Origin of the sequence: Aquipseudomonas alcaligenes NBRC 14159, assembly GCF_000467105.1 — a bacterium.
Lineage (GTDB): Bacteria > Pseudomonadota > Gammaproteobacteria > Pseudomonadales > Pseudomonadaceae > Aquipseudomonas > Aquipseudomonas alcaligenes.
The window spans coordinates 1-53,369 of sequence record NZ_BATI01000005.1 but is presented as its reverse complement, the minus strand read 5'-3'; the positions used below and the strand labels follow the sequence as shown (position 1 = coordinate 53,369).

Annotated in this window: 63 protein-coding genes (1 of these 63 running past the window's edge); 35 read left to right on the top strand and 28 right to left on the bottom strand. The window is 64.6% G+C overall.

Annotated elements, in window-relative coordinates; all coding sequences use genetic code 11:
• The 6 genes from lepB to pdxJ form a co-directional block, all read left to right on the top strand.
• Window positions 1-610, top strand: partial view of a signal peptidase I gene (gene lepB / locus PA6_RS02385; RefSeq protein ID WP_021699272.1) — the 3' portion only. The gene continues 242 nt to the left of window position 1, outside the view; 610 of the gene's 852 nt are visible here — the last part of the coding sequence; its start codon lies off the left edge, out of view; it ends in the stop codon at window positions 608-610.
• A 91-nt stretch (window positions 611-701) separates the two neighbouring features.
• Window positions 702-1,079 carry a DUF4845 domain-containing protein gene (locus PA6_RS02380; RefSeq protein ID WP_021699271.1) on the top strand — a complete coding sequence of 126 codons (378 nt, stop codon included), beginning with the start codon at window positions 702-704 and terminating at the stop codon, window positions 1,077-1,079.
• The gene (gene rnc, locus PA6_RS02375; protein WP_021699270.1) at window positions 1,076-1,765 is read left to right on the top strand and encodes a ribonuclease III; all 690 of its coding nucleotides are present in this window, start codon (window positions 1,076-1,078) and stop codon (window positions 1,763-1,765) included. The genes PA6_RS02380 and rnc overlap by 4 nt, the downstream gene beginning before the upstream one ends.
• On the top strand, window positions 1,758-2,660 hold the full coding sequence (gene era / locus PA6_RS02370) for a GTPase Era (RefSeq protein WP_021699269.1): 903 nt from the start codon (window positions 1,758-1,760) through the stop codon (window positions 2,658-2,660). The genes rnc and era overlap by 8 nt, the downstream gene beginning before the upstream one ends.
• Window positions 2,661-2,665: 5 nt before the next feature.
• Window positions 2,666-3,364, top strand: coding sequence for a DNA repair protein RecO (gene recO, locus PA6_RS02365; RefSeq protein WP_021699268.1), 699 nt, complete (start codon window positions 2,666-2,668; stop codon window positions 3,362-3,364).
• Entirely contained in the window at window positions 3,357-4,103 is a 747-nt protein-coding gene (gene pdxJ / locus PA6_RS02360) for a pyridoxine 5'-phosphate synthase (RefSeq protein ID WP_021699267.1), read from the top strand. The genes recO and pdxJ overlap by 8 nt, the downstream gene beginning before the upstream one ends.
• A 3-nt stretch (window positions 4,104-4,106) precedes the next feature.
• On the opposite strand, the gene PA6_RS02355 is transcribed toward pdxJ, so the two are convergent.
• From PA6_RS02355 to PA6_RS02335, 5 genes are all read right to left on the bottom strand, one after another.
• Complete coding sequence (locus PA6_RS02355; protein WP_021699266.1) at window positions 4,107-4,868, bottom strand: substrate-binding periplasmic protein; 762 nt, start codon at window positions 4,866-4,868, stop codon at window positions 4,107-4,109.
• A 99-nt stretch (window positions 4,869-4,967) separates the two neighbouring features.
• Window positions 4,968-5,987, bottom strand: coding sequence for a GGDEF domain-containing protein (locus PA6_RS02350; RefSeq protein WP_021699265.1), 1,020 nt, complete (start codon window positions 5,985-5,987; stop codon window positions 4,968-4,970).
• 114 nt (window positions 5,988-6,101) lie between these two features.
• The gene (locus PA6_RS02345; RefSeq protein WP_021699264.1) at window positions 6,102-6,284 is read right to left on the bottom strand and encodes a hypothetical protein; all 183 of its coding nucleotides are present in this window, start codon (window positions 6,282-6,284) and stop codon (window positions 6,102-6,104) included.
• Between the two features lie 70 nt (window positions 6,285-6,354).
• Window positions 6,355-6,564, bottom strand: a complete 210-nt coding sequence (locus PA6_RS02340) for a cold-shock protein (protein ID WP_021699263.1) — start codon at window positions 6,562-6,564, stop codon at window positions 6,355-6,357.
• 168 nt (window positions 6,565-6,732) lie between these two features.
• Window positions 6,733-7,452 (bottom strand): endonuclease, encoded by a 720-nt coding sequence (locus PA6_RS02335; RefSeq protein ID WP_021699262.1) that lies wholly within the window; start codon window positions 7,450-7,452, stop codon window positions 6,733-6,735.
• A gap of 97 nt (window positions 7,453-7,549) precedes the next feature.
• Here PA6_RS02335 and PA6_RS02330 point away from each other — a divergent pair, with 97 nt between their 5' ends.
• The 5 genes from PA6_RS02330 (at window position 7,550) to PA6_RS02310 (ending at window position 12,762) form a co-directional block, all read left to right on the top strand.
• A complete protein-coding gene (locus tag PA6_RS02330) occupies window positions 7,550-7,897 on the top strand; it encodes a hypothetical protein (RefSeq protein ID WP_043216179.1) in 348 nt (115 codons plus the stop codon).
• Window positions 7,898-7,991: 94 nt separating this feature from the next.
• Window positions 7,992-8,771: a PP2C family protein-serine/threonine phosphatase gene (locus PA6_RS02325; protein WP_043216178.1), complete on the top strand. Its 780-nt coding sequence runs from the start codon at window positions 7,992-7,994 to the stop codon at window positions 8,769-8,771.
• 17 nt (window positions 8,772-8,788) lie between these two features.
• Window positions 8,789-10,486 carry a serine/threonine-protein kinase gene (locus PA6_RS02320; RefSeq protein ID WP_021699259.1) on the top strand — a complete coding sequence of 566 codons (1,698 nt, stop codon included), beginning with the start codon at window positions 8,789-8,791 and terminating at the stop codon, window positions 10,484-10,486.
• Between the two features lie 11 nt (window positions 10,487-10,497).
• Window positions 10,498-11,355, top strand: a complete 858-nt coding sequence (locus PA6_RS02315) for an FHA domain-containing protein (protein WP_021699258.1) — start codon at window positions 10,498-10,500, stop codon at window positions 11,353-11,355.
• Between the two features lie 96 nt (window positions 11,356-11,451).
• The gene (locus PA6_RS02310) at window positions 11,452-12,762 is read left to right on the top strand and encodes a phospholipase C/P1 nuclease family protein (protein ID WP_021699257.1); all 1,311 of its coding nucleotides are present in this window, start codon (window positions 11,452-11,454) and stop codon (window positions 12,760-12,762) included.
• On the opposite strand, the gene PA6_RS02305 is transcribed toward PA6_RS02310, so the two are convergent.
• The 6 genes from PA6_RS02305 to PA6_RS02280 form a co-directional block, all read right to left on the bottom strand.
• The gene (locus PA6_RS02305) at window positions 12,759-13,604 is read right to left on the bottom strand and encodes a substrate-binding periplasmic protein (RefSeq protein WP_021699256.1); all 846 of its coding nucleotides are present in this window, start codon (window positions 13,602-13,604) and stop codon (window positions 12,759-12,761) included. The genes PA6_RS02310 and PA6_RS02305 overlap by 4 nt on opposite strands.
• 80 nt (window positions 13,605-13,684) lie before the next feature.
• Window positions 13,685-14,005 carry a DUF2025 family protein gene (locus tag PA6_RS02300; protein WP_021699255.1) on the bottom strand — a complete coding sequence of 107 codons (321 nt, stop codon included), beginning with the start codon at window positions 14,003-14,005 and terminating at the stop codon, window positions 13,685-13,687.
• A gap of 496 nt (window positions 14,006-14,501) precedes the next feature.
• Entirely contained in the window at window positions 14,502-14,690 is a 189-nt protein-coding gene (locus PA6_RS02295) for a hypothetical protein (protein ID WP_021699254.1), read from the bottom strand.
• 8 nt (window positions 14,691-14,698) lie between these two features.
• Window positions 14,699-15,400, bottom strand: coding sequence for a YebC/PmpR family DNA-binding transcriptional regulator (locus tag PA6_RS02290; protein WP_021699253.1), 702 nt, complete (start codon window positions 15,398-15,400; stop codon window positions 14,699-14,701).
• Window positions 15,401-15,521: 121 nt separating this feature from the next.
• A complete protein-coding gene (locus PA6_RS02285; protein WP_021699252.1) occupies window positions 15,522-15,884 on the bottom strand; it encodes a hypothetical protein in 363 nt (120 codons plus the stop codon).
• A gap of 143 nt (window positions 15,885-16,027) precedes the next feature.
• The gene (locus PA6_RS02280; protein ID WP_021699251.1) at window positions 16,028-16,621 is read right to left on the bottom strand and encodes a hypothetical protein; all 594 of its coding nucleotides are present in this window, start codon (window positions 16,619-16,621) and stop codon (window positions 16,028-16,030) included.
• A 228-nt stretch (window positions 16,622-16,849) separates the two neighbouring features.
• Here PA6_RS02280 and PA6_RS02275 point away from each other — a divergent pair, with 228 nt between their 5' ends.
• Window positions 16,850-17,266, top strand: a complete 417-nt coding sequence (locus tag PA6_RS02275; protein ID WP_021699250.1) for an HPF/RaiA family ribosome-associated protein — start codon at window positions 16,850-16,852, stop codon at window positions 17,264-17,266.
• A 55-nt stretch (window positions 17,267-17,321) separates the two neighbouring features.
• Here the strand turns inward: PA6_RS02275 and PA6_RS02270 are convergent, their stop codons facing one another.
• Window positions 17,322-17,603, bottom strand: a complete 282-nt coding sequence (locus PA6_RS02270; protein WP_021699249.1) for a peptidylprolyl isomerase — start codon at window positions 17,601-17,603, stop codon at window positions 17,322-17,324.
• 172 nt (window positions 17,604-17,775) lie between these two features.
• Here PA6_RS02270 and PA6_RS02265 point away from each other — a divergent pair, with 172 nt between their 5' ends.
• The 4 genes from PA6_RS02265 to PA6_RS02250 all read left to right on the top strand — a co-directional run bounded on the left by PA6_RS02265 (window position 17,776) and on the right by PA6_RS02250 (window position 20,821).
• Window positions 17,776-18,621, top strand: a complete 846-nt coding sequence (locus PA6_RS02265) for a hypothetical protein (RefSeq protein ID WP_021699248.1) — start codon at window positions 17,776-17,778, stop codon at window positions 18,619-18,621.
• A gap of 168 nt (window positions 18,622-18,789) precedes the next feature.
• Window positions 18,790-19,047 (top strand): hypothetical protein, encoded by a 258-nt coding sequence (locus PA6_RS02260; RefSeq protein ID WP_021699247.1) that lies wholly within the window; start codon window positions 18,790-18,792, stop codon window positions 19,045-19,047.
• Entirely contained in the window at window positions 19,034-20,218 is a 1,185-nt protein-coding gene (locus PA6_RS02255; RefSeq protein WP_043216174.1) for an NnrS family protein, read from the top strand. Before PA6_RS02260 ends, PA6_RS02255 begins: the two co-directional genes overlap by 14 nt.
• 147 nt (window positions 20,219-20,365) lie before the next feature.
• Entirely contained in the window at window positions 20,366-20,821 is a 456-nt protein-coding gene (locus tag PA6_RS02250) for a hypothetical protein (protein WP_021699245.1), read from the top strand.
• Here PA6_RS02250 and PA6_RS02245 read toward each other — a convergent pair.
• A complete protein-coding gene (locus PA6_RS02245; RefSeq protein ID WP_021699244.1) occupies window positions 20,805-21,632 on the bottom strand; it encodes a class I SAM-dependent methyltransferase in 828 nt (275 codons plus the stop codon). The genes PA6_RS02250 and PA6_RS02245 overlap by 17 nt on opposite strands.
• A 103-nt stretch (window positions 21,633-21,735) precedes the next feature.
• Here PA6_RS02245 and PA6_RS02240 point away from each other — a divergent pair, with 103 nt between their 5' ends.
• Window positions 21,736-22,572 carry a CAP domain-containing protein gene (locus tag PA6_RS02240; protein WP_021699243.1) on the top strand — a complete coding sequence of 279 codons (837 nt, stop codon included), beginning with the start codon at window positions 21,736-21,738 and terminating at the stop codon, window positions 22,570-22,572.
• On the opposite strand, the gene PA6_RS02235 is transcribed toward PA6_RS02240, so the two are convergent.
• The gene (locus PA6_RS02235; RefSeq protein ID WP_021699242.1) at window positions 22,573-23,160 is read right to left on the bottom strand and encodes an NAD(P)H-dependent oxidoreductase; all 588 of its coding nucleotides are present in this window, start codon (window positions 23,158-23,160) and stop codon (window positions 22,573-22,575) included. It lies immediately after the preceding gene.
• 154 nt (window positions 23,161-23,314) lie between these two features.
• Between PA6_RS02235 and PA6_RS02230 the strand changes: the two genes are divergently transcribed.
• The gene (locus tag PA6_RS02230) at window positions 23,315-23,605 is read left to right on the top strand and encodes a putative quinol monooxygenase (RefSeq protein ID WP_021699241.1); all 291 of its coding nucleotides are present in this window, start codon (window positions 23,315-23,317) and stop codon (window positions 23,603-23,605) included.
• Here the strand turns inward: PA6_RS02230 and PA6_RS02225 are convergent.
• From PA6_RS02225 to PA6_RS02205, 5 genes are all read right to left on the bottom strand, one after another.
• Window positions 23,602-24,021: a helix-turn-helix domain-containing protein gene (locus PA6_RS02225; RefSeq protein ID WP_021699240.1), complete on the bottom strand. Its 420-nt coding sequence runs from the start codon at window positions 24,019-24,021 to the stop codon at window positions 23,602-23,604. The genes PA6_RS02230 and PA6_RS02225 overlap by 4 nt on opposite strands.
• A 73-nt stretch (window positions 24,022-24,094) precedes the next feature.
• The gene (locus PA6_RS02220; RefSeq protein ID WP_021699239.1) at window positions 24,095-26,110 is read right to left on the bottom strand and encodes a peptidase U32 family protein; all 2,016 of its coding nucleotides are present in this window, start codon (window positions 26,108-26,110) and stop codon (window positions 24,095-24,097) included.
• Between the two features lie 127 nt (window positions 26,111-26,237).
• Window positions 26,238-26,537 (bottom strand): hypothetical protein, encoded by a 300-nt coding sequence (locus PA6_RS02215; RefSeq protein WP_021699238.1) that lies wholly within the window; start codon window positions 26,535-26,537, stop codon window positions 26,238-26,240.
• Window positions 26,538-26,670: 133 nt separating this feature from the next.
• Window positions 26,671-27,030, bottom strand: a complete 360-nt coding sequence (locus PA6_RS02210) for a hypothetical protein (protein ID WP_021699237.1) — start codon at window positions 27,028-27,030, stop codon at window positions 26,671-26,673.
• 109 nt (window positions 27,031-27,139) lie between these two features.
• Entirely contained in the window at window positions 27,140-27,823 is a 684-nt protein-coding gene (locus tag PA6_RS02205) for a GNAT family N-acetyltransferase (RefSeq protein WP_021699236.1), read from the bottom strand.
• A gap of 137 nt (window positions 27,824-27,960) precedes the next feature.
• Here PA6_RS02205 and PA6_RS02200 point away from each other — a divergent pair, with 137 nt between their 5' ends.
• Window positions 27,961-28,704, top strand: coding sequence for a class I SAM-dependent DNA methyltransferase (locus tag PA6_RS02200; protein ID WP_021699235.1), 744 nt, complete (start codon window positions 27,961-27,963; stop codon window positions 28,702-28,704).
• A gap of 1,246 nt (window positions 28,705-29,950) precedes the next feature.
• Here the strand turns inward: PA6_RS02200 and PA6_RS23285 are convergent.
• From PA6_RS23285 to PA6_RS02190, 3 genes are all read right to left on the bottom strand, one after another.
• Window positions 29,951-31,327, bottom strand: coding sequence for a HEAT repeat domain-containing protein (locus PA6_RS23285; protein ID WP_021699232.1), 1,377 nt, complete (start codon window positions 31,325-31,327; stop codon window positions 29,951-29,953).
• A gap of 159 nt (window positions 31,328-31,486) precedes the next feature.
• A complete protein-coding gene (locus tag PA6_RS02195; protein ID WP_043216196.1) occupies window positions 31,487-32,731 on the bottom strand; it encodes a ribonucleotide-diphosphate reductase subunit beta in 1,245 nt (414 codons plus the stop codon).
• 325 nt (window positions 32,732-33,056) lie between these two features.
• Entirely contained in the window at window positions 33,057-35,939 is a 2,883-nt protein-coding gene (locus tag PA6_RS02190) for a ribonucleoside-diphosphate reductase subunit alpha (protein ID WP_021699230.1), read from the bottom strand.
• A gap of 667 nt (window positions 35,940-36,606) precedes the next feature.
• Here PA6_RS02190 and PA6_RS02185 point away from each other — a divergent pair.
• From PA6_RS02185 to PA6_RS02130, 12 genes are all read left to right on the top strand, one after another.
• Complete coding sequence (locus PA6_RS02185) at window positions 36,607-37,326, top strand: response regulator (protein ID WP_021699229.1); 720 nt, start codon at window positions 36,607-36,609, stop codon at window positions 37,324-37,326.
• Window positions 37,323-38,927 (top strand): ATP-binding protein, encoded by a 1,605-nt coding sequence (locus tag PA6_RS02180; protein WP_021699228.1) that lies wholly within the window; start codon window positions 37,323-37,325, stop codon window positions 38,925-38,927. Before PA6_RS02185 ends, PA6_RS02180 begins: the two co-directional genes overlap by 4 nt.
• Window positions 38,928-39,046: 119 nt before the next feature.
• Entirely contained in the window at window positions 39,047-39,352 is a 306-nt protein-coding gene (locus PA6_RS24830; RefSeq protein WP_043216173.1) for an HvfA family oxazolone/thioamide-modified RiPP metallophore, read from the top strand.
• 12 nt (window positions 39,353-39,364) lie between these two features.
• Entirely contained in the window at window positions 39,365-40,192 is an 828-nt protein-coding gene (locus tag PA6_RS02170; protein WP_021699227.1) for an HvfB family MNIO-type RiPP peptide maturase, read from the top strand.
• The gene (locus tag PA6_RS02165) at window positions 40,189-40,893 is read left to right on the top strand and encodes an HvfC family RiPP maturation protein (RefSeq protein WP_021699226.1); all 705 of its coding nucleotides are present in this window, start codon (window positions 40,189-40,191) and stop codon (window positions 40,891-40,893) included. Before PA6_RS02170 ends, PA6_RS02165 begins: the two co-directional genes overlap by 4 nt.
• A 37-nt stretch (window positions 40,894-40,930) precedes the next feature.
• Window positions 40,931-41,527, top strand: coding sequence for an HvfX family Cu-binding RiPP maturation protein (locus tag PA6_RS02160; RefSeq protein WP_021699225.1), 597 nt, complete (start codon window positions 40,931-40,933; stop codon window positions 41,525-41,527).
• 185 nt (window positions 41,528-41,712) lie between these two features.
• On the top strand, window positions 41,713-43,020 hold the full coding sequence (locus PA6_RS02155; protein WP_021699224.1) for an OprO/OprP family phosphate-selective porin: 1,308 nt from the start codon (window positions 41,713-41,715) through the stop codon (window positions 43,018-43,020).
• A gap of 110 nt (window positions 43,021-43,130) precedes the next feature.
• Window positions 43,131-44,261: a GNAT family N-acetyltransferase gene (locus PA6_RS02150; RefSeq protein WP_021699223.1), complete on the top strand. Its 1,131-nt coding sequence runs from the start codon at window positions 43,131-43,133 to the stop codon at window positions 44,259-44,261.
• Between the two features lies 1 nt (window position 44,262).
• On the top strand, window positions 44,263-44,475 hold the full coding sequence (locus PA6_RS02145) for a hypothetical protein (RefSeq protein ID WP_021699222.1): 213 nt from the start codon (window positions 44,263-44,265) through the stop codon (window positions 44,473-44,475).
• Window positions 44,472-44,795: a low molecular weight protein tyrosine phosphatase family protein gene (locus tag PA6_RS02140; protein ID WP_021699221.1), complete on the top strand. Its 324-nt coding sequence runs from the start codon at window positions 44,472-44,474 to the stop codon at window positions 44,793-44,795. The genes PA6_RS02145 and PA6_RS02140 overlap by 4 nt, the downstream gene beginning before the upstream one ends.
• A gap of 13 nt (window positions 44,796-44,808) precedes the next feature.
• Window positions 44,809-45,156: a hypothetical protein gene (locus PA6_RS02135; RefSeq protein WP_021699220.1), complete on the top strand. Its 348-nt coding sequence runs from the start codon at window positions 44,809-44,811 to the stop codon at window positions 45,154-45,156.
• A complete protein-coding gene (locus tag PA6_RS02130) occupies window positions 45,153-45,653 on the top strand; it encodes a hypothetical protein (protein ID WP_021699219.1) in 501 nt (166 codons plus the stop codon). Before PA6_RS02135 ends, PA6_RS02130 begins: the two co-directional genes overlap by 4 nt.
• A gap of 6 nt (window positions 45,654-45,659) precedes the next feature.
• On the opposite strand, the gene PA6_RS02125 is transcribed toward PA6_RS02130, so the two are convergent.
• From PA6_RS02125 to PA6_RS02115, 3 genes are read right to left on the bottom strand one after another with little or no spacing between them, the layout of a single operon-like run.
• A complete protein-coding gene (locus PA6_RS02125) occupies window positions 45,660-46,211 on the bottom strand; it encodes a peptidylprolyl isomerase (RefSeq protein ID WP_021699218.1) in 552 nt (183 codons plus the stop codon).
• On the bottom strand, window positions 46,205-47,032 hold the full coding sequence (locus PA6_RS02120; RefSeq protein WP_021699217.1) for an alpha/beta fold hydrolase: 828 nt from the start codon (window positions 47,030-47,032) through the stop codon (window positions 46,205-46,207). The genes PA6_RS02125 and PA6_RS02120 overlap by 7 nt, the downstream gene beginning before the upstream one ends.
• A 10-nt stretch (window positions 47,033-47,042) precedes the next feature.
• Entirely contained in the window at window positions 47,043-47,969 is a 927-nt protein-coding gene (locus PA6_RS02115) for a LysR family transcriptional regulator (protein WP_021699216.1), read from the bottom strand.
• A gap of 67 nt (window positions 47,970-48,036) precedes the next feature.
• On the opposite strand from PA6_RS02115, the gene PA6_RS02110 reads away from it, so the two are divergent.
• The 3 genes from PA6_RS02110 to rarD all read left to right on the top strand — a co-directional run bounded on the left by PA6_RS02110 (window position 48,037) and on the right by rarD (window position 50,164).
• Window positions 48,037-48,351, top strand: coding sequence for a hypothetical protein (locus PA6_RS02110; RefSeq protein WP_021699215.1), 315 nt, complete (start codon window positions 48,037-48,039; stop codon window positions 48,349-48,351).
• A gap of 130 nt (window positions 48,352-48,481) precedes the next feature.
• A complete protein-coding gene (locus PA6_RS02105) occupies window positions 48,482-49,081 on the top strand; it encodes an FMN-dependent NADH-azoreductase (RefSeq protein ID WP_021699214.1) in 600 nt (199 codons plus the stop codon).
• Window positions 49,082-49,267: 186 nt separating this feature from the next.
• Window positions 49,268-50,164 (top strand): EamA family transporter RarD, encoded by an 897-nt coding sequence (gene rarD / locus PA6_RS02100; protein WP_021699213.1) that lies wholly within the window; start codon window positions 49,268-49,270, stop codon window positions 50,162-50,164.
• Here rarD and PA6_RS02095 read toward each other — a convergent pair.
• The 3 genes from PA6_RS02095 to PA6_RS02085 are packed head-to-tail and all read right to left on the bottom strand — an operon-like array spanning window position 50,161 to window position 51,847.
• The gene (locus tag PA6_RS02095; RefSeq protein WP_021699212.1) at window positions 50,161-50,703 is read right to left on the bottom strand and encodes a dihydrofolate reductase family protein; all 543 of its coding nucleotides are present in this window, start codon (window positions 50,701-50,703) and stop codon (window positions 50,161-50,163) included. The two genes, rarD and PA6_RS02095, sit on opposite strands and share 4 nt — an antisense overlap.
• A gap of 25 nt (window positions 50,704-50,728) precedes the next feature.
• Window positions 50,729-51,136, bottom strand: a complete 408-nt coding sequence (locus PA6_RS02090; RefSeq protein WP_021699211.1) for an anti-virulence regulator CigR family protein — start codon at window positions 51,134-51,136, stop codon at window positions 50,729-50,731.
• Between the two features lie 57 nt (window positions 51,137-51,193).
• On the bottom strand, window positions 51,194-51,847 hold the full coding sequence (locus tag PA6_RS02085; RefSeq protein ID WP_021699210.1) for a 7-cyano-7-deazaguanine/7-aminomethyl-7-deazaguanine transporter: 654 nt from the start codon (window positions 51,845-51,847) through the stop codon (window positions 51,194-51,196).
• Window positions 51,848-52,023: 176 nt separating this feature from the next.
• On the opposite strand from PA6_RS02085, the gene PA6_RS02080 reads away from it, so the two are divergent.
• Window positions 52,024-53,358 (top strand): DEAD/DEAH box helicase, encoded by a 1,335-nt coding sequence (locus PA6_RS02080; RefSeq protein ID WP_021699209.1) that lies wholly within the window; start codon window positions 52,024-52,026, stop codon window positions 53,356-53,358.
• The last annotated feature ends 11 nt before the right edge of the window (window positions 53,359-53,369 follow it).

Below are 53,369 nucleotides of genomic sequence, written 5' to 3'. Positions count from 1 at the left end.
GGAGCCGTTCCAGATTCCCTCCGGCTCGATGAAACCGACTCTGGAAGTGGGCGACTTCATTCTGGTCAACAAGTTTGCCTATGGCATCCGCCTGCCGGTGATCGATACCAAGATCATCGAAGTCGGTGATCCGCAGCGTGGCGATGTCATGGTCTTCCGCTACCCGAGCAACCCGAGCATCAACTACATCAAGCGTGTGGTCGGCCTGCCGGGGGATCGCATCGCCTACACGGCAGACAAGCATCTGCTGGTCAACGGCCAGCTGGTAGCCGAGACGCTGCTCGGCGAGGAGCCCGGTTCTCTGGGGCGCACCCTGCTGTACAAGGAGAAGCTGGGTGAGGCGGAGCACATGATCCGCAAGCAGCTACATCGCAATGTCCGGCCGGGCGACGAGTGGGTAGTGCCGCAAGGGCATTACTTCATGATGGGTGACAACCGCGACGACTCCAACGACAGCCGCTACTGGCAGGACGCGCATATTGCCAAGGAAGACTGGGGCATGGTCCCCGACCGCAATATCGTGGGCAAGGCGTTCGCCGTCTGGATGACCTGGTCCGAGCCAAAGCTGCGCAGCCTGCCGAACTTTTCCCGGGTCGGTCTGATTCGCTGATCGCCTGGTTTTGCGAGGCGCTGTTCAACCTGGCAGCGCCTGCTTAGATATAGTCATCACCATCACAACAACATTGAATTTGGGGTCGACCATGAAACTTGCGCGTTCGCAGAAAGGCATGTCCATGCTGGGCTGGATGACTGTATTGGCACTGGTGGCTTTTTTTGCCAGTACGGCCTTCAAGATGTTTCCGCATTACATGGATTTCATGGCGCTGGAAAGTATGATCACTAAAGTCGAGACTGAGCCCAGCCTTGATGTTCGCACCGTTCGTGATTTTTACGAGCACATCGAGAAGGGGATGACGGTTAATGGTATCCGTGACCTCAAGCTTGAGGATGCTATCGAGATCAAGCTGGAAAATAACGAGTTCCTCGTTCATCTCAAGTATGAGAAGCGCGAGCACCTGATCGAAAATCTCGATCTGGTTGCCAACTTCGACAAAGAATTCCGAATCCGAGCCCAGTGAGCCAATCTCTTTCCCGTCTCGAGCGTCGGCTCGGCCATACCTTCCAGAATCAGGAGTTGATGCTCCTAGCGCTGACGCACCGCAGTTTCGCCGGGCGCAACAATGAGCGTCTGGAATTCCTCGGTGATGCCATCCTCAACTTCGTTGCCGGTGAGGCGCTGTTCGAGCGCTTCCCGCAGGCACGCGAGGGGCAGCTGTCGCGACTGCGCGCGCGCCTAGTCAAGGGTGAAACCCTGGCTGTGCTGGCCCGAGGCTTCGAGCTGGGTGAGTACCTGCGCCTGGGGTCAGGGGAATTGAAGAGCGGTGGTTTTCGTCGCGAGTCGATTCTGGCCGATGCACTGGAAGCGCTGATCGGCGCCATCTACCTGGATGCCGGCATGGATGTGGCGCGTGCCCGTGTCCTCGACTGGTTGACCAACGAGCTGGACGGCCTGACCCTGGTGGATACCAACAAGGACCCCAAGACCCGCCTGCAGGAGTTCCTGCAGTCGCGTGCCGTCGAGCTGCCGCGCTATGAGGTGGTGGATATCCAGGGCGAGCCGCATTGCCGGACCTTCTTCGTGCAGTGCGAAATCGCCCTGCTGACCGACAAGACCCAGGGGCAGGGCGCCAGCCGGCGCATCGCCGAGCAGGTGGCTGCTGCCGCCGCGCTGGTGGCCCTGGGCGTGGAGAACAGCCATGACTGATGCACCCGTGACCCGTTGTGGCTATGTCGCCATCGTCGGCCGCCCCAACGTGGGCAAGTCGACACTGCTCAACCATATTCTCGGGCAGAAGCTGGCGATCACCTCGCGCAAGCCACAGACTACCCGCCACAACATGCTCGGCATCAAGACCGAGGGTGAGGTGCAGGCCGTCTATGTCGATACGCCCGGCCTGCACAAGCACAACGACAAGGCGCTCAACCGCTACATGAATCGCAGTGCATCGACTGCGCTCAAGGACGTCGACGTGGTGGTGTTCGTGGTCGACCGCACCCGCTGGACCGACGAGGACCAGATGGTGCTGGAGAAGGTCCAGCATGTGCAGTGCCCGATCCTGCTGGCGGTGAACAAGGCGGATCGCCTGGAAGACAAGAGCGAACTGCTGCCGCACCTGGAGTGGCTGGCCAGCCAGCTGCCGCAGGCCGAAGTGGTGCCGATCTCCGCGCTGCACGGGCAGAACCTCGATACCCTGGAGCGCCTGGTTGCCGAGCATCTGCCGGAGTCCGAGCACTTCTACCCGGAAGACCAGATCACCGATCGTTCCAGCCGTTTCCTGGCCGCCGAGCTGATTCGCGAGAAGATCATGCGCCAGCTCGGCGCCGAGCTGCCGTACCAGATCACTGTGGAAATCGAGGAGTTCAAGCAGGAGGGGCGCGTTCTGCATATCCACGGCCTGATCCTGGTGGAGCGCGACGGGCAGAAGAAGATCATCATTGGCGACAAGGGTGAGCGCATCAAACGCATCGGCCAGGATGCGCGCAAGGACATGGAAACCATGTTCGACTCCAAGGTGATGCTCAACCTCTGGGTCAAGGTGAAGGGTGGCTGGTCCGATGATGAGCGCGCCCTGCGCTCGCTGGGCTACACCGACTTCTGATCCCTATGCTCTCCGGCGCGCTTCCGGCCTTCGTCCTGCATAGCTGGCCCTATAAGGAAACCAGCGCGCTGGTCGATTTCCTTACCCCGCAAGGGCGCCTGCGCGCGGTGCTGCGTGGTGCGCGTGGCAAGGCTGGTGGTCTGGCCCGGCCCTTCGCCCCTCTGGAGCTGGAGCTGCGCGGGCGCGGCGAACTGAAGAACGTGGCGCGCCTGGAGGCTTCCGGGCTGGCGGTATGGCTTCAGGGGCAGACGCTCTACAGTGGGCTCTATCTCAATGAGCTGCTGCTGCGCCTGCTGCCCGCCGAGGATGCTCATCCTGGCCTGTTCGAACACTATGCCCTGACCCTGCAGGCGCTGGCCGCCAATCCTCCGCTGGAGCCGCTGTTGCGCGCCTTCGAATGGCGCCTGCTGGACGAGCTGGGCTATGGTTTCGCCCTGGATATCGATATTGCCGGTCGACCCATCACCGCTGAAGGGCTGTACCGCCTGCAGCCGGATGCCGGTCTGGAGCCGGTTGGACAATTACAGCCCGGTCTGTTTCAGGGCGCCGACTTGCTGGCGATGGCCGAGGCCGACTGGTCATCTCCCGGGGCTCTGGCTGCCGCCAAGCGCCTGATGCGCCAGGCCCTGGCTCCTCACCTGGGCGGACGACCGCTGGTCAGCCGCGAACTTTTCATGACTCTCAAGGAACCTGCTCGTGACTGAAGCCAACCGCATTCTCCTCGGCGTCAACATCGACCACGTCGCCACCCTGCGCCAGGCCCGCGGCACTCGTTACCCGGACCCGGTCAAGGCGGCGCTGGACGCTGAAGAGGCGGGCGCCGACGGCATCACCGTGCACTTGCGCGAGGATCGCCGGCATATCCAGGAGCGCGATGTTCGCGTGCTCAAGGACGTGCTGCAGACGCGCATGAACTTCGAGATGGGCGTGACCGACTTCATGCTCGACTTCGCCGAGCAGATCCGTCCCGAGCACGTCTGCCTGGTGCCGGAGACCCGTCAGGAGCTGACCACCGAGGGTGGCCTCGACGTGGCTGGTCAGGAAGAGCGGATCAGGGCCGCGGTACAGCGTCTGAGCAAGCTGGGTTGCGAGGTATCCTTGTTCATCGACGCCGAGGAGCGGCAAATCGAAGCATCCCGGCGCATTGGTGCACCGGCCATCGAGCTGCACACCGGACGTTACGCCGATGCCCACACGCCTGAGGAGGCTGCCCGTGAGCTGGCGCGCATCCGTGATGGCGTGGCCTGCGGCCTGGCTCATGGCCTGATCGTCAACGCCGGCCACGGCCTGCACTACCACAACGTCGAGCCGGTAGCGGCAATCGCCGGGGTGCACGAGTTGAACATCGGTCACGCCATCGTCGCCCATGCGTTGTTCGTCGGCTTCAAGGGTGCCGTGGCGGAAATGAAGCAGCTGATAGTCGCCGCCGCCAACCGCGGCTGAGGTTTATTCAGCGCGCAGCGCATGCTCGCGATGAGTGTCGAGGATGCGCTGGTACTCACCGCTATCCTGCAGTCGGCGTAGACCGCCGTCGAACTCGTTGAGCAACTGCTGGGCGTCGGCCCGCTTGCGTGGCACCAGAAAGTGCAGGGTGTGACTGCCGACTGCCTGTCGGGAGACATGGAAGCGTTGGTGGCTGACTCCCGAGAGGTGAATGGCGCGTTCGCCCAGCAGGCTGTCGGCGATGAAGAAGTCGTCGCGGCCCATGTCGATCAGGCGAGCACAGGCCGTGAGGTCCTGCGGTTGATGGACCAGCAGCTTCCCCGCCGCCAGCAGTTCGCTCACGCGGGGTGCCGGCTGCCAGCCGAGTGGCACGCAGATGCGCCTGCCGGCCAGCTGTTCCAGTTTGTCGGGTTCCAGGGCATCGTCGACGCGGCTGAACAGTCGTTGGGTGATCTCGTAGAGAGGGGCTGAGAACAGGTAGTCGGCTTCTCGTTCGGCCGTTTTCAGGTAGGGAAAGGTGGCGTCGAACTGGCCGCGGAGCGTGGCCTGGTAGCCACGTTTCCACGGCAGCCAGCTCAGCTTGGGCTGATGCCCGGCCTGCAGCAGCGCCTGCTGAACCAGTTCGGTCAGCATGCCGCCCTGGGGCAGTTCGCGGTCGGTGAATGGTGCGTAGTCGTCGCCGGTCACCAGCTGGACGGGCGCGGCACTGGCCAGGCCGCTGAGCAGCAGGCTGATGGTCAGCGGCAGAAGCAGGCGTATCGTCATGGTGTGCGCAGAGCTTTGCGGTCGGGGAGGTGGGGGCTGCACAGGCATTCTAGTCCAGGGCTATGGACCAGCCTGGGCGCTGTGCCCCGGCCGATTGGTCTAGTGGCTGGGTGCCAGGTCGCCGCCTGTTGCTCTGTCGATGATGACGCAATTGCGTCCGCTGCTTTTGGCCCGGTAAAGGCACTGGTCGGCACGCTGCAGCCATTGTCCCCAGGGTTCGTCGTTGCGCAGCATGGCGCCGCCGATCGAAACGGTAACTGCGCCGCCAGGGCCGCTCAACTGCTCGCGTACCGAGACCAGCAGGTGCTGCGCGGCGGCCTCCAGGCCCTGCAGGTCGACATCCGGCAGGAGCAGGAGGAACTCCTCGCCGCCGAAGCGGAACAGTCGGTCTTCCTGGCGTGAACAGGCCTTGATCAGCTTTACGTAGTCGATCAGTACCTGATCTCCGGCCTGGTGGCCGTGCTGGTCATTGATCTGCTTGAAGTGGTCCAGGTCCATGGCCAGCACGCCATAGCTGCGGCCATGCCGGCGTTTGCTGGACACTGCGATCTTCAGTTCCTCGTTCATGGCCCGGCGGTTGCGTGCGCCGGTCAGTGGGTCCTGAATGGCCAGGGCCTGCAGCTGCTCGCGCTGGGTGCGGGTGCGGTAGGCGAAGATGAAGGTCAGGATGCCGGCCATGGCGTTGGTCACCAGGAAGGACACCATCTGATACTGGCTTTCGAACACGCTGCCGGGCACCCACAGGGCATGCGCGACCAGGCCGAGGAGCACCAGCAGGGTGGCGACGATGGCCTTGCCGGGCGAGACCATGAAGAAGTTGAAGAGGATCAGTGGGTAGATCCAGAACAGGCCGTTGACGCCCAGGTTGATGGCGATCAGTGTCGCGCCCACGGAAAACACGGCGGCCAGGTAGATGCCCGGTTTTTCCGTATCACCGGTGCGCCAGGCGTAGGCCACGGCGGATAGTGTCGACAGCACGATCACGCTATCGGCGATGCCCACCAGCAGGTTGCCGTGGAGCAGGCGATAAAAGGCGTAGGGGCTGATGCCGAGCACGCCAATGACACCCATGAGGGTGATGATAGACAGCTGGAAATCGTTGCGCAGTCGCTTGAACATCAGCGAGATCTCTGGCCAGTGGCGCGTTTTTCGTTGTTATGAGATCAAGGATGCAGGGCTTTGTGCGTGTCGGCAAGGAACTGTTAGGCAAAGTGCCAGTAGCGCTGGGGCTGCTTATTTCTTGCCGATCACGATATGTCGGCTCGGCGCGCTCCAGGACTGGCCGCTGACACCTTTGGCGATCTGCTGGATTTCGCCGCCGGAGTTGAGGAAGGCTGCCACCTGGGCTTCAAGGGATTCACTGGTTGCCACGGCCGCTTGCGGCTTGGGCTGCTGGGTGGACTTCTTGGCGCTCATGGTATTCCTCTATCTTGCAGGGATAAAAAAACCGGCCCTGAGGCCGGTTCCTTGCGGCGCAGTGCAGGTCTTAGATGACCTGGACTTCGTCGGCTTGCATGCCTTTCTGGCCTTGTACGGCGATGAAGGAGACCTGCTGGCCTTCCTTCAGGCTTTTGAAGCCGGCGCTCTGGATGGAGCGGTAGTGCACGAACAGGTCGGCGCCGCTTTCCGGAGTGATGAAGCCGAAGCCTTTCTCATCGTTGAACCACTTGACGGTGCCAGTTTGACGTACGGACATGGGATTTCTCCTTGAACAAAGTGAACACAGCGCTGGAACAGCCCAGGCCATGACTGAGTGCAAAGAGTAAAGAAACCGAGGGAGGTTGGACCGAAATCTAAACCGGTCGATTTGCGGTGACACATGCAGCACAGTACTCGCTACCCTACAGGCAAAGTGCCAAAACACCTAATCATTTTTGCCTTTTCCGGTAAATGACCCGGCGCAGCTGCGCAGATCGACGGAGCCGACGAAAGGGTTGCCCCAGCCCATGACGCAGGCGATGCGCTGGTTGCGCTGGCGCTCCCAGGATTCCACCGGGTAATGCCTGCTCCAGGCTTCGAACAGACGGCGCTCCTGCTTGGACAGGCGCAGGCCGTAACGCTGGCTCATGTAGAAGTAGGTGCGGGCGATCATCCCGCGTACCTTGGGCCTTGGCATCGCCTTGCCGGCCTTGAAGTCGACCACCATCGGGCAGGCACCGTACTGAGTGGGCGGCTGGGGCAGCCAGGCGAAGGACAGGTTGCTGCGATCACCGTTGATCTCGCCGATGCTGGGCACCAGATTGAACAGGTCCGCCTCGGCGCGGCGGAAGGTTTCGTCGCTGCGTGCACACTGCTTGCGGCCGCCCTGCTGCCAGCAGCGGAGCTGATGGCCGATGACCCACGCCGGTACCAGATGCTCCCACTCGATGCGCGCCGCGCGTTGCGGGTTCTTGCGTGGCTGGTAGCCGCAGCTCTTCAGGTCGACCCGATTGCCGTTGTAGCGGCAGCCGCAGTAGAACTCCACCGACTGCTGGGCATAGAGCGACCAGGCGATCTTCTTGGCTTCGGCGAAGGTGCGTGGCGGTTCGGCGAGCGTCGGTAGGGCGACGCAGCAGAGCAGCAGCAAGGCGAGGAGCTTGGGCATGGATACGGCATCCCAAAAAGAGCCGCATCATACCGGCTCGGCGCCCCGTGCCAAGCATGGCAGGGCGCTGGCGCCAGGCGTAGCATCGATGGCCTGAATGTTCGAAGAGACAGTCGTTATGCGCTATCCGTTGCTGTTGCTGGCCACCCTGTGCGGCAGCCAGGTCCTGGCGAACGAGCCGCCGCGCTCGCGGCCCGTGCCCATCGAGTACGTCAGCCCCGGCGCTTCCGGCAGTGTCAGCGGCTCCAGTTACAGCCAGCGCCATGACCTGTATGGCGGCCACGCCGTTCCCATTCAGGGATATGGCAGTCGCGAGGTGCAGATCCACGGCGGTTCCAGCGTGCGCCAGAGCGACGGTATCCGCCAGAGCACCGAGTATCCGGGCGGCATCGAGGTGCAGCGTTATCCGGGGCAGAGTGGCTATGAGGTGCAGCGCCGCCGCTGACGACTGTTTAACAGTTCGCGCGCTTCGGGCTGACAGCCGGGGCTTGGCGCAGCATCATGCACGGCAGTGCAGATTCATAAGGTAAGCAGCAGCCATGTCGATGCAGTCCCTGGGGTTCGCGGCGCAGAGCGTCGCGGGCCGGGTTCGTGGGCATAACGAAGACGCCGTGCTCTGCCTCCCCGAGCTCGGCCTGTGGGCAGTGGCCGATGGTATGGGCGGGCATGAGTGTGGTGAAGTCGCCAGTGCCCTGGCCCTGGACACGTTGCGCCAGTCCGTCGTCGCCGGTAGCGGTCTTGAATCCTCCATCCACGCAGCGCACCAGGCGATCCTCGCGGCGGTGCAGGAGGAGGATGGCCGGCGCATGGGCAGTACCGTGGTGGCCGTGCGTTTCGTCGACGCCGACTACGAGGTGGCCTGGATCGGCGATAGCCGTGCCTACCGCATCAGCCTGGACGGCATTGAGCGCCTTACCCGCGACCACAGCTGGGTGCAGGCGATGATCGATGCGGGCGAGCTGAGCCTCGCCGAAGCACGCCAGCATCCGCGGCGCAACATCGTGACCCAGTGCCTGGGGCAGGGCGAGCAGGAGCTCGAGGTCGGGCGTGTGCAGGGCAGCCTGGCGCCCGGCGAACTGCTGCTGCTGTGCAGCGACGGCCTGACCGGCGAGTTGACCGACGAGCAGATCCAGGAAGTCTGTGCCGGTGCCGCCACCCTCGATGAGCTGGTCGACGAGCTGATAGGGCTGGCCAATCGGCTGGGCGGCAAGGACAATATCTCCTGCATCGTGCTGGGTCGTAGCATGGCGGAATCGACGGAGATCGACGCCAGGCCGCGCAACTTCCTCAGCCGTTGGCTCCATTCCCGCAAGCACTGAATGATCGACGCACATCCATGAGCACCACTCTGCTTGAAATCCCCGGCTACCGGGTTCACGGCCAGCTGGGCAAGGGCGGCATGGCCGAGGTATTCCTGGCCACCCAGGAGTCATTGAGCCGCAAGGTGGCGATCAAGGTGCTGCGCAGCGCCGAAGACGAGACCTTCAGCCAGCGCTTCATCAAGGAAGCGCACATCGTCGCCTCGCTCAACCACCCGTCGATCATCACCATCTATGACATCGACCGCCTGGCCGACGGCCGCTACTACCTGGCGATGGAGTTCCTCCCCGGCGGCGACCTGGCGCGGCACAAGGGCGAGCTTTTCGCCCCCGAGCGCGCCCTGCAGATCGTGCGCCAGGTCGCCAGCGGCCTGGCCGTGGTGCATGACAAGGGCCTGGTGCATCGCGACGTGAAGCCGGCCAATGTGCTGTTCCGTGGCGATGGCACTGCGGTACTCACCGACTTCGGCGTGGCCAAGGACCTGGACATCGACAGCGAGCTGACCCAGTTCGGCGTGGCCGTCGGCAGCCCGGCCTACAGCAGCCCCGAGCAAGCCCAGTGCCAGCCGCTGGATGCGCGCAGCGACATCTACAGCCTGGGTGTGATCCTGCTAGAGATGCTCACCGGCAGCAATCCGTTCCGCGGCGGCAACTACACCCAGACCGTGGTCAACCATGTGCAGATGGAGCCGCCGCTGCCGGACAGCCTCGGCGCCTTCCGCAGCGTGCTGGCGCGTATGCTGGCGAAGAAGCCGGACGAGCGCTTCGTCGACTGCCGTGCGCTGCTTGCCGCGCTGGACGAGGTGGAGCTGAGCGATCTGGAAGAGACCCAGATCCGTCCGGCGCTGGCGCTGCCCGAACCTGCCGCGCCGGTTGCAGCGCCCGTGCCGCGCCAGCGTCGCTCGGCCATGCCGCTGCTGGTGGTGCTCAGCGTGCTGGTGCTGATCGGCACCCTGACGTCCGCCGGCTTGTACATTCAGCAGCAGCGGCAGATCGAGGCGCTGCTGCTCCAGGCCGAGCAGCGCTTCGCCGCCGGCCAGTTGATCGAGCCGGAGCAGGACAGCGCCGAGCATTACTTCAACCAGATCCTCGCCATCGATGACGACAGCAGCGAGGCGCTGGCCGGCCTGCAACGCATTCGCGAGGCGCGCATCAAGGTCTTTACCGACCTGGCCGAGCAGCGCCTGGCCGACGGTCTGCTGACCGAGCCGAGCGAAGACAACGCCGACTTCTATTACCGCCAGGCCCTGGCCATCGACCCGCAGCACCCTGGCGCCCTCGAAGGGCTGAACAGGGTGCTGCAGGCGCGCATTGCCCGCTACCTGGCGCTGGCCGAGCAGAGCATCGCCGACAAGCGCCTGCTGCTGCCCGAGGAGGACAGCGCGGTGTACTACTACCGGCAGATCCTCGGCTGGTCGCCGGACAACGCCGAGGCCCTGGCCGGCCTCAATCGCGTGGCCCTGCTGTACCGTGACCTGGCCAATGCCGCCTATCGGCGCAGCGACTTCCCGGCCGCCCTGGCCATGATCGAGCGCGGCCTGCAGGCCGAGCCGCAGAACCCGGAACTGCTGCAGATGCAGGGCGAACACCAGCAGCTGCTGGCCGACGCCCGGGCCGCCAATGCCCGCGCCGCCGCCGATCGCGCCGCGCGCGAGGAGCGCGAACGCAGCAGCAATCCGATCAAACGTGCCTGGAACAACATCTTCGGTCAGTAGGACCCGCACCCATGCTCAAGCTGCATTTCAAGGACAGTCGCCAGGCCCCCATCTGGCTGGTCGAGGAACGTTTCACCCTGGGCCAGGACAAGCGCAACAACCTGATCCTGGCCGATGCGGGGATCAGCGCTTTTCACGCCGAGATTCGCCAGGACAACGGCCTCTACTACATCAGCGACTGCGACAGCGAGCTGGGCACCTTCGTCAACGACGAGCGCATCGCCAGCCGTTACCAGCTGCGTTCGGGCGACTGTCTGCGCCTGGGCGAGGTGGAGTTGCAGCTGACCGACTCGGGCAAGGCCGCACCGCGCGCCGAAGCCGGCCAGCGCTGGTTCCTCCAGGTGATCCAGGGCGAGCACGAGGGCAAGAAGTTCCATGTCAGCGGCTCGATGACCTTCGGTCGTTCGGTCAAGTGCGAGCTGTGCTTCAGCGACGCCCAGCTGTCGCGCCGCCACTGCGAGTTCTTCCTGCGCGACGAGGTGCTGGAGGTCAAGGACCTGGCATCGGCCAATGGCGTGCAGGTCAACGGCGAGAAAACCGCTGCGGCAGTGCTCAAGCCCGGTGATCAGGTGCGCATGGGCTCGGTGGTGCTGCTGGTGATCGGGCCCAAGGTCGAGGCCCAGGAGGAGGCGGCGGACGAGAACGAGGACGCCACCGTGTTCGTGCGTGCCGTCGACCTGCCCAAGCCGCAGGCCAAACCCAGGCCGGCCAGCGGCGCGGCGCCGACGGTCAATCCGTTGCGCGCGGCGGCTCAGGCCCAGGCTGCTCCGGCACCCGCGGCCAAACCCGCGGGCTCTGCCCTGGGCATCGGCCTGGCGCTCGCGGTGCTATTGGTGATTGCCGGAGCCGCGGCCGCCTTCCTGCTCTGATGCCTGATCGGTGAGTGCCGCTGGCGTAGCCCGACAGTGCCTCGGGCGGCTGCCGAGGTTAGCCTTGCCCGTCTAGCCTCACGCATCGGAGTAGCCGTGAAGTCACTCGTTCTGCTGTCCTGTGCCGGCCTGCTGGCCAGCCTGTCCACGCACGCCCTGGCCTGGTCCAACCATTCGCTGGGCAGCCTGCTGGCCCTGCGCGAGGAGTCCGCGCTGCGCCAGGAGGTACAGGTGGAGCCGCTGGAGGCCTTCCTCGCCGACCAGGCGCCTGCCATCGAGCGACTGCTGGACGAGCAGGAGCGCTATGCCCGTGAGCACTTTTCCTACTACCCGGCGCGCCCGGACGAGCTGCGCTGGCAGGCTGCTGGTGAGGGCGATCGGCGCGCCGCGTTCCTCCAGGCCCTGCGCATCAACCCGCAGATCAAGCTGGCCAGCTTCATCCAGCAACTGCCGGGGCAGGAGGGCGGCGGCCGTTCGCTGCTCAAGGGCGAAGACGTATTGGTGTTCCACAAGGTCGGCCCCTGGACGCACTGGCGCTACCTGGCGCTGCGCGACGGCGAGCGGGTGGAGGCGCTGCAGGTGCTGGCCAGCGCGGCGGACGAGCCGGACTACGGCCATGACATCAACCTGTTCAGCGACAATCCGGGGGATACCGGGCAGCGCTACAACTTCGGCCCGCAGCCGTTCGGCGATGCGCGCTTCGAGTATTCCTCGCAGGCGCCGTTCCACATTGGCTACTACCACGAGTCGGCGCTGATCTTTGCCGCCGCGCCCTACCTGGGGCAGACGCTGCCGCACTGGCGTGTCTATCAGTACAGCGGCCTGGCCCGCCTGGCCTTTGCCAGCGGCCATCCCTACTGGGGCTATCGTTTCCTCGGCTGGGCCATGCACTACCTGCAGGACCTCACCCAGCCGTATCACGCCAGCGTGCTGCCGGGCGTGGGTACCAGCGGCATGGTGCTGATCGCGGCCAAGGCCGAGGCGGGGTACCCGGAAGATCGCGAAGCCGCTATCCAGCGCGTGGCCGACCGCCACACCGCCATCGAGCAGTATCAGTTCGATCGCATGCAGGCGCTGATCCTCGCGGGCGAGCTAGACCATCCGCTGCTGGCGGCTTATGGCGAACGGCAACAGGACGCTGACTATCCGCCCTTCGACGTGGACTACGCGGCCCAGGTGGTGGCGGCCGAGTCGCATGCCCGCGCCGATCCGTTCGATGCGCTGATCGGCGAGTGGATGGCACGGGTCGCGACGCACAAGGTTGCGGCGGGCAAGGGCTTCAGCGAGAGCAACCAGCTACAGCCGGTCATGCCCGATCCGGCGCTGGAGCAGCTGCTGGTCGAGCTGTTCCGCCACTTCGGCGCGCACAGTCGCAACGCCCTGAAAGGCACCTTGCCGGCCAACTAGGGGTGATACCACAGCTCGCGCCGTTGCAACGGCGTGTGCGGTGGCAGCAGCGGGTTGTCGAGTTCGATGATGCGCCGCTGGTCCAGCCTGGCGCGCCGGAGGTCGTCGGCGTGGTGTTGCTGGAACAGGCGGTCGAAGGAGCCGTCTGCCAGCGCCAGTTCCAGCCCCTGGCGCACCGTGTCCGCCAGTTGCGGCTTCTGTGGCGAGAAGAAGAAATACAGCGCGGTGGGGTAGTGCAGGACCAGGTGGCGGTCCAGTGTCAGGTCGTCGATGTGCATGTGCTGCAACTCGGCGTTGGCTTCCAGCACGGCTCTCGGAAAGTAGTCGAAGCGCTCGGCGCGCAGCATCAGGAACAGGCTGTCATAGCTGGAGCTGGTTTCCACCGGCAGGCCCTGGTGCCGCAGGATGGCGGTGTCCGGCCAGTCGTGGCCTTGGCCGGCGCGCAGCCGGCGCAGGTCTTCGAGCGTGTGCACATCGCGCAGCAGCTGCGCCCGATCAGCGCGTAGCAGGGCGATGCGCCAGCCATACAGGCCCTTGTCCAGGGGGATGCGCACCGGCAGCAGGCGCTGCTCGCGCTCGATGCTGGTCATGGTCCACACCACGTCCACTGCCTCGCCGCGCTCCAGGCTGAGCAGGGCGCGCTGTTGCTCCATGTGGTAGTCCGATGGCTCCAGGCGCAGGTCACTGGCGGCCTTGTCCAGCGCCAGCTGCAACAGGGCCAGTGGGTAGAGTGGGCGGAATTCGTCGCCGGCCGGCGCGCGGGGGTAACGCATGACATCGTCCGCGGCCAGGACTGGCGAGGCGATCAGTAGCAGGGCCAGCAGCAGGTGCCGCGGGAACATCGATGGCAATCCTTTCCATTCGGTAGGGATGCGCGCAGACGCATCAGGTTGGTGCGCGCATTATGCCAGTCGTGTCGTCCTCAGGTCTTGCGCCGCTCGGCAATGATCTCCGGCAGGTCGTGGCGCTTCAGGTACAGGCGCAGGGGCTCGGTGATGTTCAGGCGCTCGTCGATGCGCTGCTCCAGAAGCAGGCCCAGACGCTCGCGGCTAAGGGTCATCAGGGCGCCTTTGAGGGGCTGCCAGACGAATTCGGCACAGGGCTGGATACTGTCTTCGGTGACGTCCAGGCCGAAGGAGTCCTCACTGAAACGGACGATATGGTGGCCGCTTTTGGCGTTGTAGCCGACCAGGCCCTGCAGGGCGTCGGCGGCGGCGCAGATGGTGGATGAAGTGGTGCTCATGCAAACCTCCGTTGATGGCTGGGTCTGCACGCAGGGCGCTGTCGTTATGTTTTGCCGGCGATCCTAGAGCATGGCGGCGGGGCCGTCTTGCTCTGGATCAAGGTGGCGGGTGGGCACCCGGCGATGCCGGGTGCGAGTGGCTTAGGCATTCGGCGCATGGCTGCCCAGCAGGGTATTGCCGGACTTCCTGTTGCGCTTGGCCATGCGTTTTTCTTCGGCAGTTTCAGGGGCTTCTTCTTCGCCTCCTTGTGTCGGTCCAGACCTTTGCTCATGGTGCATTCCTCCGGAAATGGCGAGTCGTTAGCAACGGCAGTTCTCGTCGGTCATCACCACCTCCCAGGCTGAGCCAGCCTGCGCTGTACATTAATTGCAGCATAGCCCCGTTCGGCGGCGCAGGCGCGGCAATACAGGCCGGCGCAGCAGTGGGCCAGATCGGCGGTATCGGGGGGGCTCGAGGGCGTGCCAGCAGCAGGCGGCCGCGCGATGGTCAGTCGGGTTATGGGGTGTTCAGGCGCTGCAGTTCGCGGCGCACCATGGCGGCGAATTCGGGCGGGGTCAGCTGGTACAGCTCGGCGGCCACCCAGTCCAACCAGCGCGCGCCGAGGCTGGCGCGCTGATCCAGCAGGCGCCGGGCTTCGGCCTCGGCGCGTGCGGCGTGCTGTTGGTGGAACTGGCTGCGGCTCACGCGCGGCGTCAGCCGCTCAGGCCGACGTAGACGTTCTGTACGTCGTCGTGGTTGTCGAGCGCTTCGAGGAAGGCTTCGACTTCTTCCAGCTGCTCGGGCGTCAGGTTGCTGACCGGGTTCTTCGGCATGTAGCCGATCTTCGCCGAGTTGACGGTGAAACCCTGTTCCGGCAGGGCCTTGCACACGGCGTCGAGGTCGGTCAGGTCGGTGACGAACAGGGTGTTGCCTTCATCGGACGGCTCGAAGTCCTGGGCGCCGGCTTCGATGGCGGCCAGCTCCGGATCGGCACCGGTGTCGGAGGAGGCTTCGATCATGCCGACATGGTTGAAGTCCCAGCTCACCGAGCCGGCGGCGCCCATCTGGCCCTTGCGGAACAGCACGCGGATCTCGGCCACGGTGCGGTTCACGTTGTCGGTCAGGCACTCGACGATCACCGGCACCTGGTGCGGGGCGAAGCCCTCGTACTGGGTGCGTTCGTAGTTGACTACCTCGCCGGAGAGGCCGGCGCCTTTCTTGATCGCCCGCTCCAGGGTGTCCTTGGGCATCGAAGCCTTCTTGGCCGCATGCACGGCCACACGCAGCTTGGCGTTGGTGTCCGGGTCAGCACCGTTGCGCGCGGCGACCATGATTTCCTTGACCAGACGGCCGAAGATCTTGCCTCTGGCGTTGGCTGCTGCTTCTTTGGGTTTGGCTTTCCACTGGGCGCCCATGGGGTGTTCTCGCAGGCTGAGGGGGACGGCGCCCCGCAGGGCGGGGCGAATTCAGGAGGCAGATTCTAACGGGTTGCTTCGGCCTCGGCATCCCGCCGATGGCCCGCCGTGGCAATGCGCCTCAGCTGACCACGACGCTCATCGTGAAGATCGGCAGATAGGCGGCACCGACCAGCATTGCCAGCGCCAGCCATACCAGCAGCGTGGCCAGGCTCAGCAGCAGGCCGACCCAGCGCTGGCGTACGCAGAGCCAGACGACCAGCCAGACCAGGTTGTGAATCAGCAGGCTGCGCAGGAGCAGCAGCACGCCGTCGGGATTCTCCATCACCCAGCGGGTGGGCCCCGGCAGATCGGCGCCGAAGGCGGCGAACAGATCGTTGAACGCCGGCAATGCCGTCCAGAACCCCAGGCCGATGACGCAGGCGGCGCTAAACGCCAGCAGGGAGAGGATGATCTTGATAAGCGAGCGGGGTTGGCGATCCATGCGAGGTAATCCTGACAGCGGGGTGCGTGGAGCCCCCGCAGGAGGGGCGCTCTGGGCTGGCGAGTACCGCCGAAATGCCGGTGCTAGTGGCTGAACTGGCGGATGCCGATCAATAGGCGTCCGCCCTTATTGTCGTTTCTGATTCAGGCCGGTACGCCAAGGATCAGCAGGGTGGCGATGCTGCCCAGATAGAGGCACCAGAACAGCACGCCGGCGACGATGAAGCCGATGTTGGCTCCCGACATCTGTGCATTGCCGCTGCCTTGCGGGTCCTGGCTGGCCAGGTTGGCCTGGCGCTGGATGCTGATCATCGGCAGCAGAATGCACAGCTGCAGCAGCATCAGGAACACGTCGAGCAGTACCGGCAGCTCCTCGATGCGTGAACTCACCTGGCCGAGCACCGCGCTGCCGACGGCCACTACCACGTAGAGCGTGGCCGGGCCGGAGCCCAGCAGAGGCTTGCCCTGCTGGCGCAGTTGCTCGTCGATCAGGCCGGACAGGCTGTGCATGTAGAAGATGGAAAAGATCGAGCGCCACACCGGCATGATCTTCTTCGGCAGCATGCGGCTGCGCTGGCTGTCCCACTGCTTGTAGCCCCAGTAGAGGATGTACAGGCCCATGGTGGCGATGAACAGGATGCTCATCTTGCGAATGGAGGTGGTGAAGAAGTGACCCTCGGCGCCGGCCAGTGGGGCGTCGACGAGTTGTGCTTGCGGGGTGCGGTAGAGGTTTTCCATCAGCCTTCCTTGGTGTTGAACGAGCCCGCGCGGGCATCCATCTGGCCCATGCTAGGTGCCAGCCGGCGAGAAAGTCCAGAGCTGGCGCGAGGCGGTCGTTACGCGCGTGACCCAGGTCAGCAAAGAGTGTTTCCTGGTGCAACAGAGTGCCCCATGGGCCGCCGAATGGCGTAGGCTGAAGTCGTCGCTCAGTGCGACGCATGGTTGAAGTTGAATAAGGAAGGCTTTATGCAAATCCAGGTTCACAGTGATAACCATATCGACGGCAGCGCCCGTCTCGCCAGCTGGGTCAGCGCTACCCTCGGCAGCCAACTGGAGCGCTACGACGAGGAACTGACTCGCGTCGTCGTGCATTTCAACGACGAGAACGGCAGCAAGGCCGGTGCCCAGGACAAGCGCTGCCAGATCGAGGTGCGGCCCAAGGGGTTGCAGCCGCTGTCCGTGACCCACAAGGCCGAGTCCTTGGAGTTTGCCCTCGATGGCGCCATCGAGAAGCTCGGGCATGCACTCGATCACCAGCTCGGCAAGCTGCGCAACAAGCGTGGACCGAGCCACCGCGATGGCGTCGAGGCAGGTGATGCCGCCGCCCAGGACCAACTGCTGGAAGAGGATTTCCTGGCCGAGCAGCAACTGCGCAACGCCTGATTTCCGCACCATGAAAAACGCCGGCATTCGCCGGCGTTTTTATTTGTCCGCAGGATCAGTCCTGGCGGCTGGTGACTTCCACCAGGTGGTAGCCGAACTGGGTCTTCACCGGACCCTGGACTACGCCGACCGGAGCGCTGAATACCACCTGATCGAATTCGCGAACCATCTGGCCGGGGCCGAAGGAGCCGAGGTTGCCGCCGTCGCGGCTGGACGGGCAGCTGGAGTTGTCCTTGGCCACCTGGGCGAAGTCGGCGCCGGCTTCGATGGCGGCTTTCAGTTCGTTGCACTTGGCTTCGCTGGAAACCAGGATGTGGCGGGCGCTGGCGCGGGGCATGGGGTGTCCTCCTGTTGAATAGGCGGCAGAGCCTAACGCAAAGTGTGGCGATATGGCAGATCGGCGGTGTTTACAGCGGGTGTTTACCTTTGAATTGGGGGATGGGCGGGTCTCTGGCCTAGTTGTATAGTCGCGACCCCCCTGTGATAGCTCCCTTTTTCAAGGACTGAAAATGCTCGCTCGTAGTCTATTAATCCTATCCGCGCTGGCCATGCTTGTTGCGGGCTGTTCCTCTTCCGCCAGTCGTGCGCTACAGACCGTATCCCCACCCGTCGGCAGTAAAGTTGCGCTGATGGTCGACTTCGATCAGCACAGTCACACCGTATGGATTGGCAATGCTTTCATGCACGAGAACATCAAAACGGCCAAGCAGCCGGGATGGAATCTAGTCGACAAGCTCGGCAAGCCGCTCCTATCGAGCCTGGCCAGTGATGCTGGGCGCTATCAGGTTCGCCCGATAGCAGGCCTTGGGCTGGCGATGAAGCGCCAATTGCAGGGCGGTAGCGTTGAGGGCTACATCACATTGCCCAGAGCCATGACCAACCCGACCATGCTGGCATTTGCGAGCCCCTCGCTGGAGGACAACCTGCGACAGGCATTCGGCCTCGAATACGACGCACTGAAAGCGGCAGGCTATCAATATCTGGTTTTGCTGCGTCAGTTGCCGATGGTTGCTGATGAGGATTCCAAGGAGGGCTCCGATCGGCGCATTCTCAACACTTATGGCTACTACTTGAAGTGCGATCGAACCTATCAAGAGTGCGAGGTGCCGAGAGCGCTGCTGCGCGGACAGGTCGAGTTGGTCGACCTCTCGAGAATGCAGTATGTCGGCGCCTATGGTTTCAGCATGAACGTCCCGGTACCGCTTGATGCAGGTGAGGATGGGGTCTCCAGCCCTGAGGCCATGCGCCTGATCGACGCGCACCTGCAGGCGTTGAGCTTGGAGATACAGACGTTCCTCAAGGAAAAAGGACTGCTCTCCGAGGGGGATAAGCAGGGGGCGGCTCTGTCTATCTAGCGTTGTTATTTACACAACTTGCTGTCTTTATGACCTTAGAGTGTTGGTTGTCGTTAAGACAATATCTTCCTATGTTGTTGATCTATAACAAATAAATTTTGGCATGCTTCCTGATGGTGCTTGAGCGAGAGGGGGCTTCCCTCTGTGTTAGTTCAAGGAGATGCCGCCATGATCGAGTACCTGAGCTGTCCGAAGAACCTTCTGCGGGTATCCACCCAATTGCTGCTGGCTGGGCTGGCCCTGCTGCTGGTCGGCGTCGTGGTCGCTTACGGCCTGGACAGCCGGCTGAGCATCGGTACCCAGGTGGCGGCGCATTCGGCGGTGATTCTCGGCCCCAGTCTGCTGAAGATCGGTTATGTGATGCGGTTGCTGGCCCAGCACCTGCAACGCAAGGCTGGCTGGGAGCGTTGCTGTGCAAGTGCTTGAGCGCAGCCAGGCCCTGGCCATCGCGCCGCTCTGGCGTCTGGGCTTTCGTCCGTTCTTTCTCGGCGGGGCGCTGTTCGCCCTGTTGGCCATGGCCGCCTGGGTGGCGGCACTGAATGGCTGGCTGGCCCCGCAGCCGCTCGGTGGCTGGCTGGCCTGGCACCGCCACGAGATGCCGTTCGGCTTCGGCCTGGCGATCATTGCCGGCTTCTTGCTCACCGCCGTGCAGACCTGGACCGGCCTGCCCAGCCTCTCCGGTCGACCGCTGATGGCGTTGTTCGGCCTGTGGCTGGCGGGGCGCCTGGCCTGGTTCCTGCCCGTGCCGCTGGCTGCGCTGGCGGCGCTCGAACTGGCCTTCGCCCTGGCCCTGCTGCTGGCCTTCGGTCGGCTGATCCTGCGGTCCCGGCAATGGCATAACGCTCCGGTCGTGCTGGTGCTGGCGCTACTCGGTGCCTGCCAGGCGTTGAACCTGTATGGCCTGCAGCTGGTCGACGATAACCTGCAGCGGCGCGGCGTGCTGGCCGCGCTGTGGCTGGTGGCGGCGCTGATGGCGATCATCGGCGGGCGGGTGATTCCCTTCTTCACCGCACGCGGGCTGGGGCTGGCCAGCCAGGCGCCGGCGCGGCCCTGGCTGATGTGGAGTCTGCTGGGCTGCTCGTTGGCGATAGCCGCGACCATTGCCGCTGGCCTTGGCCAACTGCCCAGCCCCTGGCTGGCGCCGCTGTTCCTCGCCGTGGCTGTGCTGCACGGCTTGCGCTTGTGGCATTGGCGGGCACGCGGCATCTGGCGCGTGCCGCTGCTGTGGTCGCTGCACCTGGCCTATGCCTGGCTGGCCATCGCCGCGCTTGGCATGGGCGCCTGGCACCTGGGCTGGCTGACGCAGTCGAGCCTGGCCAGCCATGCGCTGGCGGTCGGGGCGATGGGCGGGCTGATCCTGGCCATGCTGGCGCGGGTCAGCCTCGGCCATACCGGACGGCCGCTGCTGCCGCCGCCGGCGATGAGCTGGGCCTTCGCCCTGCTGCAGCTGGCGGCCCTGAGTCGGGTCGCGCTGGCAGCCTTTGCGGTCAGTGGCCTGTGGCTGGCGGCGCTGTGCTGGTGCCTGGCCTTCGGTCTGTTCCTGCGCCACTATGCGGCGATGTTCTGGACGGCGCGGGTCGACGGGCATCCGGGCTGATGGGTGGCAAGGCCTTGCCCCGAGCGGCAAGGTCGTTCCGCTGGCTGAGGTTGCCGATACGGCGACAGCCCAGCAGGCATGGGCTTTTCGGCAAGGTGGCGCGCATTCTGCTTATGACCCTGAAACGGACTTTCGCAGGGCACCGCCATGACCACCATCAACACCAGCTCGCCGCTGGCCAGCTACCTCGCCAGCGCCGGCAAGGCCACCACTGCAACCACTGCCAGCAGCCAGGAGAAACCGGCCGAGAGCAGCAAGGACCCGATTGCCGAGCTGCGCAGCCTGGCCCGGCAGATGGTGGCGCGTAGCGAGGGCGGGCTGCTGCGCGCGCTCAATGGCGGTGGCAGCCTGCAGCCGAGCATCAGCCAGAGCCTGTCGGGCAACAAGGTCGGTGAGTCGGGGGCGAAGATCGAGTTGCCCGACGTGGCCGCCATGGACCGAGACGACGCGGCCAAGCTGCTGGTACAGGTCGACAAGCTGATCGACGCGGGCCTCGGTGACAGCAGCAGCTTCGTCGGCTTCAATGCCGGCCAGCAGACCGACTCGCTGGCCACCTACCGCGACTGGCTGCAGGCCAGGGGCGGCGTCAGCATCTACGTTTGATCGCCTGCAGCGTGTAGCTCAGCGGCACGCGCTCGCGTCCGCTGCACAGCCGCCACTCGCCGTCCGCGCCAAGCGCCATCTGCCCGGGCAGGGCTTCCCAGGGAATGCTGTCGTGCTCTTCCAGCGCGCTGATCTGCATGCCGTGGCGCAGCAGGGCGGTAATGATTTCGCCCAGTCCGTGGTTCCACTCATGGGTGATAATGGCGCTCAGTAGCTGGTCCGTCTCCACGTAGGTGTGTTCGTCCTGCCATACCGTGGGCTCGGTGTGCTCGAAGTAGGGGAAGCCGATCACCAGTTGGTCCTCGCAGTCCTCGTCCAGGGCGAACAGCAGCGGATGCCCCTCGCGCAGGAACAGACGCCCGCCGGGCTTGAGCAGGGCCGCCACGTTGCGCGCCCAGCCGTCGATGCGCGGCAGCCAGTTGAGTGCGCCGATGCCGGTGTAGACCAGATCGAAGCTCTCCGTCGGCAGCACGCTGGCGGCGTCATACACCGAGGCTTCGACATAGTCGATGGCCGCGCCGCAGCGCTCGGCCAGGCGGCGTGCCTGGGCCAGCGAGGCGGGCGAGAAGTCCAGGCCGCATACTCGCGCGCCCAGGCGCGCCAGCGACAGGGTGTCGGTGCCGATATGGCATTGCAGGTGTACGGCGCGCAGCCCGGCGATATCGCCCAGGCGCGGCAGATCGAAGCGCACCACCTCGAAGAGATGCTCCGGTTGGCTGACGAATTGCTCGACCTGATAGTCCGGCGAGGCGGCATGCAGGTCGGCGCGCTCGTTCCAGTTGGCGCGGTTCACGTCGAACGATTCGTTCATGGCGGCACTCCTTTGCTCGGCTGGCCGACGGTAGAGCCAAGGGCGTGGCGAGGCAAGGGTGGAATCGCGCATGATGGCGGCCATCGGTTTCAGGGAGGTCCCCATGCGCGCCATTTCATCCGTTCTGCTCATCCTGTCGCTGGGTTTCGGCGGCAGTGCCTTGGCTGCCGACGAGGCGCAACTGGTCGAGGCGATCAACGCCTACCGCGGCCAGGTACAGCGCTGCGGTGCGCTGGCGTCGCCGGAGCTGCCGCCGCTGGCCAGCGATCCGCGCCTGGTACTGCCGGTGGTGGCCGGCGACCTGCAGGACAGCCTGGCGCGCAATGGCTACCCGATGGTCAACGTACAGGCGATCACCCTGTCCGGCCCGCGCGATGCGCAGAGCGCCATGCAGGCGCTGCGCGAGAGCTTTTGCCGCGTAGTGCTTGATCCGCAGTTCGTCGATGTCGGCGTCAGCCGCGTGGACCGCGACTGGCGCATCGTCCTGGCGCGGCCGCTGCTGGGCGGGCGCCTGGGTGACTGGCAGGCGGAAGGGCAGAAGCTGCTGGAGCAGATCAACGCCGCCCGCGCGCAGGCCCGCCAGTGTGGCGGTCAGTCTTTCGCCGCCAGCGCGCCGCTGGCCTGGAACGCCACCCTGGCCGGCACCGCCGAGAGCCACAGCCGCGCCATGGCCAACGGCAACTTCTTCGACCACCGCGACCGTGACGGCCGCACCCCTGGCGACCGCGCCGAGCTGGCCGGCTACAGCGGCATGCAGATCGGCGAGAACATCGCCGCCGGCCTGGACGCCGCCGACAAGGTGGTAGCCGGCTGGCTGGCCAGCCCCGGCCACTGCGCCAACCTGATGAACCCGGCGTTCAGCGAACTGGGCGCCGGCTATGCGGTGGACCCGAAGAGCGACGCCGGCATCTACTGGACGGCGCTGTTCGGCGCGCCCTGATCAGCCGAGGTTGAATACCTCGGCCAGGTGCCGCTGGTAGCGCGCCACGTCGCGCTCGATGTCCGGCCTCTTCATCACGTCGGTGCAGAGAAAGGTCGGCAGGGCGCTCATGCCGAGGAACTGGTTGGCCTTGTGGAAGGGCAAGTACACCGCGTCCACGCCCTTGGCCTCGAAGAAGTCGCTGGGGTCGTCGAAGGCTTGCTGCGGGGCGTTCCAGGTCAGTGACAGCAGGTACTGTTTGCCCTGGATCAGGCCGCCGCTGCCGTACTTCTGCGAGGCGTCCGCGCGGGTGCGGCCGTCGTTGGCGTAGAGGCTGCCGTGGCCGGCGGTGAACACCTCGTCCAGGTACTTCTTCACCGTCCAGGGCGCGCCCATCCACCAGCCGGGCATCTGGTAGATCACCACGTCGGCCCAGAGGAACTTCTGCACTTCCTCCTCGATGTCGTAGCCGCCGTCGATAAAGGTGGTCCTGATGTCGAAACCGGCGTGGTCGAGGAAGGCGACGGCGGCGTCGTGCAGGGTGGCGTTGTAGCGGCCGTCGGAATGGGCGAACTGCTTGCCGCCGTTGAGGAGCAGGATCTTTTTCATGGGAGCCTCCGGGCATCTCGAATGGCCGGCAGGTTACGCAGGCGGGCGCCCCTGAAACAGTCGCCTGTGGGCAAATGATTATTGCCGATATGTCATGAATGCTGGTATTGCTGTTGCGCTAGGGTGTGTCCATCACTTATCCACGGAGCGCACCATGTACGGCTTTATCCTTCACGCCCACACCAGGCCCGAACGGGCCGAAGCCTTCGAGCAACTGTTCCGCGCCTATGTCGAGCCCAGCCGCGCCGAGCCCGGCTGCGTGCAGTACCACATGCTGCGCGATGCGGCCGATCCGAGCCAGTTCATCTTCTTCGAGGTGTGGGCGTCACGCGAGGCCTTTGCCGAGCACACGGCCTTGCCGCATATGCGCGCGTTCAGCGAGCGGCGAATGGACTACCTGCAACGCGACTTCGAGATCCGCGAGATCGAGATGCTCAGCGCCTAGCGCTGCTCCGGCGAAGCGTGCCGGCCCTTGGCCGCCTGCTTCGCGGCGATGTCCATCAGGCGCTGGAACTTGGGGCAGGCCAGGTGGTTCTCGGCGGGGCAGACCGCGGCATGGCGCAGGCCGTCGCGGATGGCCGACAGGCGCCGGATGGTCTGGTCCAGTTCGTCGGCCTTGCTCTCCAGCAACTGGCGGTCGATCTCCGGGCCGGCCAGCATCGCGGCGATGTCATCCAGCGAGAAGCCGGCCGTGCGCCCCAGGGCAATCAGCGCCAGGCGCTGCAGCACCGACTCGCCGAACACCCGCTTCAGGCCGTTGCGGCCTATGGAGCGGATCAGCCCCCGTTCCTCGTAGTAGCGCAGGGTCGAGGCCGGCAGGCCGGACCAGCGCGCGACCTTGCCGATATCCATCTCTTTCATGGGGCGACCTCAAGTGAACTTCAGGTTCGGTGCCGACAGGTTAGAGGGCCGGGGGCTGCGCCGTCGATAGCCGTCAGTGGCTGTAGCCGGTCGGCTTGTTGCGGATGGTCTTGAGCAGGTCTTCCGGGCTGATGCTGGCGACCATCTTGCTGTGGGCCGCGCTGCCCGGTTGCGGCTGGTTGAGGATATGGCCCTTCATCTTGCCGATGATGTGCATCTCACAGGGCTTGCAGTCGAACTTCAGGGTCAGCACCTCGTCGCCCTGGATCAGCTGCATCGGCGCGACCTTGGTGCGCACGCCGGTGACGCCCTTGGCCTGCTTGGGGCACAGGTTGAAGGAGAAGCGCAGGCAATGCTTGGTGATCATCACCGGCACTTCGCCTTCTTCCTCGTGGGCCTCGTAGGCGGCGTCGATCAGCTGCACGCCGTGGCGGTGGTAGAAGTCGCGGGCCTTCTGGTTGTAGACGTTGGCCAGGAATGACAGGTGCGACTCCGGGTACACCGGCGGCGGGCTGGTCTCGGCCTTGCGGCTGCCACGTGGATGAGCGGCGATGCGCGCTTCGGTGAGCTGCTCGATGGCTTCGCGGCGCAGCGCCTTGAGTTGCGAGTTGGGCACGAAGAACGCCTGCGGGGCATCCAGCGCCACGTCCAGGGCGTGGTAGTCGGTGGTGCCGAGCTGGGTCAGCAGGTCGCGCAGGCCATCCAGCGCCTGCTCCGGCTTGTTAGCCACGCCAAACGGGCCAGGCAGCTCCACCTGGGCGCTGATGCCTTCCTCGCTGGTGGCGGTCAGCTTGAGCTGCTCCTCGCGCAGCTCGGCCTTCCAGCTCACACCGATACGGCGCTCGGCGGAGGTCTTCTGCAAGGCCTGCTGCCAGTTGTGGTCGAGGTTGCGCGACAGTGGGTGGTTGGGGCGCAGGCGGAACAGGCCCTCGGGCATCTCGTTGGGCTCGACGCGGTAGCGGTAGCGCTTCTCGCCGTCTTCCTCGAATTCGCCCTTGAGTTCGGCGATGTTGGCGCGGAAACCCACCACCTCGCGCTTGACCAGCACGTTGAGGCCGTCGCCGTTGGACAGCGGGGTATTGGTGACGGCGATCAGGTCGCGCTTGCCCACCTTCTCGACATGGCCCACCGGCAGGCCGGTGAAGGTCGGCGAGTCGAATGCGCCGATGTCCACCTTGCGCTCGGTGACGAAGTAGTCGGTGCTGCCGCGGTGGAAGGTCTTGTCCGGATCGGGCTGGAAGAAGTGTGCGGTGCGGCCGCTGGAGGCGCGGGCCAGGTCCGGGCGGTCTTCGAGGATGGCGTCGAGCAGCTGGCGGTAGTGGGCGGTGATGTTCTTCACGTAGCCCATGTCCTTGTAGCGGCCCTCGATCTTGAACGAGCGCACGCCGGCCTCGACCAGGGCGCGCAGGTTGGCGCTCTGGTTGTTGTCCTTCATCGACAGCAGGTGTTTCTCGTAGGCGATCACCCCGCCTTTTTCGTCCTTCAGGGTGTACGGCAGGCGGCAGGCCTGGGAGCAGTCGCCACGGTTGGCGCTGCGCCCGGTCTGCGCGTGGGAGATGTTGCACTGGCCGGAGAAGGCCACGCACAGCGCGCCGTGGATGAAGAACTCGATGGAGGCTTCGGTGGCGTCGGCGATGGCGCGGATTTCCTGCAGGTTCAGCTCGCGCGCTAGCACCAGCTGGGAGAAGCCGGCCTGGTCGAGGAACTTGGCCCGGTCCAGGGTGCGGATATCGGTCTGGGTGCTGGCATGCAGCTCGATCGGCGGGATATCCAGCTCCATCACGCCCATGTCCTGCACGATCAGCGCATCGACGCCGGCGTCGTACAGCTGGTGGATCAGCGTGCGCACCTGCTCCAGCTCGTCGTCGTGGAAGATGGTGTTGAGGGTGGTGAACACCCGCGCGTGGTAACGGCGGGCGAACTTCACCAGCTCGGCGATATCGCTGACCTCGTTGCAGGCGTTGTGCCGCGCGCCGAAGCTCGGCCCGCCGATGTACACGGCATCGGCCCCATGCAGGATGGCCTCACGGGCGATGTGCACATCGCGGGCAGGGCTGAGCAGTTCCAGATGGTGTTTGGGCAGGGACATGGTGGTTTCTTCTTTATCAGGCGCGGCACGGCAAGGCGCGCATTGTAGCGGGAGGCGGGGAGGGTGACACCCTGAGGTGCCGGGTGGTTGCGGCGGGTGGCCCGTGGGGCGGGCCGGGAAGGCGGTGTTATTGCACGTTGCCGAGGCGCTGGTTGGTGAACACGCACACCACGCCGGCTCGGTTGTGCATCACCTGGTGGTCGAAGTCGCAGTAGGCGGCGGCGACGCTCAGAGCCATCTGTTCGCTGATCAGCTGGCCGTCATCCGGGCGGAACCAGGCCATCTGGCCGGCCTTGCAGCGTTCGGCCTGAGGGTCGGTGTTGTAGATGCAGATCTTGCTCTGGATTTCGCTCTGCTCCTGGTCGAAGCAGGCGCCGAGGGAGAGGGCGGCGGCGCTGAGCAGGCAGAGGCGGGCGAGGGTGTGCATGGTCGGGTCCTGTGTTGACTGCGAAGAGGCGTTAGGGCCCCGCGGTGCAGAAAGGTTCCTCGTGCCCCGAGCCGCTGCGTGCAACTGTGAACCCTGCACGGGCCGGCGCCCCGGCGGCTGCACGATGTAGGCATCATAAGGGGATGTCGCCGCAGAAGATGTCGTAACCGCCGTCGGACGCTGACGTGCGCAGTACCAGCGCGTGCGGCGTGGTGCGCAGCTCGGCCAGTGTCACCTTGGCGATGCGCGACAGCCGCCAGCCATCGGCCGAGCCGCGGTGTTCGGTCAGCACCGTGTTGTTCAACGCGTAGCTGGGTTGCGCGCCTCGTGCCGCGCAGCTGCCGGGGTAGACGTAGGCGAACAGGCGTACCGGCAACGTCACGCCGAAGGGCACGCCGCTGACGAAGATCGACACGTCGGTCAGCTCGCCGCGCGGCGACAGCGTGGCCTGGCCGATGCGGCCGGCATTCTTGGCCGTGCCGGTCAGACGCATCTGCACATGCTCGCCGCCGGCTGGTGCAGCCACTCAGGGCGAAGGCGAGCAGCGTTGCCGAGACCGCGATCATGCGCATGGTGCCGCTCCTGTGATGGTGTATCGGGGCTCAGTGTAGGCGGCGCGTGGCGGCCAGCGCTTCGGCCTGGCGGGTCAGTTGGTCGAGCAGGCGGTCGCGTTGTTTTTCGGCGTCGCGCATGGCCCGTTCGCCATGTTGTTTGACCAGGTAACTGTGGATCTGCCGCACTTCCTTGGACTGGAAGATCGGCGCCAGGTCTTGCACCGCCACCCAGCCATCCGATGCTTTGCGCCGGGTATTCATCAGCACCTGCGGCCCGCGCGCGCCAAGCACGTTGAAGCCCATCGCCTCGAAGGTCGGCACCCGGTCTGCCACGCAGGCCAGCGCCGCATGCGGATGCAACAGCTGCATCTGCTGCAGCATGGCGCGGGCGATGCCCTGGCGGCGGTGGCTGGCCTGTACGGCGCTGTAGACGAGGGTGCAGGCCTCGGGATCACCCGGGCTGGGCAGGTAGAGGGCGAAGCCCAGTACGCGCGAAGGGTCTTCATCGTCGAGGGCGAGGATCATCCGGGCGCTGCTGGCCGGCTCGCTGCCCATGGCCTGCAGGTAGAGGTGTACCTCGTAGCCGATGACGTACTGGTACAGCTGGTACAGCGGGTTGCTCGACGTCAGCGGGGCCGGGCTGAGGTCGCTGAAGTAGTCGACCACCATCTGCAGCACCTGGCTTTTCAGCGATTCGGGCGGCGGGGTGGTGAGGTGGGTGAGGGTGAACATCGAGAGTCTGCTTCCGGGCATGCTGCGTGGCGCCATTGTAACGCCCGTCTGCCGCGACGGCGCCCCGGCTCATGCCGTCGTTCGGCTGGGCTATCATGCGCGCCCTCATTCATGCCGGTTAGCACCATCAGGTCACCATGTCCGTCAACGCCCTTTATACCGACCTGTCCGGTTACTACGACCTGATGTGTGCCGACATCGATTACCAGGCGCAGAGCCATTGCATTCACCGGCTACAGCAGCTGTTCGGCAATGGCGGCGTGCGCCATCTGGACATGGCCTGTGGCACCGGCCCGCATATTCGTCATTTCATCGATGCCGGTTATGCCAGCAGTGGCCTCGACATCAACCAGCCGATGCTCGACCTGGCGGCGATTCGCTGCCCGGAGGCGCAGTTCTCCCAGCAGGACATGTGCGCGTTCAGCGTGGCCGAGCGCCTGGACCTGATTACCTGCTTTTTGTATTCGGTTCACTACAGCGCCGGCATCGAGCGGCTGAAAGCCTGTGTGGCCAGCGTGCATGCGGCGCTGAACAGCCAGGGGGTGTTCTGCTTCAACGCGGTGGACCGGGAGCGGATTGATAACGCGTTGTCGGTGACGCACAGCGTGCGGCACGAGGGCAGTCAGTTCACCTTCAGTTCCGGCTGGCATTACCCGGGCGCGGGCGAGCGGCAGTCGTTGCGCCTGCGCATCGAAAAGGCGACGGGCGATGAAACGCAGGTCTGGCGCGACGAGCATCCGATGGTGGCGGTGAGCTTCGCCGAGTTGCAGGAGGTGTTGCGGCCTTACTTCGAGGTGCATGTGTTCGAGCATGACTACGAGAAGATCATTCCCTGGGATCAGGTTTCGGGGAATGCGATTTTTGTTTGCGTGAAGGTTTAGTGGTTGGGGCTGATTGCTCCATGCTGCGGCTCGTTATCGCGTTTTTCTTATGCGCTGGTTCTGTCCTGCCGTGCGGGTCATTTGTTCCAGTGCGCAGGGTGGAAAACCGCGAAGCGCTTTCCGCCTGATATCCAGGCTACTTGCTGGTTTTCGTGCTGCTGCTCGTTTCCTCATTGGGTGATGCATTGGTTCCGCCCTGCTGGGCGGGTTCCTTTTGGCAGTCGCCCCAAAAGGAACCAAAAGGGCTTGCCCCGCCATCCGGCCCTGCGCTTCGCTCCGGGTTCGTTCACTCCATCGCCGCTCCGAGGGTCGGCGTACAAGGGGCGTCCATGCCCCTTTACGCCTTTCGCCGCATCCATGCGGCTCACCCCTCTACGCAACGATTCCGCTCACCCTCCTGAAGGGGCGTTTGGCGCTGCCTGAAAGTGAGAGGGAAGGGTGTAGCGCACGGAGTGTGGAAGCGATCAGCCCGCGAAGCGCAAAGAAAAAGCTGCCAAGCAACTCGGAGCCCGAGTCCCCGTCAGGAGGCCGAGTGGAGGTGTTGCGCAGGGGGACGCGAGGCAGGACGCCGAGCGAGGAACGAAGGGACAGGGACGTCCCTTCGTGACGGCCCCCGGAGCGGCACCGGAAGGAGGGAACCCCGCCGCAGGCGGGGCCGGATGTCGGGGTGCCCTTCTCTTTGGTGACTTTCTCTTGGGCACGCAAGAGAAAGTTACTCGCCGTAATGGCGAAAAGGGACGATTCGTTCAGCGCATCGGCTTAGAAAATAAATCTGTCCCCTTTTTTCTGTCCCCTTTTTTCTAACCCGCAGTACCTAATGTAAGACCCAAGGCTTTTGCGACGTCTGTACGTGATGACGATAAACGGCACACTGCCTCGCTGCGACCCTGGTAACCAAAGCAGTCTGCGAGACTGGCTCTCTTTTCAGGACAGTGAGGCGCGGCTTCTCATCGAGGGCCGAGCGCCTATGCAGCGCGCTCAACCGAGCCCGGATACATTGGCGCAAGCCAGCTTTATCTGTCGTCGTGCCGGAGGTTGCAGAAGAGGGGCTGACCATACATTTGGTTACTTTCTCTTGGGCAAACAAGAGAAAGTGACTCGCCGTAAGGGCGAAAAGGGGAAGATTCGATTTACGCAGTGGTTCAGAAAATAAATCTGTCCCCTTTTCTGGTCCCCTTTTCTGGTGGTTTAGAAAATAAATTAGTCCATTTCTGTTAGTGGATTGACTTCAAAAAAGAATGGAAAGCTATTTAGGAGATTCACTTAATTTGGATTGTGTTTTTATAGCATCTCTGACGTAGTGGATTTTATCGCGTGGGCTGTGCTCTAAAAGATATAACAGTAAGTCCCTTGATTCAGGGCCTGGTATTTCTTCACAAGCTTTGATGACCGAGTACCCTCTGCGGAAGATTCCATCAGTGTCCGCAATCGCAGCAGCCAGAGCAGGAAATCCTTTGGGGTTGCCTAGTTTAATCAAGGTTTTTGCAATTCGTACTATGTCGGCACTTGGTTCACTTAGCAGTTCTTCAAGAGTGGCTATGCAATCAGTGTTGGTTTCATAGAGCGTTAACGCGGCGGCTTGGCGAACGTTAACGAATTCTGATTCCAGCGATTTAGTTAGCTCTGACTTGGCGTCTAGATTCTTAAGTTGGATTAGTGCATCGGTTAAGTCAGTGGTGTCTCGTGGGGTGCGGGATTTTTCTAGTTCTTTAATTATTGCAGGAATAGCTTCAGGGGCTTGAATTTTGGCCAGTGCAAGTGCAGTTTGCATGCTTGGAGGGAGTTTCGTTATATCAGAGATGCTGGCAGGATCGCCGATATTGGCAAGTGCGTGAAGGATGTCTGTCTGCAAATCTTTACTGATTGAGTGAGTATAGAACTCGCGCTCAAGCCCTTGGCTAGGGGCTTTCATTAGGTCGAGTAGTGGCTGGGTTGCAGACTTGTCCTTGGTTGCCCCTAGGGCTGAAATAGCAACTTTTAGAACCTCGGTATATTGACTTTTTAGTGCGGCCAAAAGTGCGGGATTTGATTTTGGTTTTACGGACTCAACCAAAATACTCCTTAGTGCGTTAATTGCTTCGCTGTTATCCTTCTTCTTCTCCCTGGATTCAGCGCTTAGCAAGGTTATGGCTTGAATGATGTCTTGTGTCCAGTTCTCGTCGGCTTGTATCCGGATGCTATCAATCGCTGCGCTGCGAACGGTGTTCGAGCGGTGTTTCAGTCCATGGAAAAGTATTTTCTGAACATTAGGTGAGCTTATATTTCCAAGTGTCCTGTATGCTGAGCTGGCGTCATCTGATGATTTGGATTTTGTAATCTTTGTAAGAGTTGGAACTGCCTCTTCTGTGTAGGTAATGAACAGCGAATTTTTCGCAATCTCACCAAGCGGGAAGGCTTCTGATGATAAGAGAAGCAGTTTTTCTGCTGAAGTGTTACACGCTACAAGTGCATGTTGGATAATCAGGAAATTCCTTTCGCTTGCAGATCTTGCGTATTCGATCAGGAATTCTATGGCGGACTCCTTTGGAAGCTTTTCAAGCTCTGAGAAGAGCTGCTGTTCTTTTTCGTAGTCTCGCTCCTTTAGCTTTTCGAGGGAGTCCAGTAAAAGAATTAAGTTGCGCATTATTTGTCCTTGCGTTTATGTTAATCGCATCCTGCTGCTGTTTTTTGCTCTATAAAAAAGCCCCGCACTAGGCGGGGCTTTTAGTTTCTCTCGCTACCCCGAACATCCATTCTCAGGCAAAGCGCTTTCTAATCTGTCCTAACGGTCTAGACCCAGGCATCAATCCCAGCTCAGAGCACCACCCGTCTGATACTCGATGACGCGAGTCTCGAAGAAGTTCTTCTCCTTCTTCAGGTCCATGATCTCGCTCATCCACGGGAACGGGTTGGTCGCGCCCGGATACTCTTCTTTGAGGCCGATCTGCGTCAGACGACGGTTGGCGATGAACTTCAGGTAGTCCTCCATCATCGCCGCGTTCATGCCCAGTACGCCGCGCGGCATGGTGTCACGCGCGTATTCGATCTCCAGCTGGGTACCCTGCAGGATCATCTGGGTCGCTTCGTCCTTCATCGCGGCATCCCACAGGTGCGGGTTCTCGATCTTGATCTGGTTGATCACGTCGATGCCGAAGTTCAGGTGCATGGACTCGTCGCGCAGGATGTACTGGAACTGCTCGGCGGTGCCGGTCATCTTGTTGCGGCGGCCCATGGAGAGGATCTGGGTGAAGCCGCAGTAGAAGAAGATGCCTTCCAGTACGCAGTAGTAGGCGATCAGGTTGCGCAGGAACTGGCGGTCGGTCTCCGGGGTGCCGGTCTTGAATTCCGGGTCGGAGATCGAGCGGGTGTACTTCAGGCCCCAGGAGGCTTTCTTCGCGACCGAAGGAATCTCGTGGTACATGTTGAAGATCTCGCCTTCATCCATGCCCAGCGACTCGATGCAGTACTGGTAGGCGTGGGTGTGGATCGCTTCCTCGAAGGCCTGGCGCAGGATGTACTGGCGGCACTCGGGGTTGGTGATCAGGCGGTACACGGCCAGTACCAGGTTGTTGGCAACCAGGCTGTCGGCGGTGGAGAAGAAGCCCAGCGAACGCTTGACGATGCGGCGTTCGTCTTCGGAAAGGCCGTCCTTGCTCTTCCACAGAGCGATGTCGGCGTTCATGTTCACTTCCTGCGGCATCCAGTGGTTGGCACAACCATCCAGATACTTCTGCCAGGCCCAGTCGTACTTGAAGGGTACGAGCTGGTTGAGGTCGGCGCGGGCGTTGATCATCTGCTTGTCGCCGACGTGCACGCGGGCGCTGGCGCCTTCCAGGTCGTCCAGGCCTTCCTGGATGTCCAGGTCGTTCAGGGCCTTCTTGGCGCGGGCGACGGCGTCGGAGTCGTCGGCCGAAACGGCACGGGCTTCCTCGACGGAGCCGGCGGCGTCGCTGTCCAGTTGATCGAGCGCGGCGCCAACGACGGCAGCGGCGGGCTTGGCGGCCGCTTCGGTGGCATCTTCCTTATCGAATTCGTCCCAGCTGAGCATGGTGGTCTCCTGCTTGGTGCTGACGGCCGCCATTCAGCGGCCTGTATGTATGTCCAGTAATTCTGATTATGTTCCGTTGCGTACAGCGCGCAAGGGTAAAACCGTGCCACCCGACTGGTGGCGCCCAGGCCCGTGTTGGCGGGCGAGGGGAGTGTGCGTGGGGGAGGGCTTCGGCGGGGCCTGGCCCCCTCTCCCTGGCCCTCTCCCCGGGGGGAGAGGGAAACAGCGGTCCGAGTGGCTTTGGCGTTTTGCTCTTACCAGGCCACTCGGTGCGAGCGCGAATCTGAGCGAGCGCTAGGCGCTGCTCAGATTCGCGCGCCTGCCATTACTGGCAGGCTTCGCAGTCGGGGTTGTCGATGGAGCATGCCTTTGGAACCGGAGCCGGACCGGCCGGCGCAGCGAAGTTGCCCTCGTCGATCGCACCACTGGACACCGCGTTGAGCTTGCCGGTGTTGATGGTGGACTTCTCGGTGCTGGTGGCGGCCAGGGCACGGAGGTAGTAGGTGGTTTTCAGGCCACGGTACCAGGCCATGCGGTAGGTCACGTCCAGCTTCTTGCCCGAGGCGCCGGCGATGTACAGGTTCAGCGACTGGGCCTGGTCGATCCACTTCTGGCGGCGGCTGGCGGCGTCGACGATCCACTTGGTTTCCACTTCGAACGCGGTGGCGTACAGGTCCTTGAGGTCCTGCGGGATGCGCTCGATCTGCTGTACGGAGCCGTCGTAGTACTTCAGGTCGTTGACCATGACGCTGTCCCACAGGCCGCGGTTCTTCAGGTCGCGCACCAGGTAGGGGTTGATCACGGTGAATTCGCCGGACAGGTTCGATTTCACGTACAGGTTCTGGTAGGTCGGCTCGATCGACTGCGACACGCCAATGATGTTGGAGATGGTCGCGGTCGGCGCGATGGCCATGATGTTGGAGTTGCGGATGCCTTTCTTCACGCGCTCGCGGATCGGCGCCCAGTCCAGCGACTCGGACAGGTCGACGTCGATGTACTTCTGGCCACGGGCCTCGATCAGGATCTGCTGGGAGTCCAGCGGCAGGATGCCCTTGGACCACAGCGAACCTTCGAAGGTGCTGTAGCTGCCGCGCTCGTCGGCCAGGTCACAGGAAGCCTGGATCGCGTAGTAGCTGATCGCTTCCATGGACTTGTCGGCGAACTCGATGGCCGCGTCGGAGCCGTAGGCGATGTGCTGCAGGTACAGGGCGTCCTGGAAGCCCATCAGGCCGAGGCCGACCGGACGGTGCTTGAGGTTGGAGTTCTTCGCCTGCGGCACGCTGTAGTAGTTGATGTCGATGACGTTATCGAGCATGCGCACGGCGGTCTTCACGGTGCGGCCGAGCTTCTCGGTGTCCAGCTTGCCGTCGACGATGTGGTTGACCAGGTTGATCGAGCCCAGGTTGCAGACGGCGATCTCGTCCTTGTTGGTGTTCAGGGTGATCTCGGTGCACAGGTTGGAGCTGTGTACCACGCCCACGTGCTGCTGCGGGCTGCGCAGGTTGCACGGGTCCTTGAAGGTCAGCCACGGGTGGCCGGTTTCGAACAGCATGGACAGCATCTTGCGCCACAGGTCCTTGGCGGCAATGGTCTTGTAAACCTTGATCTTGCCGTAGCCAGCCAGGGCTTCGTAGTACTCGTAGCGCTCTTCGAAGGCCTTGCCGGTCAGGTCGTGCAGGTCCGGTACTTCGGACGGGGAGAACAGGGTCCACTGGCCGTCGTCGAACACGCGCTTCATGAACAGGTCGGGAATCCAGTTCGCGGTGTTCATGTCGTGGGTACGGCGGCGGTCGTCACCGGTGTTCTTGCGCAGCTCGAGGAATTCCTCGATGTCCAGGTGCCAGGTTTCCAGGTAGGCGCACACGGCGCCCTTGCGCTTGCCGCCCTGGTTGACGGCCACGGCGGTGTCGTTGACCACTTTCAGGAAGGGCACGACGCCCTGGCTCTTGCCGTTGGTGCCCTTGATGTAGGAGCCCAGCGCGCGCACCGGGGTCCAGTCGTTGCCCAGGCCGCCGGCGAATTTCGACAGCATGGCGTTGTCGTGGATGGCGCCGTAGATGCCCGACAGGTCGTCCGGCACGGTGGTCAGGTAGCAGGACGACAGCTGCGGACGCAGGGTGCCGGCGTTGAACAGGGTCGGGGTCGACGCCATGTAGTCGAACGAGGACAGCAGGTTGTAGAACTCGATGGCACGTTCTTCACGGTTCTTCGGCTCTTCGATGGCCAGGCCCATGGCCACGCGCATGAAGAACACCTGCGGCAGTTCGAAACGGATGCCGTCCTTGTGGATGAAGTAGCGGTCGTACAGGGTCTGCAGGCCCAGGTAGGTGAACTGCTGGTCGCGCTCGTGGTTCAGCGCGGCGCCCAGCTTGGCCAGGTCGTAGTCCTTGAGCTTGGGATCGAGCAGCTCGAACTCCACGCCCTTCTCGACATAGGCCGGCAGGGCCTTGGCGTAGAGGTCGACCATCTCGTGGTGGGTGGCGCTGCTGGCGATGCCGAGGAAGCCCAGGGCTTCGGCGCGGATGTTGTCCATCAGCAGGCGGGCGGTGACATAGGAGTAGTTCGGCTCGCGCTCGACCAGGGTACGGGCGGTCATCACCAGGGCGGTGTTGACGTCCTTCTCGGCGACGCCGTCGTACAGGTTCTTCAGGGTCTCGGACTCGATCAGCGCGCCGTCGACTTCGGCCAGGCCTTCGCAGGCCTCGCGGATGATGGTCTGCAGGCGGCCCATGTCCAGCGGCTGCACACTGCCGTCGGCGCGGGTCACGCGGATGCTCGGGTGCGGCTGGGCCACGTCGTCGGCGCTGTTCTTGCGCTTGGCGGCCTGGGCTTCGCGGTAGATCACGTAGTCGCGGGCGACTTTCTGCTCGCCGGCGCGCATCAGGGCCAGTTCGACCTGGTCCTGGATCTCTTCGATGTGGATGGTGCCGCCGGACGGCATGCGGCGCTTGAAGGTGGCGGTGACCTGCTCGGTCAGGCGCGCGACGGTCTCATGGATACGCGACGAAGCAGCGGCGGTGCCGCCTTCAACTGCGAGGAACGCCTTGGTGATGGCCACGGTGATCTTGTCGTCGGTGTAGGGGACGACGGTGCCGTTGCGCTTGATCACGCGCAGCTGGCCCGGGGCGGTGGCGGCCAGATCCTGACTGGATTCGGCGGCCTGCGGCGCCACGGCCTGCGGGTTCTCGCGAGTTGTGTCGGTGTGCATGAGGTTCTCCACTTCTAATTGGTTTGGACACGCCGGGTGTCTTGTGTTCATTCCCTTGATAAAACATCGCGATATCCGGCGTCCGGCCAGGCATCGAGAAACTGCGGCAGTACAGGGTGACGCGGGGCCGTCCTGGCTGCAGACCACTAGTGAAGGCGTTTGGCGTGACCACAACCTGTAGTGATCGACGCGGCGCGACTTCGCGGTCGTTTGGTGAATGCGGGGGAAGTGTTCTACGCGGTCCGTGCTGTGCAGCCGCAGCGGCGGCGGCTGGGCGGAAATGCTAACGGCAGCGCGTGGATCGGGCCCCTCTGCATTCTTTATTCTTAGTGTCCCTTGCCTCGTTCGACCCACTAGATATTGGGGTGAGGCGCGATGGGGATACAAGATAATGCGCTATCGGGGGCTTTGCAAGGGAGGTGGTGGCGCGCTTTCTGTGGATAACTTGTGGGTGAATTGTGGGTCGTTTCGGTGGCTCGCGCGGCAGGCCCCGTTAACCCTGGCTTCTACCGTTCGTCGCCCCTGGCGGGCAGCTTTGGCAGGTTGCGAAATGCTCTGAAACCTTATCGACTCTAACACAAGATGTAGTGTTTCTGGCATGCGCTGTGCTAACCGGTGGCGGTTGTTACAATGCCGCCACTAATGGCGCTGCGCTGGAGAAGAAGTCGTGGAGCAAGAGGCCTGGCAGATCCTGATCGTCGAGGATGATCAGCGGTTGGCGGAGCTGACCCAGGAGTACCTGCAGAGCAATGGCCTGCAGGTGGCGATCGAGTCCGATGGCGCCCGTGCTGCGGCGCGCATTCTCAAGGAGCAGCCGGACCTGGTGGTGCTCGACCTGATGCTGCCGGGTGAGGACGGCCTGTCCATCTGCCGCAAGGTGCGTGGCCAGTTCGCCGGGCCGATCCTGATGCTCACCGCGCGCACCGACGACATGGACGAGGTGCTCGGCCTGGAGATGGGCGCCGACGACTATGTGTGCAAGCCGGTGCGCCCGCGTGTGCTGCTGGCGCGCATCCGTGCCCTGTTGCGTCGCAGCGAGGGCGGCGAGGCGCCGGTGGAGAACCTGCGGCGCCTGGAGTTCGGCCCGCTGGTGATCGACAGCGCGATGCGCGAGGCCTGGCTGCGCGGCGCCAGCGTCGAGCTGACCAGCGCCGAGTTCGACCTGCTCTGGCTGCTGGCGGCCAACGCCGGGCGCATTCTCTCGCGCGAGGAAATCTTCACCGCCCTGCGCGGCATCGAGTACGACGGCCAGGACCGCTCCATCGACGTGCGCATCTCGCGCATCCGGCCGAAGATCGGTGACGACCCGATGCACCCGCGGCTGATCAAGACGGTACGCAGCAAGGGCTATCTGTTCGTCGCCGAGGCGGCTGCCGAGCTGCAATGAATACCATCTTCCTGCGCATCTACGGCGGCATCATCGCCGCCCTGGTGCTGGTGGCGCTGCTTGGCGTCGGCGCCCTGCAGCTGACCAACGAGGTGCGCAGCGACCAGTACCGCGAGCAGCTGGCGCGCGGCACCTTCCGCCTGATGGCCGACAGCCTGCAACCGATGGACGACGTCGACCGGCGCCGCGCCCTGGTGACCTGGAGCCGCCTGCTCGGCGTACCCCTGGAGTTGCGCACGCTGGGTTCCGACCCGCTGGATGGCCGCGCGCGCGCGCGGCTGCTCAAGGGCCAGGTGCTGGTGGAGCAGAGCGCGCCGCATGAGGCACGGGTCTACGCGCTGGTCAGTGCCGACGAACAGTTGCTGCTGACCGCCGAGATCGAGCAGATCAGTGAGCAACTGGCGCGTGCCACCGTCTACCTGCTGATGGACGAGCTGGTGCGCCAGCCCATCGCCGAGCAGCCCAGGCGCCTGGCAGCACTGAAGGAGGAGAAGGGGTTCGGCTTCGACCTGCGCCTGGTCACCCTGGAAAAGGTCGACCTGGACGAGGACCAGCAGCGCCGGGTGGACGAGGGCGACACGGTGATGGCGCTGGGCAAGGACGGCAACTCGATCCGGGTGATTGCCGGCATGGTCAACACGCCCTGGGTGCTGGAAGTCGGCCCCATCGACCAGATGAATCCCTATCCCACCGAGTTGCTGGTGCTGATCGGTGCGCTGGGCCTGACGCTCACCGGGATGATCCTCTACCTGCTGGTGCGCCGCCTGGAGCGCCGCCTGCAGGGCCTGGAAAACGCCGCCACGCAGTTGGCCAGTGGGCGCTTCGAGGCGCGCGCGCCGACCCAGGGCGCCGACTCGGTGGGGCGCCTGGCCAGCACCTTCAACGCTATGGCCGAGCAGCTGCAGCGCCTGGTCGGCGTGCAGCGCGAGATGGTGCGAGCGGTGTCCCACGAGCTGCGCACCCCGGTGGCGCGGCTGCGCTTCGGCCTGGAGATGATCGCCGACGCCGAGACCGACCAGGCCCGGCGCAAGTACCTGGAGGGCATGGATGGCGATATCCAGGACCTCGACAAGCTGGTCGACGAGATGCTGGTCTACGCCCGCCTGGAGCAGGGCTCGCCGGAGCTGAGCTTCCAGCGGGTGGACCTCAGCGCGCTGATCGAACAGGTGATCGGTGAGCTGGCGCCGCTGCGTGCGGCCGTGCGTGTCGAGCGTGGCCCCTGCCAGGATGGGCCGGACGACACGGCGCAGGTGGATGCCGAGCCGCGTTACCTGCATCGCGCCCTGCAGAACCTGGTGAGCAATGCCATGCGCCACGCCGAGTCATGCGTGCGGGTGACCTACCGGATCGATCCGGAGCGCTGCTGGATCGACATCGAGGACGATGGCCCGGGCGTGCCGGAAGAGGCCTGGGAGCGGGTGTTCACGCCGTTCCTGCGCCTGGACGACAGCCGCACGCGGGCCTCCGGCGGCCATGGCCTGGGGCTGTCCATCGTGCGGCGGATCATCTACTGGCACGGCGGGCGTGCCTACGTCGGCCGTGGCACCTACCTCGGCGGCGCGCGTTTCAGCCTGATGTGGCCGCGGCGCCAGGGCGCATAATTTTTTTCGTGCCGGCTGTAATGCGTACGAAACTGCTCCGTCTAGTGTGGCGAAGGTGGCCGATCGGCCCCTCGCACCCTGATCCCTGACGGAGAAATTCCAAGAAACAGCGCAATACCATCGCCATCACCCTGGGCGCGGCCCTGCTCGGCTCCACCTTCGTCGCCCAGGCCGGCGGCAACCCGTTCGCCAGCCAGGAGCTCTCCAGCGGCTACAGCCTGGCCGCCCACGAGAAGGGCCATGAAGGCGCCTGCGGCGAGGGCAAGTGTGGCGGCGAAATGAAGGCCGAGGAAGGTAAGTGCGGCGGCGACAAGGCGAGCAAGGAAGGCAAGTGCGGCGGCGACAAGGCGAAGAAGGAGGGCAGCTGCGGCGAGGAAGCCAAGGCCGGCCATGAAGGCAAGTGTGGCGGTGACAAGGCCGAGTAAGGGCGGCGGGACATGGCCAACGGCAACTTCGTCAGCGGCGCGGGCCTGGGCCTGCGTCGCGGCCTGCTCGCGGCGCTGCAGGACAGCGCCCCGGGTGCGGTCGACTTTCTCGAGATCGCCCCGGAGAACTGGGTCGGCGTTGGCGGGCGTTTCGGCCGCCAGCTGCGCGCGCTGAGCGAGCGCCTACCGTTCCTCTGCCATGGCCTGTCCCTCAACCTGGGCGGCTACGCGCCGCTGGACCTTGAGCTGCTGCGTGCGATCAAGGTGTTTCTCGACGAGCACGGCATCCTCGGTTACAGCGAGCACCTGTCGGCCTGTGCCGACGACGGCCAGTTGTACGATCTGATGCCGCTGCCCTTCAGCTTCGACGCGGTACGCCGGGTGGCTGCGCGCATCCGTCAGGTCGAAGACGTGCTGGAGCGGCCGCTGATCATCGAGAACGTGTCGGCCTATGCGCGCCTGCCCGGCGAGCTGGACGAGGTGGATTTCGTTCGCGCCGTGCTGGAAGAGGCCGATTGCCAGTTGCTGCTGGACGTCAACAACGTGCAGGTCAATGCCCATAACTTCGGCTTCGACCCGTACGCCTATATCGCGGCGATGCCCAGCGCGCGCATCGCCTACCTGCATGTGGCCGGGCACCTGGACCAGGCCGCCGACCTGAAGATCGACACCCACGGCGCGCCGGTGGACGACCCGGTCTGGGCGTTGCTGGCACACGCCTACGCGGTGCACGGCGTGCGTCCGACCCTGCTGGAGCGCGACTTCAACTTCCCGCCGCTGGCCGAGCTGTATGCCGAGGTAGGGCATATCCGCGTGCTGCAACAGGAGGCCGCGCGATGAGCCAGCACGATCAGGCGGCGTTTGCCGCGCGTATTCGCAATCCCCTGGCCGAACCGCTGTTGCCGGGGGTATCCGGGGAGCGCATGGCGGTGTACGAGGAGCTGTTCTTCAACAACCTCGACGGTTTCATCACCAGCGGCTTTCCAGTGCTCTGCCGGATTCTCGGCGAGCCACGCCGACGCCGCCTGGTGCGGGCCTTTATCTGCGAGCAACGCAGCGCCACGCCCTACTTTCTGCAGATAGGCGAGGCGTTCGTCGACTGGCTGCAAGGCGGTGGCGGCGCGGAGCCGGGCGATCCGCCCTTTGTCGCCGAACTGGCGCATTACGAGCGGGTCGAGCTGGCGCTGGATATCGCCACCGACGCGCTGCCGCTGCAGGGCTGGTCGCCTTTGGCCTGGCCGCTGGTCTATGCCTGGCCGGTACAACGCCTGAGCGCCGATTACCGGCCTACCGAGCCTCCTGCCGAGCCTACCTGCCTGCTGGCCTGGCGTGACCGTGAGGAGCGCGTGCGCTTCCAGCAGCTGTCGCCCTTCGCCTATCACCTGGCCCTGCGCCTGCAGGCCGGACAGCCTCACCTGGAGGCCCAGCTGGATCTGGCCGAGGTCAGTGGGCTGGCGGCCGACAAGCACTACTTTGCCCATGCCCGTGCGCTGCTGGACGACTGGCAGCGCCAGGACATCTGTTTCCCACCTGCTACCTGAAGGGGCGGGGCGCGTCGCCCAGCTCCGGGAGAACATCATGCTGAACCTGCTCAACCGCTTTCAGGATGGCCTGGACGCCACCCGGCGCCTGGACTTTCTCGCGCCGCTGCTGCTGCGCCTGTACCTGGTGCCGATCTTCTGGATGGCCGGCACGCACAAGCTGGCGGACATGGAGTCGACCATCGCCTGGTTCGGCAACCCCGACTGGGGCCTGGGCCTGCCGTTCCCGGCATTGCTGGCCTGGCTGGCGGCGCTCACTGAGGCGGGCGGGGCGGTGCTGCTGCTCCTCGGCCTGGCGGTGCGCTGGATTAGCATCCCGCTGATGGTGACCATGCTGGTGGCGATCTTCGCCGTGCACTGGGAGTTCGGCTGGCAGGCCATCGCCGATCCCTCCGCGCCCTTCGCCAACGAGCGGGTACTGGCCGCGGCGGAGAAGCTCGAGCGTGCCCGCGCCATCCTGCAGGAACACGGCAACTACGCCTGGCTCACCGCCAGCGGGCGTTTCGTCGTGCTGAATAACGGCATCGAGTTCGCCGTCACCTACCTGCTGATGCTGCTGGCGCTGTTCTTCAGCGGAGCGGGGCGCTGGTTGAGTCTGGATCACTGGCTGGCGAAGGCGTTGCGCCGGCGCTGAACGAGGCCCCAGCCCCGATGGGGCGGGGCTTGCGTGTTTATTTCCAAAGGAACTAAAAAGTTCCTATGTAATTTAACTTTCATATAACTACAACCGAGCTGAAATAACCCCCCGCCAAAATTCCCCCCCCAACACGCAGGGCCAAGGCCCAGTGTTTTTCTAAAGACCAATAGGGGAATCCTTCGATGAAGCACTTTGCCGGTTTTGCTGCCAGCGCCCTGGCTCTGGCCATTTCCGCCCAGGCTTTCGCCGGTACCGTCACCACTGACGGCGCCGACATCATGATCAAGACCAAAGGTGGCCTGGAAGTCGGCACCACCGACAAGGCATTCAGCTTCAAGCTGGGCGGCCGTATCCAGGCTGACTACAGCCGCTTCGATGGCTTCTACACCAAGAACGGCAACACCGCCGACGCCGGCTACTTCCGCCGCGCCTTCCTCGAGCTGGGCGGTGTGATGTACAGCGACTGGGCCTACCAGGTTAACTACGACTTCTCGCACAACGCCGGTGGCGACAGCCGCAAGGATGATGGCTACTTCGACGAAGCTTCCCTGGCCTACAACGGCTTCGCGCCGGTTTCGATCAAGGTCGGCCGCTTCGACCCGGAATTCGGTCTGGAGAAGGCCACCAGCTCCAAGTGGGTGACTGCCCAGGAGCGTACCGCTGCCTATGACCTGGTCGACTGGGCCAACCTCCACAACGGCGGCATGGGTATCCAGGTGTCCGGCACCGCCGGCAACTCCCTGTACGGTTCCGCCGGCCTGTTCTCCAAGGACGCGACCAACTCCACCGAAGATGGCGACAGCACTTCCCAGTTCAACCTGCGTGGCGTGTTCGCGCCGATGGCCGAGGCTGGCAAGGTCCTGCACTTCGGCCTCAACTATGCCCAGCGCGACCTTTCCGACACCGAGTTCGACGGCCGTATCCGCAGCCGTCTGGGCATGCGCGGCGTGAGCACCGATGGTGGCCAGGACGCCGGCGACAACGGCAACCGCCTGACCCTGGGCGGCGCCGAAGCCACTCCGGCCGGTGCCTATGGCGACGATGCCGCCTGGGGCCTGGAAGCGGCCTGGGCCATGGGCCCGTTCTCCCTGCAGGGTGAGTACGTGTCGCGCAGCATGGAGGCCGACGATGACGGTTACGAGGATATCGATGCCGACGGCTACTACGTACAGGCTGCCTACACCCTGACTGGCGAGCCGCGTGGCTACAAGCTCGGCAAGTTCGATGCGATCAAGCCGGCGAACAAGCAGATCGGTGCCTGGGAGCTGTTCTACCGCTACGACCACCTGAGCGCTGAAGACGACAACGGCAAGTTTGCCAAGATCGATGACATCGAAGGCAAGGTGCACAACGTCGGCCTGAACTGGTACGCCAACGAGGCGATCAAGATCAGCGGCGTTTACGTCAAGTCCTCGGTCGACAACGCCAAGAACGCCAACAACGACGACAGCGGCGACGGCTTCGTGATGCGCGCCCAGTACGTTTTCTAAGTACAAGCAGTTCATCCGCTCCTCTTCCTGGCCCCGCTTCTGCGGGGCTTTTTTATTGGGCGGGGAGTGGCAGGCTTTTATTTGCCTCGGGCAGCCGCCAGACTGACGGCATGTCGCTTCATACCCTGCATCGTCTCGCCGATATCGCCCCCGCCGCCTGGGACGCCCTGCTGCCGGAGGCACAGCCCTTCCTGCGCCACGCCTTTCTGGCGGCGCTGGAGGACAGCGGCAGTGTCGGCGTGCATACCGGCTGGCAGCCTGCACATCGCCTGCTGCGCGACGCGGCGGGCGAGGTGCGCGCAGCACTGCCGGCCTATATAAAAGAGCACTCCTTCGGCGAATACGTGTTCGACATGGGCTGGGCCGAGGCCTGCCAGCGTGCCGGTATCGCCTACTACCCCAAGCTGCTCGGCGCCGTACCTTTCAGCCCGGTCAGCGGGCCGCGCCTGCTGGGCGATCCGCAGCAGGCTGGCGCCTTGCTCGACGAGCTGACGGCAAGCCTGGCCGGCGAGGGGCTCTCCGGTCTGCATGTCAATTTCCTGCGTGCCGAGGACGACGCGCTGTTCCAGACGCGTGACGGCTGGCTGCAGCGCCTAGACTGTCAGTATCACTGGCGCAACCGCGGCTACCGCGACTTTCAGGATTTCCTCGACGCGCTCAATTCGCGCAAGCGCAAGCAGCTGCGCAAGGAGCGCGAGCAGGTGGCGGGGCAGGGCATCGACTTCCGCTGGCAGCTGGGGGCTGAGTTGTGCGAGGCGGACTGGGACTTCGTCTATGCCTGCTACGCCAGTACCTACCATGTGCGCCGCCGCGCGCCCTATCTGACCCGCGCCTTCTTCAGCCTGCTGGCCGAACGCATGCCCGAGGCGATCCGCGTGGTCAGCGCCCTGCAGCACGGCCGCCCGGTGGCCATGGCCTTCAGCCTGGTGGCCGGCGACAGCTTCTACGGCCGCTACTGGGGCTGCCTGGGCGATTTCGATCGCCTGCATTTCGAGACCTGCTTCTACCAGGGGATCGAGCGCGCCATCGCCGAGGGTCTGCAGTGTTTCGACGCCGGCGCCCAGGGCGAGCACAAGCTGACCCGCGGCTTCGAACCGGTCATCACGCGCTCCTGGCATTACCTGCTTCACCCGGGGCTGCGTGCCGCGGTGGCGAACTTCCTGGCCGAGGAGCGACCGGCGCTGCGGGCCTACGCCGAGCAGGCGCGGGAGTTGCTGCCCTATCGCCAGGCAGGAGCCTGAGATGAAGAAGGCATGGCTGAGTCTGGGCGTGCTGGTACTGAGCCTGCCGCTCGGCGTGTTGCTGACCCTGCTGCTGTTGCCGCTCTGGCGCTGGCTGGAGGACACCGCGGGTGTCGAGGCCATCGGCCACTCGGGCCCCGCCGCCTGGTGCCATGGCGCCGCTATCGCCGTATTCGCCGTGCTCGGGCTGGCCCTGGTGTGGCGACCGCGATGACCCGTGCGCTGTTCATCTGCAGTCGCAACCGCCTGCGCAGCCCGACGGCCGAGCAGGTATTCGCCGGCTGGCCCGGCGTGCAGAGCGACTCGGCCGGTCTGGCGGCGGACGCCGAGGTGCCGTTATCCGCCGAGCAGCTGCACTGGGCCGAGCTGATCTTCGTCATGGAGCGCGTCCACCAGCGCCGCCTGCAGCAGCGTTTCGGCGCGCTGCTCAAGGGCAAGCGGGTGATCTGCCTGGGTATACCCGACGACTACCAGTACATGCAGCCCGAGCTGGTCGAGCTGCTGCAACAGAAAGTGAGCGCTTATCTGCGCTGAACGAGGAGCGAGAATGACGAGGATCGTCTGCGGTCTGTTTGCCCTGCTGGGCTGGCCATGGCCCGCCTTTGCCGAGGATTGCGCCGCGCTGGATGCGCGGGCCAAGGCGGCCAACTGGCACAACCCCTGGATCGGCGAGGTGGCTGGTCAGGACCGCGCACATTTCCACTCGGCGCCCAGCGCGGCGTGCCGCATCCACGGCAAGTTCATCATTCCCGGCGATAGGGTTTCCATTTACAGCGAGTACGACGGCTGGTCGCAGATAATGTACCTGGCCGGTGACGAGGAAGATGCCGGGGTGTGGGTGCGCAGCGAGCGGTTACGGGTCATCTCCCGGCCGGACGAGGGGCCGCGGCTGTGAGTCTGATCCTACGCCCCAGGCCCTGGAAATGGCTGGGCATGCTGCTCGGTTGCCTGGCGTTCTGTGGGGTGGCGGTGCTGATGCTGTGCGATGGGCGGCTGGCCGGCTGGTTCTGCCTGGCGGTATTCGGCCTGGGTAGCCTGATCGCCGCGCTGGCCTTGCTGCCGGGGGCCAACTACCTGCGCCTGGGCGAGGAGGGCTTTACCTTCAGCTCGCTGTTCCGTGCCCATCATGTGCGTTGGGCAGATGTGCAGGGCTTTGCTCAGGTGCAGGTGGCGTCGAACCGCATGGTCGGCTGGCGTTATCGCGAGGGGCGGGAGCCCAAGGGGCGTGGTGTACGCCTGTCGCTAGCCATCGCCGGTTGCCATGCGGCGCTGCCGGAGAACTACGGACTGGGCGCCGAGGAGCTGGCGCGGCGCCTGGAACTGCTGCGCCTGGCGCACGCCAGCGGCGATATTGCCGGTGCCCTGGAGCTGCTGGCGCAGCCCAGGGCCTGAATGGGCTTAGAGCTTTTTCGCGCTGAGGATCAGCACCGGCTCGACCGGCACGTTCTGGTGCATGCCGCGGTTGCCGGTGCGCACCTTGGCGATGCGGTCGACCACATCCATGCCGCGTACCACCTTGCCGAATACCGCGTAGCCGAAGTCGCGGCCGCCGTGGTTGAGGAAGTCGTTGTCTTTGTGGTTGATGAAGAACTGGCTGGTGGCCGAGTCCACTGCCTGGGTGCGGGCCATGGCGATGGTGCCGCGGTCGTTGCGCAGGCCGTTGTCGGCCTCGTTCTTGATCGGCTTGAAGGTGTCCTTCTGGCCCATGTCGGCATCGAAGCCGCCGCCCTGGATCATGAAGCCCGGGATCACCCGGTGGAACTGGGTGCCGTTGTAGAAGCCGGATTCGACATAGCCGAGGAAGTTCTGCGTGCTGATCGGCGCTTTCTCGGCGTTCAGCTCGATCTCGATGTCGCCGTAGCTGGTGGTCAGCACCACGTGCGGGTTCTCGGCGGCGAACAGGCTGGTGCTCAGCAGCAGGCCGGCGGAAAGGAGGAGTTGCTTCAGCATGGTTGCGGGTCCTTGTTGTCGTGTTGCGGTTGAGGTTGCTCGACCTGGGCGAGGAAGTCGTCCAGGACAGCGTTGAAACGATCCGGCTGGTCCATCGGGGTGGCGTGGCGCGAATGCTCGATCACCACCAGGCGGGCGTTCGGCAGTTCGGCCACGTAGGCCTGCTTGGCTGCCACCGGGGTGTAGTCGCGGTCGCCGCTGATCACCAGGGTAGGACAGGTGATGGCGGCCAGGCGTTCACGCACCCCCCAGCCGATGATGGCGTCGAGGCTGGCGAGGTAGGCGCGCTTGTCGTTCTGCGGCCAGCGTTGCTCGACCTTGGCGCGCAGCTCGGCCTGCTCCGGCAGGGGGAAGAGCAGGCGGCCCAGGCCCCTGCCGATGGTCTGCAGGCTCAGCAGGCGCGAGAGGCTCCAGCGCTTGGCCAGCATCCACCAGTCGGCCGCGCTTTTGGCCTTCACCTCGGGGGCGCTGTTGACGATGCACAGGCTGCGCAGCAGTTCGGGGTGGTCGACGCCCAGCTGGAAGCCGACCATGCCACCCATGGAGATACCGACCAGGTGCACCGGCGGCAGGCCCAGGTGCTCGATCAGCGCCGCCACGTCGGCGGCGAAGGCGGCCATGCTGTAGCGCTCGCGCGGCTTGCCGGAGCGGCCGTGGCCGCGCAGGTCGACGGCCAGCACGCGACGCTGTTGTTGCAGGTGAGGAAGCTGGTACTCCCAGTCCTGAATGCTTGAGCCCAGGCCATGCACCAGCAGCAGGGGTTCGCCCTGGCCGTGGTCCTCGTAGTACAGCTGGCAGCCGGCGTGTTCGAAGTAGGGCATGACGCGGGCCTCAGGCGTTGGGCAGCGGGGCGGCGAAGGGCGCCTCCAGCGGCGCGCCGTCGAAGTTCTTGATCAGGTCGATGAGGATCTGGGTGGCCGGGCCGAGTACCCGGTCCTTGTTGCTGTAGAGGAAGAAGCGCGGCCGGCGTGTGCCGCCCTGTTCCATCGGCAGCGGCTTGAGCAGGCCCTCGGCCAGCTCGCGCACGATCAGGTGGCGCGGCAGCCAGGCGAAGCCCAGGCCGCTGGAGACGAAGGTGCGCGCGGTGGGCAGGCTGCCGACCGTCCAGCGCTGCTCGGCGCCGAGCCAGCCGGCGTCGCGCGGCTGCACCCGGCCGCTGTCGCGGATCACCACCTGCATCTGGCCTTCGAGGTCCTGGAAGGTGACCTCGCGCTGCAGGCGATGCAGCGGATGCTCCGGATGGGCCACGGCGATGAAGTCCACCTCGCCCAGCTCGATGGGCAGGTAGCCGGTGATGTTGAGGGCACTGATGGCCAGGTCGGCGGAGCCTTCGTGCAGCACGTCCTCGACGCCGGACAGCACTTCCTCACGCAGGCGCACGCGGCAGCCGCGGCTCTGCGGCATGAAGGCCGAGAGGGTGCGCACGATATTGGCGGTGGGGTAGGCGGCGTCCACCACCAGGCGTACTTCGGCTTCCCAGCCCTGTTCCATGTGATGGGCCAGCTCTTCCAGCTGACTGGCCTGCTTGACCAGCTGCCGCGAACGGCGCAGTAGCACCTCGCCGGCTTCGGTGAGTACCGCCTTGCGCCCGTCGATGCGCAGTAGCGGCGCGCCCAGCTGTTCCTGCATGCGTGCCACCGTGTAGCTCACCGACGATTGCGAGCGGTGCAGCGCCTCGGCCGCCTGGGCGAAGCCGCCGTGGTCCACCACCGCCTGCAGGGTACGCCATTGATCCAGGGTGACACGGGGCGCTTTCATCGCCGTTTCCTCATTGAACAGTTAATTTCGAGACCGCACACTAGGCACCCCCAAACGGAGAGTGCCGATGAAAAACTGCTGCCTGGTCCTGCTTGCCCTGCTGCCGCTCACCGCTGCTGCCTACCCCACCGAGCTGGAGAAGCAGATGAATGGCGCCGAGGTCTCCGCCACCGTCCAGCAGATCGACAGCAACATCGGCGGTCTCACCCTGTACAACTACGGCCTCACCGACGCCAAGTGCAACGCCCAGTTCCGCAACGGCCCCGAGGCGCCGCGCACCCGCTCCGCCGAGCTCAAGGCCGGGGAAAGCGTGACCCAGACCGTGAAGTTCGCCCGCAACATCATCCGGCTGCGGGTGAACGTGACCTGCCAGCCCAAGTGAGCCTAGGGCGCGCTGTCAAATAAATCAACTTTGTTGATTATTTGAAGCGGATATTTGCGCTTTTTTATCTTATTGGCTGACCATAATCTGCACTCCATCGAAGCCCAGCAACCCCGATGGAGTTAGCCAAATGTCCCGCATCCTCGTTATCGAAAGCAGTGCCCGTCAGCAAGGTTCCGTTTCCCGCCAGCTGACCGCCGATTTCATCGCCCAGTGGCAGGCCGCCCATCCGCAGGATGAGGTCACGGTCCGCGACCTGGCCAAGCAGCCGGTGCCGCACCTCGACGAAACCCTGCTGGCCGGCTGGATGAAGCCCGCCGAGCAGCAGAACGATGCCGAGAAGGCCGCCGCCGCCCGCTCCAACGAGCTGACCGACGAGGTGCTGGCTGCCGACGTGCTGGTCCTCGCGGCGCCGATGTACAACTTCGCCATCCCCAGCACCCTCAAGGCCTGGCTGGATCACGTGCTGCGTGCCGGCGTCACCTTCAAGTACACCGAAACCGGCCCGCAAGGCCTGCTCACCGGCAAGCGCGCCTATGTGCTGACCGCCCGTGGCGGCATCTACGCTGGCAGCGGCATGGACCACCAGGAACCCTACCTGCGCCAGGCACTGGCCTTCATCGGCATCCACGACGTGCAGTTCATCCATGCCGAGGGCCTGAACATGGGCGCCGAGTTCTCCGAACAGGGCCTGGCCAAGGCCCGCGAGCAACTGGCCCAGGTCGCCTGATCACCTGACTCTCCCCTGGGGCCGATTTCCTCGGCCCGTCCACCGGCTCGCGCGGGCGCTCCTCCCGGCGGGCCGGTTTTTTATTGTGCGAGCACTGTATGCCCGTCGCCGTGCATAACTGTGTTTGAAATATTGAACGCTCTGTGTTGCCATAGCTCACCTTGAGTCGGGTGGTCGGAGGCAGCGGTGCAATTGTCGGGTCGTGGTGTGGCGCTGTCGGTGGTGGCGTCGGTGTTGTTCGTCCTGGTGCCCGGCTACGTGCGCGAGCTGGCACCGCTGGACGGCCTGCAGGTGTTCGCCCAGCGCATCCTCTGGTCGATTCCGGCGGTCCTGCTGCTGGTGGCCATGGCCCGCCAGTGGGATGTGCTCGGCGCCGCTTTCGTGCGCCTGCGCCGCGAGCCGCTGTTGCTGCTTGCCTTGCCGTTGGCAGCAGCGTTGATGGGCGTGCAGTGGCTGCTGTTCGTCTGGGCGCCGCTGGCCGGCAGGATGCTCGATGTATCGCTCGGCTACTTCCTGCTGCCGCTCGCCATGGTGCTGGTCGGCCGGCTGTTCTATGGCGAGCGCCTGCGCCCGCTGCAGCGCCTTGCCGTGGGCTGCGCGCTGCTCGGTGTGGCGCATGAGCTGTGGCTGACCCAGGCCTTCTCCTGGGTGACCCTGGTGGCGGCACTGGGTTATCCGCCGTACTTCATGCTGCGCCGCTGGATGAAGCTGGACGCGCTGTCCGGCTTCGTCCTGGAGATGCTGGTGCTGGCGCCGCTGGGCATCTGGCTGATCCAGGCCTACGGACCGCCGGCGCTGTTCACCCAGGCGCCGCAGCTGTGGTGGCTGTTGCCCGGCCTGGGGCTGCTCAGCGCCCTGGCCTTCGGCGCCATGATGGCGGCCAGCCGCCTGTTGCCGCTGGGGCTGTTCGGCATTCTCAGCTATGTGGAACCGGTGTTGCTGTTCGGCGTCGCCGTGCTGTTCCTCGGCGAGACCTTCGCGCCGCAGCAGCTGTGGACCTACCTGCCGATCTGGCTGGCGGTGCTGCTGATCGGCTGGGACAGCGCACGCCTGCTGCGCAAGCAGGCACAGCAGCTGAGCTAGTCGGCGCTGTCGCGCAACACCCGGTAGTGCAGCTGGGCGACGCCGCTGGGAAACAGCCGATGCGCCTGCAGGCTCAGGCGCTGCTCCAGGCCGCCGGCGAACAGCTGGACGCCGGCGCCGAGCAGGTGTGGGATGACGCTGACCAGCAGTTCATCGAGCAGCCCGGCGGCCAGGCAGTTGCCGGCCAGGCTGCCGCCCCCGACCAGCCAGACCCGTTGGCAGCCGCGTTCGGCCAGTTCTTCCAGGGCGTCACTGGGGGTGCAGTGGCGGCCCAGCACATCCGCCGGGGGCTGTTGCAACGGATTGCGCGCCAGTACCCGGCAGGGCTTGCCGGCGTAGGGCCAGGCGCTGCCGAAGCCGCGCACCATGTCGTAGGTAGCGCGGCCCATCAGCAGGCCGTCGATGCCCTGGTAGAACTGCTCGTAGCCATGATCGTCGCCTGTGGCCTCGATGGCTTGCAGCCAGTCCACGGCGCCGTCCGGGCGGGCGATGTAGCCGTCCAGGCTGGCGGCGACGTAGTAGACCAGTTGCGGCTTCATGCGAGCGCCCCGGTGCGACCGTCGCTCAGTCCAGCACGTTCGAAATGATCTCGTAGATCAGCCCGGTGGCCAGGGTCACCAGCACCACGTCGGTGCCGACCTGGCGCCACTCGTAGCCGTCGTAGTGCGGCAGCTGGCCGAGCAGGCGGTTGTCGAAGCGTTTGGCGATGCCCGGCGGCAGCGGCTTGCCACGCGCCAGGTTCTTGCGGATGCCCGGCGGCAGCGATTGCGCCGGGCCGATCAGCTCGCGGTTGTCGCCGAGGACGATGCGCACCCGGCCGATGTCGATGCTCGGGCCGCGCAGGTCGACAGTGACGTCGTCACCGCCGCCGCCGTGCTTGTCATGTTTGTCGTGCTTGGGCGCGGCGCCGGCGCTGTTCAGCCCGAGGGCGAGGGTGGCGGCGATCAGGGCGAGCGGCAGGGTACGGGGCATGGGGGCTTCTCCGGTACGGGGTACAGGTTTCGAGTGCGGCCGTGCCCGATCGTTCCCTCAGGCCAGCGCGCGGCTGCGGTGGTCCAGCACGCGCAGTATGGCGCGCAACAGCATGCCGTACAGCGGCACGAACAGCATCAGGCTGACGGCCAGCTTGACCCCGTAGTCCACCGTGGCGATCTCCACCCAGTGCTCGGCCATGAAGGGGTTGTCGCTGCGCCAGAAGGCCACCGAGAAGAAGGCGAAGGTGTCCAGCAGGTTGCCGAGGATGGTCGAGGCGGTCGGCGCGATCCACCACTGCGGCAGCTGGCGCAGGCGGTCGAACACCTGGATGTCGAGCAACTGGCCGAGCACGTAGGCGAGGAAGCTGGCCACCGAGATGCGCAGGACGAACTCGTTGTACTCGCCCAGCGCCGCCAGGCCGCGGAAGGCGCCTTCCTGGAACAGCACCGAGACCACGTAGGAGGCGAGCAGGGCGGGGATCATCACCCGCGCGATCACCTGGCGCGCCGGACCCTTGCCGAGCAGGCGCACGGTCAGGTCGCTGGCCAGGAAGATGAACGGAAAGCTGAAGGCGCCCCAGGTGGTGTGCCAGCCGAACAGGGTGATCGGCAGCTGCACCAGGTAGTTGCTGGCGATGATGATGAGGATATGGAAGGCGATCAGCACGGCCAGGGCCGAACGCTGGTGCGCGGTCTGCGAAACGAGCATGGAGGCTACCTTTTTAGGGATGGGGTTAGGGAACCCATGCCGGCCGGGATGGCAGGCGGCGCGCATTCTATCCGTTTGCAAGGATTTGTACAAAATTCGATCAAATACGCTCTTTTGCCGCGACAACCGGTAACCTATGCGGCTGTTTCCGATTTTCCGTGCCGAGGTAAGCCCCAGTGTTCTCCCAATTCGCCCTGCATGAACGCCTGCTCAAGGCTGTCGCCGAGCTGAACTTCACCGAGCCGACGCCGGTGCAGCAGGCGGCCATTCCGCCGGCGCTGGAGGGGCGCGACCTGCGGGTGACGGCGCAGACCGGCAGCGGCAAGACCGCGGCCTTCCTGCTGCCGCTGCTCAACCGCCTGCTCGGCGATGCCAACTCGAAGCAGCGCACCGACGTGCGTTCGCTGATCCTGCTGCCGACCCGCGAGCTGGCCCAGCAGATCCTCAAGGAAGTGGAGCGCTTCTCCCAGTACACCTTCATCAAGGCTGGCCTGGTCACCGGTGGTGAGGACTTCAAGGAGCAGGCCGCGCTGCTGCGCAAGCAGCCCGACCTGCTGATCGCCACCCCCGGCCGGCTGATGGAGCACCTCAACGCCGGCAGCCTCAAGCTCAATGGCGTCGAGGTGCTGGTGCTGGACGAGGCCGACCGCATGCTCGACCTGGGCTTCGCCGAGGACATCGAGCGCATCACCCAGGAGTGCGCCAACCGCCAGCAGACCCTGCTGTTCTCCGCCACCGGCGGCGGCAAGGTGCTGCGCGAGATGATCGCCAAGGTGCTGCGCGAGCCGCTGCACCTGAAGCTCAACAGCGTCGACCAGCTCAGCGCGACCACCGTCCAGCAGATCATCACGGCCGACGATGCGACGCACAAGGAGCGCCTGGTGCAGTGGCTGCTGTCCAACGAGCCGCACCGCAAGGCGATGATCTTCTGCAACACCCGCGCCCAGGTCGACCGTCTCTACGGTCATCTGGTGGCCCTGGACTACAAGGCCTTCGTGCTGCACGGCGAGAAGGACCAGAAGGACCGCAAGCTGGCCATCGACCGCTTCCGCCAGGGCGGCAGCAAGGTGCTGGTTGCCACCGACGTGGCGGCGCGCGGCCTGGACATCGAAGACCTGGATCTGGTGATCAACTTCGACATGCCGCGCTCCGGCGATGAGTACGTGCACCGCATCGGCCGTACCGGCCGCGCCGGCGCCAGCGGCCTGGCGATTTCGCTGATCTGCCACAACGACTGGAACCTGATGTCGAGCATCGAGCGCTACCTCAAGCAGCGCTTCGAGCGCCGGGTGATCAAGGAGCTCAAGGGCAGCTACCAGGGGCCGAAGAACGTCAAGGCGTCCGGTAAGGCGGTTGGCGTGAAGAAAAAAAAGACCGACAAGAAGGACGGGGCTAAGAAATCGGCCAGCAAGACAGCACCCAAGCGCCGCGCCAACGCGCCCAAGGCGGCGCCCCTGGTCAGCCAGGACGGCATGGCACCGCTCAAGCGCAAGAATCCGGCGGCGGAGTGAGGATGTTGCCC

Excerpts from the sequence above, each read along its gene's own strand:
- PA6_RS02155 (WP_021699224.1), top strand. The coding sequence starts at position 41,713 with ATGAAGCACTTTGCCGGTTTTGCTGCCAGCGCCCTGGCTCTGGCCATT.
- PA6_RS02335 (WP_021699262.1), bottom strand. The coding sequence starts at position 7,452 with ATGCCCAAGCTCCTCGCCTTGCTGCTGCTCTGCTGCGTCGCCCTACCG.
- PA6_RS02105 (WP_021699214.1), top strand. The coding sequence starts at position 48,482 with ATGTCCCGCATCCTCGTTATCGAAAGCAGTGCCCGTCAGCAAGGTTCC.
- PA6_RS02190 (WP_021699230.1), bottom strand. The coding sequence starts at position 35,939 with ATGCACACCGACACAACTCGCGAGAACCCGCAGGCCGTGGCGCCGCAG.
- PA6_RS02300 (WP_021699255.1), bottom strand. The coding sequence starts at position 14,005 with ATGAGCACCACTTCATCCACCATCTGCGCCGCCGCCGACGCCCTGCAG.
- PA6_RS02340 (WP_021699263.1), bottom strand. The coding sequence starts at position 6,564 with ATGTCCGTACGTCAAACTGGCACCGTCAAGTGGTTCAACGATGAGAAA.
- PA6_RS02125 (WP_021699218.1), bottom strand. The coding sequence starts at position 46,211 with ATGCTGAAGCAACTCCTCCTTTCCGCCGGCCTGCTGCTGAGCACCAGC.
- PA6_RS02345 (WP_021699264.1), bottom strand. The coding sequence starts at position 6,284 with ATGAGCGCCAAGAAGTCCACCCAGCAGCCCAAGCCGCAAGCGGCCGTG.
- PA6_RS02315 (WP_021699258.1), top strand. The coding sequence starts at position 10,498 with ATGCTCAAGCTGCATTTCAAGGACAGTCGCCAGGCCCCCATCTGGCTG.
- PA6_RS02085 (WP_021699210.1), bottom strand. The coding sequence starts at position 51,847 with ATGCTCGTTTCGCAGACCGCGCACCAGCGTTCGGCCCTGGCCGTGCTG.
- PA6_RS02250 (WP_021699245.1), top strand. The coding sequence starts at position 20,366 with ATGACCACCATCAACACCAGCTCGCCGCTGGCCAGCTACCTCGCCAGC.
- PA6_RS02265 (WP_021699248.1), top strand. The coding sequence starts at position 17,776 with ATGCTCGCTCGTAGTCTATTAATCCTATCCGCGCTGGCCATGCTTGTT.
- PA6_RS02225 (WP_021699240.1), bottom strand. The coding sequence starts at position 24,021 with ATGAAAGAGATGGATATCGGCAAGGTCGCGCGCTGGTCCGGCCTGCCG.
- PA6_RS02220 (WP_021699239.1), bottom strand. The coding sequence starts at position 26,110 with ATGTCCCTGCCCAAACACCATCTGGAACTGCTCAGCCCTGCCCGCGAT.
- PA6_RS02115 (WP_021699216.1), bottom strand. The coding sequence starts at position 47,969 with ATGAAAGCGCCCCGTGTCACCCTGGATCAATGGCGTACCCTGCAGGCG.
- PA6_RS02150 (WP_021699223.1), top strand. The coding sequence starts at position 43,131 with ATGTCGCTTCATACCCTGCATCGTCTCGCCGATATCGCCCCCGCCGCC.
- PA6_RS02325 (WP_043216178.1), top strand. The coding sequence starts at position 7,992 with ATGTCGATGCAGTCCCTGGGGTTCGCGGCGCAGAGCGTCGCGGGCCGG.
- PA6_RS02270 (WP_021699249.1), bottom strand. The coding sequence starts at position 17,603 with ATGCCCCGCGCCAGCGCCCGCCACATCCTGGTTTCCAGCGAAGCCAAG.
- PA6_RS02355 (WP_021699266.1), bottom strand. The coding sequence starts at position 4,868 with ATGACGATACGCCTGCTTCTGCCGCTGACCATCAGCCTGCTGCTCAGC.
- PA6_RS02235 (WP_021699242.1), bottom strand. The coding sequence starts at position 23,160 with ATGAAAAAGATCCTGCTCCTCAACGGCGGCAAGCAGTTCGCCCATTCC.
- PA6_RS02135 (WP_021699220.1), top strand. The coding sequence starts at position 44,809 with ATGACGAGGATCGTCTGCGGTCTGTTTGCCCTGCTGGGCTGGCCATGG.
- PA6_RS02095 (WP_021699212.1), bottom strand. The coding sequence starts at position 50,703 with ATGAAGCCGCAACTGGTCTACTACGTCGCCGCCAGCCTGGACGGCTAC.
- PA6_RS02170 (WP_021699227.1), top strand. The coding sequence starts at position 39,365 with ATGGCCAACGGCAACTTCGTCAGCGGCGCGGGCCTGGGCCTGCGTCGC.
- PA6_RS02330 (WP_043216179.1), top strand. The coding sequence starts at position 7,550 with ATGTTCGAAGAGACAGTCGTTATGCGCTATCCGTTGCTGTTGCTGGCC.
- PA6_RS02140 (WP_021699221.1), top strand. The coding sequence starts at position 44,472 with ATGACCCGTGCGCTGTTCATCTGCAGTCGCAACCGCCTGCGCAGCCCG.
- PA6_RS02180 (WP_021699228.1), top strand. The coding sequence starts at position 37,323 with ATGAATACCATCTTCCTGCGCATCTACGGCGGCATCATCGCCGCCCTG.
- PA6_RS02200 (WP_021699235.1), top strand. The coding sequence starts at position 27,961 with ATGTCCGTCAACGCCCTTTATACCGACCTGTCCGGTTACTACGACCTG.
- PA6_RS02165 (WP_021699226.1), top strand. The coding sequence starts at position 40,189 with ATGAGCCAGCACGATCAGGCGGCGTTTGCCGCGCGTATTCGCAATCCC.
- PA6_RS02290 (WP_021699253.1), bottom strand. The coding sequence starts at position 15,400 with ATGGGCGCCCAGTGGAAAGCCAAACCCAAAGAAGCAGCAGCCAACGCC.
- PA6_RS02380 (WP_021699271.1), top strand. The coding sequence starts at position 702 with ATGAAACTTGCGCGTTCGCAGAAAGGCATGTCCATGCTGGGCTGGATG.
- PA6_RS02090 (WP_021699211.1), bottom strand. The coding sequence starts at position 51,136 with ATGCCCCGTACCCTGCCGCTCGCCCTGATCGCCGCCACCCTCGCCCTC.
- PA6_RS23285 (WP_021699232.1), bottom strand. The coding sequence starts at position 31,327 with ATGCGCAACTTAATTCTTTTACTGGACTCCCTCGAAAAGCTAAAGGAG.
- PA6_RS02215 (WP_021699238.1), bottom strand. The coding sequence starts at position 26,537 with ATGCACACCCTCGCCCGCCTCTGCCTGCTCAGCGCCGCCGCCCTCTCC.
- PA6_RS02280 (WP_021699251.1), bottom strand. The coding sequence starts at position 16,621 with ATGGAAAACCTCTACCGCACCCCGCAAGCACAACTCGTCGACGCCCCA.
- PA6_RS02275 (WP_021699250.1), top strand. The coding sequence starts at position 16,850 with ATGCAAATCCAGGTTCACAGTGATAACCATATCGACGGCAGCGCCCGT.
- PA6_RS02350 (WP_021699265.1), bottom strand. The coding sequence starts at position 5,987 with ATGTTCAAGCGACTGCGCAACGATTTCCAGCTGTCTATCATCACCCTC.
- PA6_RS02320 (WP_021699259.1), top strand. The coding sequence starts at position 8,789 with ATGAGCACCACTCTGCTTGAAATCCCCGGCTACCGGGTTCACGGCCAG.
- PA6_RS02240 (WP_021699243.1), top strand. The coding sequence starts at position 21,736 with ATGCGCGCCATTTCATCCGTTCTGCTCATCCTGTCGCTGGGTTTCGGC.
- PA6_RS02195 (WP_043216196.1), bottom strand. The coding sequence starts at position 32,731 with ATGCTCAGCTGGGACGAATTCGATAAGGAAGATGCCACCGAAGCGGCC.
- PA6_RS02160 (WP_021699225.1), top strand. The coding sequence starts at position 40,931 with ATGCTGAACCTGCTCAACCGCTTTCAGGATGGCCTGGACGCCACCCGG.
- PA6_RS02145 (WP_021699222.1), top strand. The coding sequence starts at position 44,263 with ATGAAGAAGGCATGGCTGAGTCTGGGCGTGCTGGTACTGAGCCTGCCG.
- PA6_RS02205 (WP_021699236.1), bottom strand. The coding sequence starts at position 27,823 with ATGTTCACCCTCACCCACCTCACCACCCCGCCGCCCGAATCGCTGAAA.
- PA6_RS02120 (WP_021699217.1), bottom strand. The coding sequence starts at position 47,032 with ATGCCCTACTTCGAACACGCCGGCTGCCAGCTGTACTACGAGGACCAC.
- PA6_RS02305 (WP_021699256.1), bottom strand. The coding sequence starts at position 13,604 with ATGTTCCCGCGGCACCTGCTGCTGGCCCTGCTACTGATCGCCTCGCCA.
- PA6_RS02245 (WP_021699244.1), bottom strand. The coding sequence starts at position 21,632 with ATGAACGAATCGTTCGACGTGAACCGCGCCAACTGGAACGAGCGCGCC.
- PA6_RS02285 (WP_021699252.1), bottom strand. The coding sequence starts at position 15,884 with ATGGATCGCCAACCCCGCTCGCTTATCAAGATCATCCTCTCCCTGCTG.
- PA6_RS02110 (WP_021699215.1), top strand. The coding sequence starts at position 48,037 with ATGAAAAACTGCTGCCTGGTCCTGCTTGCCCTGCTGCCGCTCACCGCT.
- recO (WP_021699268.1), top strand. The coding sequence starts at position 2,666 with ATGCTCTCCGGCGCGCTTCCGGCCTTCGTCCTGCATAGCTGGCCCTAT.
- PA6_RS02230 (WP_021699241.1), top strand. The coding sequence starts at position 23,315 with ATGTACGGCTTTATCCTTCACGCCCACACCAGGCCCGAACGGGCCGAA.
- PA6_RS02210 (WP_021699237.1), bottom strand. The coding sequence starts at position 27,030 with ATGCGTCTGACCGGCACGGCCAAGAATGCCGGCCGCATCGGCCAGGCC.
- era (WP_021699269.1), top strand. The coding sequence starts at position 1,758 with ATGACTGATGCACCCGTGACCCGTTGTGGCTATGTCGCCATCGTCGGC.
- PA6_RS02260 (WP_021699247.1), top strand. The coding sequence starts at position 18,790 with ATGATCGAGTACCTGAGCTGTCCGAAGAACCTTCTGCGGGTATCCACC.